Here is a 47,213-nt window from a genome sequence, read left to right on the forward strand (position 1 = left end):
GGCAGCACCGATGACGGCGGGATCGAGCGCGCCGTCGACGGCGATCGCGGCGCCCAGGTCGACGAACTCCTGACCGCGGAAGGCGGGGTGACGGCGCAGCTCGTCGACGGTAAGTCGGAACCCGGGGTGCCACTCCACCGGGCAGGGCAGGAGCCGGGCGGCCCGTTCGACGGCCGTGCCCCGGTAGCAGGGGTCCAGGACCAGGGCCTCGACGTCGCGGGTCAGCCGGACCGGGCCGTGCACCTGCGCCTCGATGTAGTCGTCGAGGTAGTCCTGGCGGTCCGCCAGAGCGATGTCGATCAGCCCCATGCGGTCGGCGGTGCCGAAGTCCGAGGGCTCCAGGAAGCTGTCCGGGTAGCAGAAGGTGGTGCGTCCCAACGCCTGGGCGGTGAGCCGGAAGTGGGCGGAGCCGAAGCGCGGCGCGGCGCCGACCGGTCTGCGGCGGAAGTTCAGTGCCCCGTAGACGGGCCGCTCGGCGGAAGGCGCGGCGTCGTAGGCGCCGTCGAAGATCCGGCTCTCCCAGCGCCAGCGGTCCCCGCCAGGGTGGGCGGTCAGGCCGCCGTTGCTGGTCCCGGTGACGAACTGGGAGAGGTAGACGCCGCCCTCCGCGAGGGCTTCCAGGATCGGTCGGCCGTTCGCCGTGCGGTCCGGATGGAAGTTGAGGGTCAGCCGCAGCGTCGGGTCCACCGGCGGGCCGGAGGACAGCGCGGCGACGTGCCCGAGGGCCCGGTCCTGCGGTGTGGGGATGGCGTCGGAGCTCATTTCCGTAGTCTTCCCGAGCCGATCGGCCGGTGCACGCGGGTTTCCGGGCTCGGTCTTGCGGGGGCTTTGGGTGAGATGCCGCGCGGGAAGTCGGACCGGCCGACTTCCCGCGCAGCGGCGGTCCGGTATCGGTGGTTCAGTAGCCGATGGTGAAGCGGCGCTGGACGAAGCGGGGCAGTTCGGCCTCGTCGACCAGGGCGACCGCGGCGTCCTCCGCCGAGATCCGGCTCACGCCGTCGGCGTCCAGGACGGGCTGGTCGCCGCCGATGCGGAAGCGGCCGGTGCGCTCGCCGGGGCCGATCTGCTCGGCGGGGCTGAAGTAGGTCCAGAGCCGGTTCGAGGCGCGTAGGACGTTCAGCGCCTCGCGGTGGCCGCGCACGGCGGCGGCGTACTCGCGGGGCAGGCCGAGTTCGTCGAGCGAGGCGTGGATGAGCTCGTCGTGGTCGGCGCGGACGACGCCCGGCTCGATTTCCAGGCTGCCGGCGCCACCAATGACGATCAGTCGGGTACGCGGGTGGCTCTCCAGGGCCTTGAGCAGAGCACGCGCGGCGGTGGCGTAGACGGTCGGGCCGGCGATCGAGCGCCGGACGGTGTCGTTGAAGTCCTTCGCCGCGTTTCCGGGCTGGAAGCCGCTGATCAGGACGTCCAGGCCGGGCAGGGCGGCTTCGATGCTCTTGGCGTCCAGGACGTCGATGCTCGCCCAGGCGAGGTTCTCCCGCCGGTCGGTGATCGCGGAGGCGTCCCGGCTGAACGCCGTGACGCGGTGGCCGCGTTGGAGGGCTTCGGTGACGACCCGGCTGCCGATGGTGCCGGTGGCTCCGATGACGCCGATGTGCATGGTTCTCCCCTTGATTCATGCGCTGGTCATGGCGGATGCGCGGCGCGAGGCAGCTACCTCACGCCGTGCGAAAACTATACGGCGTGAAGTTTCTGAACGGCAATCAGGTCGGTGACGCTGTACAGTGAGTCCGTGGCAGGCACCCGAAGCACCGGACGACGCGAGCGGCTGCGAGCCGAGACGACCGCCGAGATCAAGCGCACCGCACTGGAGTTGATGGGCACCGGCGGCCCCGACGCGATCACCCTGCGGGCGATCGCCCGCGAGATGGGCATGACCGCCAACGCCATCTACGGCTACTTCGCCACCCGCGACGACCTGGTCACCGCCCTCATCGAGGACGTCTACACTGCGCTCGCCGACGCCGTCGACGCCGCCTGGGCGGCGTCCGCGCAGGGCGGCACTCCGGCGGCGCGGATCCAGGCCTGGGCGCACGCCTTCCGCGACTGGGCGCTGGCCAACCCCGAGGGCTTCCGGCTGATCTACGGCGACCCCGTCCCCGGCTACCGGGCCCCCGACGGCGGTCCGGCGCCGGACGCCGCCCGCCGGGTCTGCGTCGGCATCGCCGCGCTGGCCGACGCCGCCTGGACCGGCGCCGAACCGGCCCACGGTGGCGGCGAGTTCGACTGGGACGACTTCGATCCCGGCCTGCTCGGCAAGGTCCGCCTGGCGTTCCCCGCCCTACCGCCGGCCGGGGTGGCCCTGGCGCTGCGGATCTGGGGGCACTTGCACGGCCTGGTGGCGCTGGAGGTCTACGGCCACCTGAGCGCCCAGACGCTCGCGCCTGACAAGCTCTTCCGTGCCGAACTCGGCCATTTGGTTGGAACGTTGGGCCTCGCGTAGGAAGTCGACGGTGTCGACTTCCCACGCGGTGCCGCAAGGGGTGTCCTACGCGCTCGGGTCCCAGGCCACGAGCTGGTCGAGGATGCGGCGGTCGCTCTCGATCAGACGCAGCAGGTCGGGGAAGTCCAGGATCTTGTTTACGCCGGTTGTCTACCGCCGCGCTCCGGCGGCCGGACACCGAAGTTCTCCGCCGACGGGAGTGGCGCCGCGGGAACCCAGGACCTGAGCACCGGTTCGGCGGGCACTCCGAAGGCGCGCGCGAGCAGGACGTGCAGCAGCAGATCGGCGGCTGCCGAGAACAGGAAGGGGGAGGAATCCCGGCTTCATCGCGAACACGCAGGCGCCCCAGGCGTGTTGCCACGGTCGAGAAAGCAGCGGACCTCTGCGGCCAGGGCGGTCATCTGTTCCCCGCCCTCCAGCCAGGTGGTGGCCGAGGCCTCCCAGGAGTCGTCCCGGGTGGTCCACGGCTGGAGGGTCCAGGTGAGGCCGACGTGGCCACCGGACCGGAAGACGGCCCGCAGGGCGAGGTGGTGGGTGCTCCAGGTGCGCTCGCCCTCCCAGCCCCGGAAGTCGGCGGCGAGCTTGTCGAGGAAGTCGGCCAGGGGTTCGGGACCCCAGGCCCAGACGACGACCGAGTCGAGGTGGGCCTGGAGGCCGTCGGCGTGCAGATCCACCGCGAAGCCGGTTTCGAACCCGTCGGGGGAGTAGCGGTCGGAGAACCTGATCCGCGCGGTCGGGTCGTTCTGGCAGCGGACGATGACGGCCGGTGTGTCGGTGGGCTCGGTGTCCGTGGCGTTCATCAGCTGGACAGTAGACGGCTTCGCCTCGGAAGTCATCGCGATTTCAGCTGACCGGGCAGGTGGGAGGCATCGGGATCGGCCCTCGGTCAGGAGAGGTGGTCGAGGAAGTAGTCGACGCGCGCGCCGGAGACCACGCTGTGTGGGGTGTTGTCGTGTCGAAGGCGACGTCGTCCAGGTGGAAGCGGTGGCCTGGGCGGCGAGGGCGATGGCAGCTACTTCAGCGTCAACTCGGCGTGGACTTCGGCAGTGTCCCGGCTCGCGGTGAACGTTGCACCGTTGCGGCGCAAGGCGGCGAGTGCCGCCGCGTTGTGGGCTTTGGTGTCCGCGACGACGGTGTGAGCCCCCTCTCCTGCGGCTTCGTGGAGGAGCAGGCGGAGGGCGGCGGTGCCTATTCCCTGTCCGCGCCACGAGCGGGCGAGCCACATGCCGGTTTCCAGGACGTCACGACTGTCGCGGAAAGCCAGGCGGGCCGAGCCCACGACCGTCCCGTCGTGGATGATCGCGAAGGTGGACTCGCGGAGCGGGCCCGCGAGTCCGGGGCGTCGTGCGCGGTGCCAGCTCCGGAAGGCGTCTTGTCGTTCCACCGTCCAGCCCGCTGGACCGGCCACGGGGGGCATGACCTCCTCGGGTGCCGTGTCGTCGACGGCCACCGCGAGGAGTTCCTCAAGCCCGTCGTCGTCCAGCCGCCGCAATTCCACCGGACCCACCATGTCGGTTCCTCTCTGCCGAGGGCATGACGTCCGTGGTCGATCCTCACGTTCTGCCCGGTGTCGTGCGAGCGGTTTTCGGCAGTGCAACGGCTCAGCCGACGGCGCCGAGGATCGGCGCCCAAGTGGCACCGGCGAGTGCGGCCACCGCCTGCTGCTCGGAGAGCGGGGGAGCGGCACGGGCTATGGGGTGGTGGCCTGGGCGGCGCGGGTGCGGCAGTGGGTGAGGGCGGGTTTGATGCGGGGATCGGGGGTGGGGGCGGCGGTGAGGAGTTCGCCGGCGGTGACGAGGGTGGTCCAGTAGCGGGTGGGGTCGCCGGTGCGGGGGAGGGGGTGGGCGGCGGCGAGGGAGAGGTAGGCGGCGGTGAGGTTGCCGGTGGTGAACCAGCGGGCCAGGCCGTGCTGGTGGCCGGCTCGGATGCCGCCCATGGCGTCGATGGCCGTGAGGAAGAGGTCGACGATGGTGAGGTCGCGGGCGTCGAGCTGCTTGGGGACGTCGAACACGCCGAGGGCTTCGAGGAGTTCGCCGGTGTCGGCCTCGGAGTCGGGGCGCGGGTTGGCGAGCAGGGCGTCGTAGCAGTCGTTGAGGCGGCGGGTGGCTTCGGCGAGGGGGATGTCGAGGGCGAGGCAGACGGCGCGGGCGGAGGGGAGGGGCTTGCCGGTGCGGCGGGCGAGGAGGGTGTAGGCCTCGGCGGGGGTGGAGCCTCGGGCGAGGGCGTGCCGGGCGAGGGTGAGGAGCGGGGGTTGCATCGGCGGAGCTGCTTTCAGACGGCGAGGAGGACGGGGGCGGGGGCGACGAGGGCCCAGACGAACTTGCCGATCCCGCCCGCTCGGGGGCAGCAACCCCAGCGCTCGGCGAGCTCGTTGACGAGGAAGAGGCCACGGCCGTGCTCGTCGTCGGGGGAGGTCGGGCGGAGGGTGGGGCGGCCGCTGCCGGCGTCGTGGACTTCGAGGCGCAGGCGGTCGTTGATGAGCGCGAAGCGGATCTCGATGAGGCGGTCGGTGGGGGCGTCGGAGTGCTGGACGGCGTTGGCGAACAGCTCGCCGAGGAGGAGCTCGGCGATGTCGGAGTAGCGGTCGCCGGTGGGGAGCGCGGAGAGGTACGCGCGGAGGAGGTGACGGGCGAGCGGCGTCGAGTCCGTGCGGGAGTCGAGGCGCGCGGCGAACGTGCGGGGGCGGCGGGTTTTGAGCATGGGGGTACCTCGGGGGGCGGATGGGGGAGCGCGACGGTAGTGCGCAATCACGCTACGCATGCAAATGATTGCGTTCTGGTGTCAATCATCGGGGCTGCGGAGCTACGGTGACGCCAGATCGGCGTGCGGGACGTGCGGCGCACAACTGGGGGCAGTGATGACACAGCGGAAGACCAGGCGGGGGACGACGGCGAGCTCCGCGATCATGTTCGGCGAGGAGCTCAAGTACGCGCGCGAGGCGGCGGGTTACACCCAGGAAGAGCTCGGCAAGCTCCGACACTGCGACCGGACGGTGATCTCGCGGACCGAGAGCGGCAAGCGGAAGCCGTCGATCGAGGAAATCGAGGACCTCGGCCGGCTGTTGAACACTGGTGACCTGTTGATGCGGCTGTACGGCCGGGTCGACTGGAGCGCGTCGATCGAGCACCCGGACTGGTTCCAGGAGTACGTGGATGTGGAGGCCATCTCCATCGGGCTGCGGGCATACCAGGACGGCACGATTTATGGCCTGTTGCAGTGCCAGCAGTACGCACGTGCGCTCTTCGATACTGGCGATGCGGCTGGCAACTCGGAGGAGATCGAGGAACTGACCCGGGCTCGACTCAGCCGGCAGAGCCGCTTTCTCGTGCCCGACGGGCCGTTGTTGCTGGTCATTCTCGATGAGAGCGCCATCCGCCGAGTCGTGGGCGGGCCAGACGTAATGAGATGCCAGATGGAGCATCTCCTGCGGGTGGCCCAGCTTCGGAACGTTGTCATTCACGTGGCACCGTTCTCGAATCAGCGGACTCTCATCAACACGGCTATGGTGTTGCTGGAGCTGCCGGACGGGCAGCGCATGGTCTACTCGGAGAGCCTCGATCGAGGGCATCTGAGCGGTGATTCCGCCACCGTGGCCAGGCACCAGCGTCGCTACGATCAGTTCCGTGGCGAATGCCTGTCAGGGAGCGACTCGCTTCGGCTGATCGCTGAGGCGCTGGAGGGGTTCAGAGATGAAGAGCAACGAGTTCGCCGCAGCCGCCTGGCGGAAGAGCAGCTACAGCGGCAACAACGGCGGCAACTGCATCGAGGTGGCCCCCGGATTCCCAGGCCTCGTCCCCGTACGTGACTCCAAGGACCCGCACGGCCCGGCCCTCGTCTTCCCGGCCGCCGCCTGGGAAGCCTTCGTGGCAGCCGTCCGCGAGGGCGACTTCCCGGCGTAGCGGTGTGTTGAGGCCGGTCAATCCGCTGGATTGACCGGCCTCTTCGTCTCTTCACACTCGGAAGCTCTCGATGTCCGACGTCGTGCTGGTGAAGCCGTTGGTCGAGATCACCCGTACGCTGACCTCCGTCCCGGGCGGGAACTGGGTGCGATCAACCGTGATCGCCGGGTCCTTCAGCCCGACCCCGACCGTGTGCCAGATTCGCCCGCCATCCGTACTGACCTGGGTGGCGAACGTGTGGCCGGCCAACGGGGGCGCGCCGAAGTCCAGATCCAGCCCGAACTTGCCTTCGCCCGCAGTCGAGTGACGAGCTCCCTGTAGCACCGGGGGCGAGTCCGCCGGACGGAAGGTGTCCACCACCTGCCCGCCGACCAGTAGTTCGACCGACGCCGGGTTGGTCCCGATCGGCACGACCGCATCGACCAATCCGGTCCGCTCCTGGCCCGGCGCCGGGTCCGACGTGAGCTTTACCGTGACCGGGAAGTCGACCGGCATCCCGCCGCCGGCCTGCTGGACCCGCAGCACCACCGGGACCTCGCCGTCCGGCCCGGCGCCGTCCGCGCCTGGGCCTGACTGTCCGGGCTGGGCCGGCTGTCCGGCCGCCGCCTGCACCGGGTTGACGAACTTGATCGTGCCGCTACGGCTGGTGAGGTCGACCGTCCCCACCACGCTGACGAGTTGTCCGCCGCCGGGCGACGCTCCCATCGCCATCATGTCGGGCGGCGCCGGCGCCGGCGCGGTGGTCACCGAGAGTTTCGGGAACCGATCGTTGGGACGGCCGCCGCCGCTGACCGTGGTGACTCTCAGTTCGCGGGGGCCCGCCCGCATCGGCGCCGCCGCCGGGACATTTTCCGGCGCCGGGGCTCCGGCGGCGAGGGTGTCCTCGTCCACCAGCCGCTGGCGGATGCCCTCGTAGGTATAGCTGCACGGCCACTGGAAGTTGCAGTAGGTCATGACATCGTGCCAATCCACACCCGGCTTGGCGGCCATCGGCAGGTTCAGTTGCGGATCGCCCACGTCGAACCCGCAGAAGCTGTCCGGGGTGTTGGCGAGCTGTCCCTTCTGGAACGGGTAGTTCTGCAGATCATCCTGCGACTCGCCGCAGAATCCCGGGTGCTTGCGGCCGTAGGTGTGGCCGAGTTCGTGCCCGCCGTACCAGTCGGCGTAGGAACCGTCGAAGTCCCAGCCCCAGGTCGCCGCACCGCAGGGCGAGGAGGCGACGGTGGTGGGATCAGGAGTGACCGGTACACCGGACGCGCACCCGCGCAGGAAGAACCCGCCGTCGGCGACCTGGCCGACGTAGTGGGTGCGCCGGTCACCGCCCGCACTGATGTCGAGGGCGCGGATGGCGGCGAGCTGGGCGTTGGTGTCGGTGCACTGGAAGGGCGGGGTGGCCGTGGCGTCGATGATGGCGTGCGGCGCCTCGATGACGTCGGCCACCGGGTAGGCGCGCTTGAGCCAGCTGATCAGGAAGTTGTAGTCGATGTCGCGCGGGGTGTAGGTGACCGGCGGGGTCCCCATGGTGTAGCGCAGTCCCAGCACTCGCACCCGCAGCGGCGGGGTGTCCCAGAACCGCACGGTGGTGCCGGCGGCCGCCCCGTCGCACGGGACGGCGGCACCGGTGAGGGTGTCGGTCAGGGAGACCGTGCTCACGGTGAGCGGTCCGGCCGCTGTCAGTGGGGGCGGCAGGATGAAGTTGAGGCTCAGGTTGGCGTCGGCCCGACGGGTGGGCACGTCCTTGTGCGCCGTCGGGTCGAGGGAGACGGTGTTGGCCGAGGAAACGGTGATCGGGGGATCGGTGGGCGACCGGAGCAGGGTCACGGTGCCGGTCACGCCGGTGGCGGGACCGTTCGCGCCGTTCACGTAGGCGCGGATCACAGTGACTTTCCCGGCGATCAGGGTGACGCCGTGCTGGAGGTTCTGAATGGACTGGGTGACCTCCAGGGCTTCCAGCACGGCGTCCGTCGGAGTAGTCATGGCTGACCCCCTTGGGCGAACGTTCCGGCTCTTTCAGGCTATGCCCGGCCGGGGCTGCCCGCTGTCCGCCGGCGTTGCCAGAAAGCGCTCAGGGGCCAACGCCGCTCCTGGTCATATGTGTACGCATGGTTACTTCGGTAGGCCGTCGCGATCCCGTCCAGGAACGCCGTGTAGTCGGCGAGCGCGGCACTCGTCCGTCCCTCGTCGGCGAGACAGTCGGCCACGGCCCGTCCCGCCCGGGCGCCGGTGTGCAGCGCCATGAGGATGCCCTGCGAGGACAGCGGGTCGAAGGCGAGCGCCGCGTCCCCGGCCGCCACCCAGCCCGGACCGGCCGACGGCTCCAGCCGCAGACCGTGGGCCGGAGCCCAGCGCAGCACGGGAGTTGACCCCGGGCCGAGCCCGGCCACCCGGCGCCGCACGTACTCGGTGCGGCTGAGCGCCTCCCGGAAGCCCTGCGGAGTGCGCAGCGCCGGGTCGACCAGGTCGTTGTCGGTCAGGTAGGCGACCAGGCGCCCCGCTGGGACGAGGGTGGTGTACCACCAGCCGTCCGCCACCGCCTCCACCAGCGTCCTGGCCTCGGGATCGCCGTCCGGGAACACCGCGTACGCGGCGACCAGCCGGTCCTGCCGCCGCCGACTGCCGTGCCGCCGACCGATGACACAGCGTCGGCCGGTCGCATCCACCGTCCAGCGGGCGGGCAGTTCCGTCACCTCGCCCGTCGCCCGCTCGCGGACGATCAGGCGGCCGTCGAGCCGGTCCAGCACTACGGCCCGCCGCAGCTCGGCCCCCGCCGCGACGGCCGCGTCCCGCAGGAAGGCGTCGAACCGCACCCGGTCGAGGTGCCACCCGTGCCCGTACGGGTCGAACAGGTGGCTCCGGCCGTGCAACCGCGCCGACCCCCAGGCCGCGTACGTGCCCGTGGACACCGGATGCCCCGAGGCCAGGAAGCCGTCCAGCAAGCCGAGATCGGCGAGCAGTGGCCGGACGGCGGGCGGCAGGAACTCCCCGATCTTGAACCCGCCCTGGCCCTTGAACCCGTCCCGGCCCGGCCCGCCGTCGTTCAGCAGCTGGACGCGGTGGCCGGCCCGGGCCAGGACGAGCGCCGCCACGGCGCCCGCCGGGCCGCCTCCCGCAACTACGGCGTCAGGGTGGGTCACCGGCTCGGCCGGAGTCGCTTGACCTTGTCGATGAACCCGACCGATACCTCCTCGTCGGGCTCCTCCGCCGTGGTGACCGCCGACGCCAACGCTGCCGCGCCCAGCACCGGGTGGGCGCCGAGGTCCACGTGCACGGTGACCAGGTTGCGTTCGGCCGGCGGCGCGGGCTCGCGCGGGAAGCTCACCTCGGACTCCACCAGGAGCTCCGCCGGGAGCCGGGGGTCGTCGGTGGGGCCGGGGCGGCGCTCGACCACCCCGAGTTTGCCGAAGTCCCGCACCATCGCGTTGATGTTGGCCAGGTAGGGGGCGGGCAGCCAGCGCAGCCAGGCCCGTCGCTTCCGGAACGCGGCCAGGCGGTCGGCGAGCGGCCGGGAGGTGTCGAGCACGACCTCGTAGTCCTCCTCGGCCAGCACGTGGTTGGGCACCCGGGCGGGCCAGAAGGTGGGCAGGTACGGGTCGTACGGGCCGAGGCCGGAGCCGTACTCGTAGCCGGCCCGGCAGCTCGCGGTGTCGGTCTGCCAGGGCACGGCCATCCACCGGGTCAGATCGCCCGGGGCCTGGGCGTAGAGCGGGCCGTCGAAGGAGAGCGCGAGGTCCGGGGTGAGCGTCGGCCCGTAGGTGGGCGCGGGCTTGTCCGGGTCGCGGTGACGGATCCGGAAGGGGGTGGTGTACATCGTGGTGTGCCGCATCGGCCAGGTGAGTTCGCAGCCGGGGTGGAAGGCGTCGGCGAGGCAGAACGACAGGGCCGCCCGGTCGAGGGTCGCGGGCTGGTCGGCGAATCGGACGTCGTCCAGGGTGGCGGGCGGCGCGGCGTGCGGGTCGTAGTCGTTGACGAAGTCCCCGTCGGCCCACCGCTTGAGCAGCCGGTACTGGAGCGCGGAGAGCGTCACGTGCTGCCGGATTGACTGGGGCGGGATGTTCATCGCGTCGCCGTAGACGGCCGGCCAGGGCACGGGTGACATGCCGTCGCGGTCGTAGTTGCGGATGGCCAGCCAGACCTGGCGGCGCAGCTCCTGCTGGACCGGCGAGGGATCCGACAGGTCGCCGAGTCGGGTGAGCAGGTCCTCGCGGCCGTCGAAGCCGAACTGGGTGGCCAGGCCCTTGTTGACCCACTGCAGGCCGCACAGACCGCGCAGCACGGGCAGGACGTCCCCGGTGAAGGACACCTGCTGCGGCTCGGGCAGCCGGCCCTCGGTGACGAAGGCGTCCCGGACCAGGTCGTACATGGTGCGCACCGAGGTGAGTTCGGGTGCGTAGTTGGGCGGGGCCGTCACCACCCAGGCCGGCTCGACCGGGATCGGGCGGCCGTCGATGCGCACCTCGGCGGTGACCGGGCCGTCGGAGACGTCGTCGTGCCAGCCGTCGTTGTTGGCGAAGGTGTCGGCGGGGGCGCCGGTCGCCGAGGCCGAGACGCCCCGGCCGCCGAGGAAGATCAGCCGGCCGCTGTCGTCGGTGCGCAGCTCGCCGAGGTAGACCGGCTTGCCCATGAAGGTGCCGGTGTCGAAGCGGTACTCGGGCTGGGCGGAGCGGTTGCGGCCGCGCACCCAGCGGGGGCCGGGGTCGATGACCAGGAGGTTCTTGCGCTGGTCGGCCGGGATCTTGGGGTTGCGCAGGTTGCTCGGGTCGGCCTGGCCCGCGTCCGGGATGTCCAGGGCGATCTGGAACTGGTACCAGGCGGCCTTGGAGTTGACGACGTGCACCTTCCAGCGCAGGTCGGCGTTGTCGGCGGTCAGTTCGGCGACCGGCTCGCCGGCGGCGTTGTAGCCGTACACCCGGAACCGGGCGGCCTGGCGCTTCAGGGCGCCGGTGACGTCCTTGTAGCTGCCGACGGGCAGCGGGGGCGGGTCGTCGACCTCGGGGGCGAGGACGAAGTCGTCCATGGTGCTGTCGCCGACCCGGGCCACGCCGATGGCCGGGTGCACGGCGGCCCGGACGATCCGGGTGTCGCGGGCGGGCGGCGGGGTGAGCTGCGGGCGGGCGGGGCCGGGCTCGGCCGTCGGCACGCCGTTCACGTCCCGGCGCTGCTCGGCCGAGGCCAGGTAGACCGTCTTGCGCACGTCGGAGATGCTGCCGATGGGCCGGTGCTCGGCGAGGCCGTGCCAGGGGTTGAGGGAGAGGTTCTCGCCGTACGCGGCCTGGCCGCGGGCGGTGACGTCCTGCTGCTGGAGGGTCAGCCGGGCCACCTTCACCGGGGCGCTCTCGGACTCGCTCCAGCGCACCGTCGCCATGTCCAGCGGCATCTTCTCGTCGTCGGTGCGGAACTGGAGCAGCAGGTCGAAGGCGGCCGGGCCGGCCCCGAGCCGGTGGACCAGGTCGGCGCCGAGGTAGGTCGGATCCTCGTCGGGCGGCGTCGCGTTCGGGTCGGCGGGCTCGCAACCGGCGGACACCAGCTTGTACTTGACGAAGCGGTCCGGCCCGAAGGCGTAGGGGAGCACCCCCCAGTACGTGGCGGTCAGCACGCTGGCCTCGAACTTGGCCATCGCGTCGAGGATCTCGGCGGTGACCGGGTGGGCCGCCAGGTACTTGTCGTAACTGCCGTCGACGACACCGGCCTTGGTGAACTCGCACATGTCCTGGGCGGTGTCCACGAAGAACACGTCGTGGTTCTGCAGCAGCAGGTCCTGGGTGCCGGCCTCGGTGTAGCCCTCCAGCAGCTTGGGACCGGGCACGCCGAACAGCTTGAGGCCCACGCCGAGGGTGGTCTTCAGGTCGGGCTGGCCGGGCACGGTGTCACTGGAGAACCGCACCCAGGCCTCCAGGCCGCCGGGCCGGGTGCGGGCCGCCTCCAGGAACCCGACCCGCAGCTCGGCCGGCAGGTCCTCGGCGACGGTGAGCGTGCCGCGGGCGACGCCGTGCGGCTTGAGGAACACCGGCCGCCTGACCGGGTCCTGGCCGCGGGCCATCCGGACGCCCTGGGTCAGGTCCACGAACATCTGCTTCAGTGCGCCGGCCGGGTCCTCGGCGCAGCCCGGCAAGGGCGGCGGCCCCGCGGCGTCGTCGAAGGGCTCGGGGGTCCCGATCATGCTGTGCTCCCGTCGGTACGGTGATGGGGCCGGGGCGGCGGACCGGTGCGGTCGACGCGCTGTTCGGCCTCCGGGCCCTGGTCCAGCGTGCGCAGACCGTTCGACGGGCGGCGCGGCGAACTACGCCCGAAACGACCAGGCACCCGGCCCGGCGCGCGGCCTCTCACTCCAATCGGCCAGCAGCGCTCGCCGGGGGCCGGTCGCGGGTGGCAGCGTCGTCGGTGAACCGGCGTCGCCTGCCGGTCGTCTAGGGGTGGTCAGAGGCACCCCTCCAGATGGTCTATGCTTAACCCATCACCCAGATGCGCGGGTGGCGGAATAGGCAGACGCGCTGGATTCAGGTTCCAGTGCCCGAAAGGGCGTGGGGGTTCAACTCCCCCCTCGCGCACAGAGAGCGGCCGGTTGACTTTCGAGTCGACCGGCCGCTTCTTTTGTCCTCGCCGCCTTTTTGGTCTCGCCGTCTCTCGGCGGCTCGGCGCTCAGCCGGCCCGGTGCAGGTCGCACTCCTGCTGGATGGCGGAGGGGGCGTCACTGCTGACGATCGCGATCTTCGGTACCGGGCCCATGGTCGGGGCGTCCTCGGCGGTGCAGACGAGCTGCTGGATCGCGGGGGCGGACAGCGAGGAGGCGGACCAGGACAGGCGCAGGGTGACCGTGCCGGGGGTGTCGGTGGCCTCGATGCGGCCGTTCGCCGGGAGGGTGCTGTACAGGCCGGAGCGCTTCTCCGCCTGGTTGGGCCCGGCGACCAGGGTGTTCAGGGTCTGCTGGAGGTCCTCGCGCTGGGTGGAGGGGCGGATGACCAGGCTGATGCCGTGCTGGTCCAGGAAGTACAGCCGGACGCCCGGCTTGATGCCGGTGGCCGGCTGCCCGCTGCGCACCGGGCCGGTGGTGGAGATCGAGCAGCCGCAGGCCAGCAGCAGGGCTGCGGCGACTCCGAGCAGACGCGGACGCGGACGCAGAGGCAGAGGCTTTTGGACGGTCACCGGTCCTCCTCGGTGTCGAGGCCGCGGGGCAGGACGAGGGTGAACACCGCACCGCTGTCGGGCGAGTTGGCGGCCTCGATGAGGCCGCCGTGCAGCCGGGCGTTCTCCTGGGCGATGGCCAGGCCCAGGCCGCTGCCCTCGGAGCGGGCCCGGGACTTGTCGGCCTTGTAGAAGCGGTCGAAGAGGTGCGGGAGTTCGGCGGGCGGGATGCCCGGCCCGCTGTCCGTGACGGTGAGCACCAGCTCGTCGTCCGGGCCGCGCAGGACGACCCGGACGGGCGGGCGGCCGTGCCGCAGGGCGTTGCCGACCAGGTTGGCGACGATGACGTCGAAGCGGCGCGGGTCGAGCCGGACGGGCAGGGCGGCGGGCAGGTCCAGTTCGACCTGGTCGTTCCAGCCGCGCAGGTCGAGGGTCTCGCGGACGGCGATGGCGGCGTCGATGGACTCGGCGCGCAGCGGTGCCGCCCCGGCGTCCAGGCGGGAGATCTCGATCAGGTCGTTGACCAGGCGGGTGAGGCGCGTGGTCTCGTTGCTGATCATGCGCAGGGCGGTGGCGGTGTCGGCGGGGAGGTGTTCGGCGTCCTCGTCGAGGATGTCGGTGACGGCGAGCATCGCGGCCAGCGGGGTGCGCAGCTCGTGCGAGACGTCGGCGGCGAACCGGCGGCCCTGGGACTCGATGGCGCGCAGCTCCTCGATGGTGCCCTGGAGGGTGCGGGCGGTGTGGTTGAAGGTCTTGGAGAGCTGGGCGAGTTCGTCGTGGCCGGTGACGGTCAGCCGGGTGTCCAGCTTGCCCTGGGCCAGGGCGTGGGCGGCGTCGCCCAGGGCCCGGACCGGGCGCAGCACCTGGCGGGCGGCCAGCAGGGCCAGTCCGGCGGCCAGCACGGCGACGAGCACCCCGGCTCCGGCGGCGCCGGCGAGCAGCGCGTTGGCGGCGCTCTGTTCGCGGTCGAGCGGCAGCACGGCGTAGACGGTCAGCCCGGAGGGGGCGCCGGCCGGACCGGAGGGGCCGGCGGTGCCGTAGGTGACGGGGACGCCGACGGCGAGCCAGGGGTGGTCGTCAGGGGCGGTGAAGCGCTGGAACGCGGCGTGGCCGCGGCCGACGGTGGCCTCCAGGGTGGGCGGGACGGCCACCGGCTGGGTCCACTGGGAGTGCTCGGTACCGTAGGAGGCCAGCACCCGCCAGTCCCGGAAGCCGCCGGTGCCGGACAACTGGCCCGCCAGGCGGTCCAGTTCGCTCTGGTTGGGCGGGAAGGGCAGGGCCGGCGCCAGGATGTCGATGCGGCGGCGCAGCTCGTCGAGGGCGGTGTCCTTGGTCAGGTCGAGCGTGGAGGTGGTCGCGGCCCGGTAGGTGAGCACGGCGGTGGCCAGCGCGGCCAGGGCGGCGACGGTGACGAAGGCGACCACCAGCCGCGGGCGCAGCCCGGCGACGGCACGGCGAAGCCGGACCAGGCGGTGCGGGTGCGGGTCCGGGTGTGGCTTGGGGCGCTCGGGCGGGGGAGCGGGGTCGATCGTCACAGCGGTCCGCAACGGTAGCCGAAACCGCGTTCGGAGTCGTCATCGATCAGCTGTGCCCGTGCCATGGGAGCAGTATCGGGCCTTGACCTGAGAAAACGCGCCCGGGGGCGGGCTACGGGGGACGGGCTGCGGGAGCCGGGGTCGTGGAGTTGCGGTGCGGCGGGCGGGGCCGGGCCGGGTCGGGTGGCTGGATTCGGCCATCGGGGAGAGGTTTCGGCCCATCGAGTTGATCTCAAGTCGGCTTGAGGTTCTATCTTCGCTGTACCGCCCCAGCGAGGGGGATTCGCCGCCAATTCCGTTGCTGTAAAGGGGTATTGCCATGAAGGCTGCCGCGTTCCGTACGTTCGGCGGTCCCGGATCGTCCTGATCGCCGGCTGAGTCGCCCCTGTCGGACACCCCGGGGCGCTGCCCGACGTCGCGCTCCGGTCGGCCGACTCCCTCGTCCCACCCCTCGCTCCCACCTCTCTCACTCCCATCCGTCCATTTCCATCCGTCACGCATCAGGAGTCCCCATGGCTGGCAACCCGCTCAAGATCGGCGTCATCATCGGCAGCGTCCGCACCGGCCGCTTCGCCGACAAGGTCGCCCAGTGGTTCCTCTCCGAGATCGGCGGGCGCGACGACATGGAGGTCCATGTCATCGACCTGTCCGAGCCCGCCCTGGTCGAGGAGCTGAAGCTCACCCTGGAAGCCGGCGAGCCGAAGCCGGACGCCCTCACCCTGGCCCAGCGGATCGAGGGCCTCGACGGCTTCGTCGTCATCACCCCCGAGTACAACCACGGCTACCCGGCCTCCCTGAAGCTCGCCATCGACTACGTCTACCGCGAGTGGCGGGCCAAGCCGGTCGGCTTCGTCTCCTACGGCGGCATGGCCGGCGGCCAGCGGGCCGTCGAGCAGCTGCGCCAGGTCTTCGCCGAGCTGCACGCCGTCACCCTGCGGGACACCGTCAGCTTCCACATGGCCTGGGAGAAGTTCGACGAGCAGGGCCGCCCCGAGGACGCCGACGGCGTCGGCAAGGCCGCCACCGTGCTGCTCGACCAGCTCGCCTGGTGGGGCCTGACCCTGCGCGAGGGGCGCGCCGCCCGTCCCTACGACGGCTGAGACGCTGATCGGGCCCCATCCGGGTGGACCGGGGCCCTTTCGGCGGCCGGGATCCGATACGCTCGCATCGGATCAAAGGGGGTCCCCGAATGCCGAAACAGGTCGACCACGAGGAACGCCGCCGCCGGATCGCCGAGGCGGTGTGCGCGCTGATCGACGCCCAGGGACTGGAGGGCGTCACCCTGCGGGACGTCGCCACCCGGGCCGAGGTCTCGATGGGCGCCGTCCAGCGCTGCTTCCGCACCAAGGACGAGATGCTCCGCTTCGCCCTCGCCCACATCGGCGAGCAGGTCACCGGGCGGGCCCACGCCCGGCTGCGCTCCGCCCCGGCCCAGTCGGCGGCCAGCGCGGTGGGGCACGTGGTCGGCGAGGTCGCGCTGCTGCGGGAGGAACACCGCGCCGAGGCGCGGATCTGGCTCGCCTTCCTCGCCGCCGCCGCCGTCAACCCCGACCTGGCGGCGAGTCTGCGCACCAGCTACACCGACCTGGAGGGCCTGCTGACCCGACTGGTCGCCGAGGCCTCCGGCAGTCCGGACGCGCAGGACGAGGCCCGTACCCTCCTGGCCCTCGCCGACGGGCTCACCGAGCACGTGCTGATCGGCCACCGCACGGCGGAGGAGGCGGAGCGGCTCCTGCACGCGCACCTGGCCCGGCTGTGGGCGCACGGCTGAGGCCGGTGGGCGGCGAAGGCTCTTACGGCTGCCGGGTGGTGAAGGCCTTTACGGCCGCGCGACGGTGAGGGCCCGTACGGCCGCCCGGCGGTGAATCCCCGTTGCCAGTGGGCGGGTTCCCCGGCGAGGATCTGTTCGTGTCCGAGACGTCGTTCGAACGGCCCGAGCTGCGGCCCTACCCGAAGATCCCCGCGCGGGGCCGCTCCGGCGCGCCCGGCGGCCGGGAGTGGATCGCGGCGGAGAAGGTGCACGGCGCGCACTTCGCCGTGGTGTGCGAGGGCGGCTCGGTGCGGGCGGCCAAACGGCGTGACCTGCTGGGCGACGAGGAGCTCGACGCCTTCTTCGGCGTGAGTCGGATCTGGCCGCGGCTCTCGGTGGCCGCCGGGCGCTTCGCGGCGGCGATCCGCGCGACCCGGGGGGTTGCCGCGACCGTCACCCTCTACGGCGAACTCGCCGGCGGCCGCTACCCGCACCCCGACGTACCCGCCGTCGCCGGCGTCGAGCCCGTCCAGACCGGCGTCTGGTACGCGCCCGGCCTGCGCTGGCTGCCCTTCGACGCCACGGTGGAGACCGTCGAGGGCCTGCGGTGGCTCTCCGACCGCGAGCTGCGTGCCGTTTCCGCCGGCGCCGGCCTCACCTGCGTCCCCCTGCTCGGCCACGGCCCGCTGAACACCCTTCAGGAGCTGCCGGTCACCTTCCCCAGCCGCGTCCCGGCGCTGCTCGGCCTGCCCGAGCTCGCCGACAACCTCGCCGAGGGCTACGTCCTCAAGCCCGCCGGCGAGTGGCCCGAAGCGGGCCCCGCCCGCCCGGTGCTCAAGGTCAAGCAGAAGGCCTTCGCCGAGGACGACCGCTACGACGGCGCCCGCCCCTACCTCCCCCCGCCCGAGGGCGCCGCCGGCGTCCCCGGCTGGCTCCTGGTCCAGGCCTCGGCCCTGCTCACCCCCACCCGCGCGGCCGCCGCCGTCAGCAAACTCGGCCCGCACACGCCCGCCGACGCGGTGGCGGCCGAAATCGCCGCCGACATCGCGGACGAACTCTCCGAAGCCCTGGGGGGCTTGGAGGCGTCCGTCCGCACGGCGCTGCGCCGCGCCCTGGAGCCCGGGGCGGGCGCCCTCGCCGCCTTCGACGCCGAGGACCGGCGCGGCTCCTGACCGGCTCGCCGCAGTCGGTGCCTCACCTGACCGCGGGGGAGCGGCGGGCGCAGGCGAGGGAGCGAAGGGGCGAGGCCCGGACGGGATCCGCCCCTTCGTCGCGTCCGGGCTCCAGACGGCATGGACGGCGCGGACGGTACAGACGGGGCGTGCGCCGCACTGCCGCACGCCGTATCGCCGTCGCGCAGGGGGTTCTCGGCGGCGGGCTCTTATTGTACTGTCCGTCTAATAAGCGGGTGAGCGGGAACCCGCAGCGGCAGGCACCTGGAGGCAGCCATGGCTCTCACCTGGCACACGGAGCGCGGCCACACCGCGGCCGACGACGACGTCTCGAAGCGGCTGCTGGAGTCGGCCGCCACCCTCTCCTTCGACCCCTCGACCGAGATCGACTGGGACGCGCCCCTCCCGGAGGAGCACTACGGCCTCAACCCCGAGTGGAGCACGCTCTACGGCACCAGGCTGTGGGACGAGATGACCGAGCGGCAGCGGGTCACACTCACCCGGCACGAGGTCTGCTCGATCATGAACACCGGCATCTGGTTCGAGATGATCCTCCAGCAGATGGTGCTGCGCGACCAGTACCTCAAGAACCCCGCCAGCGCCGAGTTCCAGTTCGCGCTCACCGAGATCGCCGACGAGTGCCGCCACTCGATCATGTTCGCCCGCGCCTGCGAGAAGATGGGCGTCCCCGCCTACCGGCCGAACAAGGTGATCGCCCAGGCCGGACGCGCGTTCAAGGCGCTCGCCAAGGGCGAACTCGCCTACGGCGGCATCCTGGTGGCCGAAGAGGTGCTGGACGTCATGCAGCGCGACTGGATGCGCGGCGAGAACGTCCTGGAGATCGTCCGCGGCAGCTCCCGGATCCACGTGGTCGAGGAGTCGCGGCACATGAAGTTCGCCCGGCAGGAGATCCGCGAGCGGATGCGCCACGCGAGCCCGGCCCGCCGCCGCGCCTCGGCCACCGGCATCGCCGTCGGCGCGTACGTCATCGTCACCAGCATGGTCCACCCGGGCGTGTACAAGGCCGCCGGGCTGGACGTCGCGCGGGCGCTCGACGAGGTGAAGGGCAACGAGCACCGCAAGGCGATGATGCGCAACAGCTCCCGGCACCTGATGGCCTTCCTCGCCGAGGCGGGGCTGCTCACCAGCCGCTCGGCGGCCGTCTACCGCCGCGTGCACATGCTCTGACGGCCAGTCGGCCACACCTCACCAGGCACCGGCACATCAGACACAGCGAGGACCCCACTCCGGCCATGGCCTACGCGATCACCCAGACCTGCTGCAACGACGCCTCGTGCGTGTCCGTCTGCCCGGTCAACTGCATCCACCCGACCCCGGACGAGCCGGAGTTCGGCACCACCGACATGCTCTACATCGACCCGCGGGCGTGCATCGACTGCGGCGCCTGCGCGGACGCCTGCCCGGTCGACGCGGTGTTCCCGGTCGACCGGCTGCGCGGGCCGGACACCGTGTTCGGCGACCTCAACCGGGACTGGTTCCGCGACCACCCCAACGACCACGCCTGGGGTGCGCCCAGCTTCCCGCGCAGCCTGCCCGGCGAGGTCGGCACGCTGCGGATCGCCGTGGTCGGCACCGGGCCCTCCGCCGGGTACACCGCGCAGGAACTGCTGCGCTGCACCAGTGCCGAGCTCACCATGATCGACCGGCTGCCGGTAACCGGCGGCCTGCTGCGACACGGAGTCGCCCCCGACCACCAGTCCACCAAGCGGATCGCGGAGAGCTTCGCGAGCGTCTTCCACGACCCGAGGCTGCGGATGCACCTCAACCTGGAGGTCGGCGCCGACGTCACCCACGAGGAACTGGCCGCGCACCACCACGCGGTGGTGTACGCGGTCGGCGCGGCCTCCGACCGCCGGCTCGGCATCCCCGGCGAGGACCTGCCGGGCAGCCTGCCCGCGACCGCCTTCGTCGGCTGGTACAACGCCGACCCGACGGTGCCGGGCGACGCGGTGGAACTGTCCGCCGAGCGCGTGGTCGTGGTCGGCAACGGCAACGTCGCGGTGGACATCGCCCGGATCCTGCTCACCGACCCCGACCGGCTCGCCGTCACCGACATCGCCGACCACGCGCTGGCCGCGCTGCGCCGCAGCCGGGTGCGGGAGGTCGTGCTGCTGGCCCGGCGCGGGCCCGAACAGGCGGCCTGGACGAGGACGGAGTTCCTGGCGCTGCGCCGGCTGCCGGGCGTCGAGCTGGTGGTCGAGGACCACCCGGAGGTGCGGGCGGCGATCGAGGCGGCGGCGCCGGACTCGCGCGCCGGGCAGCTCGTCGGCCTGCCGCTGGTGCCGTACGACGGGGGCGCGGAGCCGGGGCCGGGGCGGCGGATCGTGCTGCGGTTCCTGTCCGCGCCGGTCGGGCTGGGCGGGGACGGGCGGGTCGAGTCCGTGACCGTCGAGCGGACGAGGATGACGGCGGCGGGGCAGGCCGAGGCCACCGGGGAGCGCGACACCCTGCGGGCCGCTCTGGTGGTGCGCTCCATCGGACACCGGGGCGTGCCGGTGCCGGGGCTGCCCTTCGACGAACGGACCGGGACGGTCGCCCAGCGCGGCGGGCGGGTCGTCGACCCGGCCACCGGGCGGGCGCTGCCCGGGGCGTACGTGGTGGGCTGGGCCAAGCGCGGGCCGTCCGGCGGGATCGGCGCCAACCGGGCCTGCGCGCGGGAGACGGTGGACGCGCTGCTGGACGACGCGGTGGCCCGGGCGCTGCCCGCACCACCGGCCGGGCGCCAGGAGTTCGAACGGCTGGTGCGGCGGCGCCGGCCGGACGCGGTCGGGCTGCGGGAGCTGCGCGCGGTGGAGCGGGCGGAGCGCGAGCGGGGCGAGGCGCAGGGGCGGCCGCGGGTGAAGCTGGCCACGGTGGCGGAGCTGCTGGCGGCGGGGCGGCGGCGGTAGGCCGGCCGGGGTGGCGGCGTCGGGCCGGTGGTGGGGGCGCGCGCCGGTGATTCGGGGCGCCCGCGCGGGGTGCGCGCGGGCCGTCCGACTGATGTGACCGTGACCTGGTGCGCGTGGGGCGCGTTGGGTTGATGTGAGTAGTTTTGGGGTGGCGTCGGCTGCATGGCGTTGGCCGACCGAGGAAACGATCCTGCATGGGGCAGGGCACCCTCCGGAACCCGACCCGGAGGAGCCCATCTATGCCGAGCTGGCCCGGTTGTGGCGGTCGGAGGGGCGGACGGTGCCCGGGCTGCCGGACCCGGTCTGGGAGTCGCTGGCCGAGTCGCTGGCCGCCTCGATGGCCTCGATGACCTCGGCTGCGCCGGCTGCCTCGGAGACGTCGACGACCTGGGAGCCCTCGACGACCTGGGAGCCGGCAACGACCTGGGAGCCCTCGACGGCCTGGGAGCCCTCGGGATAGGACTGCCGCGCCCGGCGCCGGAACGGCGGGGCGGAGCGTGACCCGCACTTCGCGCCGGGGTGAAGCCGGCTCAATGACCAGGGGTTCAGTCCCCCGGAGCCGGTGGGCGGGGGAGTCACCCGACGTCGCGGGCCGTGGTCCCTCGCGCTGCCAGGTTCCAGGTGATGACCCGGCGGGGGTGCACCCGGATGACGTCCTTGCTGAACGCGTCCGGGTGCACCGGCGGCACGTCGACGGTCAGGAGTTCCGCGCGGCCCCTGATCTCGATGCCGCGGCCCCAGCCGGCGGCCACCGGGTCGTCGGCGGGGGCCAGGTCGTCCACCAGCACGGAGACGTCGGGGCGGGCCTGGGCGTTGAGGTACTTGCGGCTGCGGGCGTTGTCCGGGCCGCCGATGTCGACGGTGCCGTCGGCGTTGAGCCGGAAGCCCACCGGGCGGACGTGGGGTCCGCCCTCGGGGCCGATGGTGGCCAGGCGGGCCAGCGGCTGGGCGACGAGGTACTCGCGCTCTCGTTCGGTGAAGGTCATGTGGCCGACCGTAGGACCTGAAGTGCGGTTGAGGTCAAGGCCGTTCGATTCGGTCCGTGGCCCGCCAGGCGCGCTTCAGCTCCGCCCAGCGCTCGGCCTGTTCCGGCGTCAGGGTGCCCCGCAGCTCGGCCAGCTTCAGCAACTGCGCCTCGGCGTCGGCGCCCAGCGGCTGGGCCTCGGCGCGGTAGTGGTCGGTGAGCAGGGCGTCGAGCTCGGGGCGGGTGAGCGCCGGGTCGAGGCGCTGGGCGAGCTTGGCCATGTTGCGGTAGGAGCCCTGGAGCAGGAAGGGCGGCTCGGTGCGGGCGCGGTCGTCCTGGGCGGCGGAGGCCAGGTAGGCGCGGTTGACGGCCAGAACGGTGGTGCGCAGGTGGAGCAGCCCGGCCAGGACGGCGGTCATCCGTTCGACCTCGGCGGCCGGCCAGGCGCCCGCGAGCTGCCCGCCCGGGGTGCCCGAGGCCCGCGCGAGCAGGGTGTCCAGGTCCTCCCGCTCGGCATGGGCGAGCGGGGCCAGGTGCGGGCTGGCGGGCAGGGCGTTCTCGACGAAGCTGAGCGCGAAGACGTCCTCGCGCCCGGCGACGGCGTCGCCGAGGTTCCACACGTCGGCGCGGTTGGCGAGCATGTCGGGCAGCCGGAAGAGCCGGCCGGACTCGGTGTACGGGTTGGCGGCCATCACCACGGCGAAGCGCTTGCCGCGCAGGTCCCACTCGCGGGCCTCGCCGTCCCAGACGCCGTCGAGTCGGCGCTGGGCGTCGCACAGCGGGATGAAGCGCTGCAGGAACTCGGGCGAGGTGTGCTGGACGTCGTCCAGGTAGAGCAGCACGTTGTCGCCCGCGTGCAGGGCGAAGTTGAGCTTCTCCAGCTCGCGCCGGGCGGTGGCGTCCGGGGCCTCGGCCGGGTCCAGCGAGGTGACGCGGTGCCCGAGCGCCGGGCCGCTGACCGGGACCAGCAGCAGGCCGAGTCGCTCGGCGAGGTACTCGACCAGGGTGGTCTTGCCGTAGCCGGGCGGCGAGACCAGCAGCAGCAGGCCACTGCGGTCCACCGGCCCGCCGGAGTCCGCGGTGCCGAGCTGCTTGGCGAGGTTGTCGCCGACCAGCGGCAGGTACACCTGGTCGATCAGCCGGTTGCGGACGAAGCCGTTGAGCGGCGCGGGCCGGTACTGGTCGAGCCGCAGCCGGGCGTGCTCGGCGGCCAGCAGTTCGCCGCGCAGTCGCTGGTACGCGCGGTAGCCGGGGATCTCGACGTCCTCGAACTCGCGGACACGGGCGAGCAGTTCGTCCAGACGCAGGTCCAGCCGCCCGCCGGAGACGCGCGGGTGGTCGCCGAGCAGCCCGGTCAGCCGGGTGGCGACGGCGCCCTCGGCGGGGCGGCGCGGCAACGAGGGGCAGAGCAGCACGGCGGCGGCCTCGGCGAGGTCGCCCGGGTCGGCGTCGGCGGCGGCCGACTCCAGCCAGGCGGAGGCCAGTTGGCGCCGTGCGGGGAGCAGCGACGGCTCCTCCGGCAGTGCGGCCAGCGCCTCCGTCAACCCGGCGGACTCGGGCGCGGCGCGGAACTTCTCCAGCAGCGCCGCCGCCCCGGCCGAGTACACGAAGGTCGGTGTGGCGGCGGCGAGTTCGGCCACCAGGTAGTCTCCGGCGCCGAGCGCGCCCGGCGTGAACCCCGCGACGGCGGCCGACAGTTCGGCGGCCAGCGCGTCCAGGGCCGGCACCGGCCCGTAGGCCTGCCGGGCGAGGTCGAGCGAACGGGCCCGGGTGTGCCAGACCAGCCGCTGCCGCTCGTCCGTGCCGTGCGCCCAGTACAGCTGGGCCGCCGCCCGGGCGTCCGCCGGGTGTCGCAACAGACCGGCCTCGGCGCCGAGTTCGAGCAGGGCGCGGAGCACCAGTGCCGCGTCGTGGTCGTGGACCCCGCGCTGGTAGCCCTCGTCCGGGCGCTGCTCGGCGGCCCGTCGGACGTGCTCCAGCAGGTCCGCGTCGGACGTGAGGGTGCCCGACAGCGTCCCCGGTCGGGCGGCCAGCAGCAGGCTGGCGGCCAGGTACTCGGCGCGGTAGAGCGTCGGGGTCTCCGAGGGCAGTGGGCGGGCCCAGTAGCGCTCGGTGGCGGCGAAGGCCGGGTCGGTGACGGGGGAGCGGTAGTCGGTGCCGGTGAGGCTGAAGGCGGGGCGGCCGCGCCAGGGCAGCAGGGTGAGTTCGGGTCGCTGGGTGGTGACCGCGAACAGGTGGCGGCCCAGCCGCAGGGTGCCGGGGCCGTCCCCGGCGAGTTCGGCCCGGTCGCGCAGCGCCCGGTGGGCGCGGCCGCGGGCGGCGCGCAGCCGTCCGGTCAGCTCCTCGGCGCGGACCCGGTCGCCGAGTCCGGTCAACTGCCGGGCGAGGTCGCGTAGTTTGACGGCGCTGGGGTCGGCGGCCAGGGCGGCGTCGATCTCGGAGGTGGTGCCGAGGGCGGCCAGCCGCCGGTGCAGGGTGTCGAGGATGCGGTCGGCGGAGGCGGACAGCCGGTCGGCGCGGCGGGCCCGCTCCTCCAGCAGGTGCTGGCGGCGGGCGGTGAGGGCGTCGTGGAGCTCGGTGCGCCGGTCGGCGAGCTGTTCGCCGAGCGCCGGGTCGGCGTCGGCGAAGCGGGTCTCCAACTGCTCGATCCGCAGCAGGAGTCGGCCGAGCTGGTCGTCGCAGGCCTCGGGGGTGTCGGCGGCGGCGAGCGCGGTGGTGGCGGCCTGGGCGAGCAGTGCGGTCTCGGCGGCGAACTCGGCGGCGGCCTCGCGGGTGCGCAGCTCCCGGCGGCAGACGGTGAGCGTGCTGCGGGCTCGGTTGAGCAGCCCGAGCACGTCGGCGAGCCGGTCCAGGATCGCGGTGCGGGTGGTGGCGTCGGCCAGGTCGAGGGTGCCGATCAGCTCCGAGACGGTCTGCAGGGCCTCGCCCTGGGTGCCCAGCTCGACACCGAGGGGCTCTGCCTCGGCGGCGGTGGCGATGGCGGCGCAGCGCTCGGCCAGCCCGACGGCCCGCCGCCGGTGCGGTTCGAAGGCGGCGGGCTCGGCGAGCTGGCCGACGGCCCGTTCGGCGGCCTCGGCGAGTCCCTGGGCGAGGTGTTCGGCGAGCGCGTCGATCCGTTCCCGGTCCGAGCGCGGCAGCTCGCGCAGCGCCTCGACCCGGCCCTGGGCGCGGCGCAGCCCGGCCAGCCGGTCGACCCACTCGGCGGCGTCGGCGAGGGTCTCACCGCGCGCGGTGCGCAACAGGCCCTCGACGTGCTCGGCGGCCTCCTCGGTCCGCCCGGCGGCGTGCGCGGTGAGCTGGGCGATCGCCTCGTACTCGGCGACCACCTGCCGGGCGGTGTCGCGGATCTCGGCGAGCGGCGCGGCGAGGTCGCCCAGGCCGCTCTGGCCGAGCCAGTGGTGCCGGTCGGCGGTGCGGGTGCAGGCGGCCAGCACGGCCTGGTGGCCGGCCGGGGTGTCGGCCCCGGCGGCGGCCAGCCGGGCCAGGGCCAGGCAGTCGGCCAGGCCGCGGACCAGGTCGGCGTTGCCGATCCGGGCCAACGGGCCGGTGCCGGGCGGCTGGTCGGCGGCGTGGCGCTCGCTGGTGAACGGGCTCTGCCAGAGCTGGACGGGGTGCAGCCGGGTGGGTCCGTCCTCGGCCGGGCGCAGAGCGATGAGGGTGCCGTCGGCGAGCAGTGCGTAGCCCTGGCAGGCGAGCGGGGCGGCGGCCTCCTGGCGGACGCTGTTGTACGGCTGCAGCAGCGCGCGCCCGTCGGCGGCGGAGCGGAACTCGTACAGCACGTCCTCGCCGTTGGGCGACAGGACGGTGCGCTCGTACGCGAGGCCGTCCACCGGCTGGTCGAAGGTGCGCACGGTGCCGTCGACGAGGTGGCAGCCGCCGGGGAAGGCCACGCCCTGGTCGGCGGGCAGCCGCAGGCAGGCCCGGCCGAGCGCGTCGATCCGGGTGACCTTCCCGGTGGGCAGGTGCACCACCAGGTGCCGGACGGTCTCCTCCTGGTACGGGCGCACCCGCACCAGCAGCAGGGTGCCGAGCCGGGTGTGGGCGATCTGGGCGTCGGCGAGGGTCTGCAGGGCCTCGGCCAGCGGCTCGTGGTGCAGCTCCCGGCCGTCGGGGGTGAGCAGGCTCAACCGGCCGCCGTCCACGCCGAGGTGGAGCCGGCCGGCGAGGTCGGCGCGCGGCGGGGTGCCGGGGGCGGCGGGCAGCTGGTCGTCGCGGGTCAGCGCCGTCCACTCCAGCTGCTGGCCGTCGGCGGGGGTGTGGTCGCGCTCGCCGCGCCCGTCCCGGTAGGCGGCCCGCTCGTCATCGAGCAGCCAGCGCAGGACGCGGACGTCGGCGGCGGCCGGGCCGGTGCGGAAGACGGCGAGCAGCTTGCCGCCGACCGGGCGCAGCCGCTCCAGCCGGGCGTCGCGGAAGTAGCGGCGCAGCTCGGCGAGGTCCTGGCGCAGCCGCGGGTCGTCCAGCAGGGTGCCGTCGGCGGGGGCGGGGGAGAGGTCCGGCTGGTGGAGGCTGAGGAGGTCCGCGAAGTCCTCGGCGCCGTCCGCCACGTCGACCGACCGGGTGCCGAGCAGCAGCAGCCCGCCGGCGGCGGTGAGGTCCTGGGGCAGGCAGGCCCGGGCGGTGGTCAGCCGCCCGGTGCCGGTGAGCCGCAGCTCCCCGCCGCCGAACTCGGCGACCCGGCGGGCGTTCAACGCCTGTGCGCGGTCGGCGAGTTCGGCGGCGGACCGGGCGAGCCGGTCGCGCAGGACCTCGTAGGTGCCGGCGTCGAGCCGGGTGTCGTCGAGGGCGTCCACGGTCAGTTCCTCAGGGGATCGGTCGCTCAGCGGGTCGTCAATTGGAGCCGTTGACGGAAGCGCCGGCCAGCGCCCCGATCGGTGTCTCCGCGATGCCCAGCTTCTTCGCCGAGTCGAGCAGGCGGCGCAGCTGTCCGGCCTGCTCGCCGCCGGTGCCGATCAGCTGCAGCAGCAGCGCGGAGACCGTCAGGTTCTGCACGTCCGCCGTGGACACCGAGGAGAGCACCCGGGTGAGGTCCTCGGTGAAGCTGGCCCGCCCGTCCAGCCAGGGCCCGGCCAGGGCCTGGGCGGTCTCCGAGTGGCCGACGAAGGCGTCCACGCTCTTGCCGGCCGTCACCGACTGCACCAGCTTGTCGAAGAAGACCGAGTCCCCGCCGACGATGTCGATCTTCGCCTTCTCCAGCCCGGCGGCGACCAGCGCGGCCTGCGCCTCGGCGATCTGCCGCTGCGTGTCCAGCCCGGCCAGTCGGACGTCCTTCTCGGCGGCCAGCCGCAGCCGGTACTCCTCGTGCTCGCGCGAGGCATCGTCCAGCTTGGCCATCGCCGCGGCCTTCTCGGTCAGGCCCTCGGCCTCGGCCTTCAGCTTGGCGCCGACCTCCAGCGCGGCCGCCTTCGCCTTCTCGGCCTGCACGGCGGCCTCGGCGCGGCCGACCTTCTCCACCGCCGCGGCCTCCTGCTCGCGCACCTGCACCCGGGCCAGCCCCTCGGCGGCGGCCTCCGCCCGGATGCCCTCGGCCAGCTTGACCTTGGCGGCCGCGTCCAGCTCGGCGGCCTGCTGCCGGGCCTCGGCCAGCACCAGCGCCTCGCGGGCCTTGTGCGAGGCGGCCTGCTCGGCGGCCTCGGCGGCCTTGATGTCCTTGACGAGCTTCTCCTGCGCCTCGGCCTCGGCCTGGATGACCACCGCCTTGCGCACCCGCTCGGCCTCCTCGGTGGCGCGCAGCGTCTTGACGGCCTCCTCCTGCTCGGCGACGGTGCGCTCGACCGCGACCCGCTCGCGGACCACGTCGGCGACCTCCCGCCGGCGGGACTCGACCTCCTTCTCCTTGGCCATCACGGCCAGTTCGGTCTCCCGCTCGCGGCCGACCACCTCCAGCAGGCGGTCCTTCTCGATCCGCTCGTTCTCCACCGCGATCACCCGCTCGCGGTTCTTCTGCGCCACCGCGACCTCGCGGGCCTGGTTCTCCCGCTGCACCCCGAGCAACTCCTCGGTGCGCAGGAAGGCGGTCTGGGCGTTGAGCCGCTCCTCCTCCTGCACCCGGGCGATCACCGCGTCCTCCTTGGCCCGCAGGGTCTCGATCTCGCGGCGCTGGCGGATCTCGGCGTCGGCCTGGCGGCGTTCGAGCTCCAGGACGGTCTCCCGGGCGTCCACGTTCTGCCGGGTGATCTCCTTCTCCTCGGTGCGCTGGTACTCGTTGGTGCGCACGTGCTCGATCGCGGTCAGCTCGGTGATCTTGCGGATGCCCTGGGCGTCCAGGATGTTGTCGCCGTCCAGCTGGCTCATCGGGGTCTGTTCCAGGTGGTCGATGGCCGCGTCCTCAAGGGTGTAGCCGTTGAGGTCGGTGCCGATGATCGCGATGATCTGGTCCCGGAACTCGTGCCGGTGGGTGTACAGGTCGGTGAAGTCCAGCTGCTTGCCGACGGTCTTGAGCGCCTCGGCGAACTTGGCCGCGAAGAAGTCCTGGATCGCCTGCGGGTCGCTGGCCCGGGCGGTGCCGATCGACTGCGCCACCTTGATGACGTCCTCGACGGTCTTGTTCACCCGGACGAAGAAGGAGATCCGGATGTCCGCCCGGATGTTGTCCCGGCAGATCAGCCCGTCCCGGCCGGCCCGATGGATCTCCACCGTCTTCGCGGTGATGTCCATCAACTCGGCCTTGTGCAGGATCGGCAGGACGATCGTGCCGGTGAAGGTGACGTCCACCTTCTTCGTCCGGGAGACGATCAGTGCCTTGCCCTGCTCGACCTTCTGGAACAGACGGCCCACGAACAGCAGCAGGGCGAGCAGGATGAGCAGCAGGACGGCGACGAGTACGCCGAAACCCACGGCGATGGTGTCCATCACGGTGTCCTTTGACGAGACGGTGGTGCGAAGTAGGTGAAGGAGAAGGTGAGATGACGATGCGTCGGGGGAGTGGTCAGATGCCCGGCGGCGACGGGTCGAAGGGCGCCACCAGGAAGTGCTCGCCGTCCGCGTCGTAGTCGAAGATCAGGGCGGTGCGGCCGGCCGTCAGACCCGGCTCGGCGTCGAGCACGCGGACCTGGACGGTCGCGGTGGAGCCGTCCTCGGCGGTGACCTCGGCCTGCCCGAAGTCGGGGGTCACCCGGCCGGTGCGGATCACGCAGACCCGGCCGACGAAGTCCCCCCGGGTGATCGGCCGGTCCTCGGGGAACAGCCGCCGCAGCGGCCGGACGAGCACCCGGGTGCCCGCCCAGGAGGCGACCAGCGCGACGGCGAACACGCCGCTGCGCGCCGGTGCCCCCGAGGTGAGGACGGTGCCGGCCAGGCTGACGAACCAGGCGAGCGCGACCAGCAGCGACACCGCCACCGTCGCGGGCACCCCGCCCAGCCCCAGCGCGTCCAGCACGCCCGCGTGGTGGACGGCGCCCCTCTCCCCGTGGGCGCCGTCACCACCGTGGGCGCCGTGCGCGCCGTGGGCGATCCCCCCGCCGGGCGCCCCGTGGGCCACGCTCCCCCCGACACCGTGCCCCCCGACACCGTGCCCGACGTGACCCACCTGGCCCACATGCCCGGCGTGCCCGGCACCCAGGTGGTGTCCGGCGCCGTGCCCCCCGTGCAGAGCGCCGGGCACCAGGCCGCCGAACAGCATCAGCAGCCAGTACCCGACGACCACCACGAGCGCGAAGCTGAACAGCGCCGTCGGAAAGGCCAGCGCGGCCGCGAAGAATCCCCCCATCCCGGCCACGCTCCCCCGTCTTTCCCCCGGCGTCGCGCTTCGGCGCCGGGGAGATCATGGCAGCGGGAGCGGCGTCCGCACATTGCCAGGATCCGGCAATCTTTACGGCCTTTTGACACCCTGGTACGCGCGCTCCCGGTGACATTGCGACAACCGGGCAACAGGACGGCCCCGACCAGGTCATCCGGGGTTTGCGGCCGGGTCCTAGAGCGGCTGCTCCGGCCAGTTCAGCAGTCGCGCGCCCATCGCCGCCGTCTCCAGGGTGAAGCGTTGCAACGCGTCGGAGGGGTCGTAGCCCGTGAGCGCCTTGATCCGCTCCAGCCGGTAGCTCAGCGTGCGCACGCTCAGCCCCAGCCGGCGCGCCGCCTCCGCGTTCACGTACGCCGCCTCCGCCTGCACCGCGATGGTGTCCAGCAGCGGACGGGCGCCGCCGCGCGCCTCGGTCAGCGGGCCGAGCACGCTGTGCACCAGGTCGGCCATCGCCGCCCGGTCGCGCATCAGCACCGGGAAGACCAGCAGCTCCTCGGCCTTCAGCTGCTGGGCCGGCAGGCCGAGGCGCTGCGCGTAGTCCAGCGCGTCCAGGGCCTCCTCGTAGCTGCGCAGCACCCCGCTGGCGCCCGAGTGCCGGCGGCCGGTCGCCACCCGCAGCACCGGGCGGTAGCCGGGGCCCGGGCGCAGCGTCAGGTCACCGAAGGCCTCCAGCACGGCGCGCTCGGAGTCCGGGGCGATGCACACCAGCCGGCCGTCCTTGCTGGCCAGCAGCACGTCCCGCTCGCCGAACCGCCCGGCGAGCTCCCGCTCCACCCGGTGCACCAGCGGATGGACGTCCGCGAACGGCTCGTCGCCGACCGCGACCGCCACCGTGTACGCGCCCGCCAGCCGTAGCCCGAACCGCTCCGCGCGCTCCGCCAGCAGGCCCAGGTCGCTGCGGCCGAACAGCAGGTCGTCGATGAACTCCCGCCTGGCCGCCTCCTCGTGACGGACCGCCAGGCGCTGTGCCCGCTCGTGCCCCTCGCCGAGCGCGGCCAGTGCGGCATCGGTGAAGGCCAGCACGGCGTCGCCCATCCGGCGCAGCTCGCCGACGCTGCTCGCTGCGGTCGTGCCGGGCAGCGTCTGCCAGGCCCGCCGGGCGGTCGCCAGGCACTGGGCGACCACCTCGCGCAGCCCGTGACCGGCCTCGGCGCACTGCTCACCGAGCCGGCGCAGGCCCTCCAGCTCCTCCCGGCGCAGTAGGCGCCCGGTGCGGGAGACGTCGGTGAGCAGGGCGAGGTAGGCCTCGGCCAGTTCGGTGGGTATGTCGCACTCGTTCGCCTCGGTCACGCTGTCCTGCCACCCCCCCGTGCGGCCTGAATTTCGGCGGTGAACTTTAGCAGCATCCTTACGGGCGGGGGTCTGGCGCCGTCGACGCCGCTAACGCTCACGGAAGTGCAGCACGAAGCGCGCGCTGCTGCCGTCGATCCGGCGCCGGACGTAGAGCGACGGCGTGCCGTCCGGGGTGCAGCTGACGCCTTCCCGGACCAGCAGCGGGGTGCCCGCCGGGACGCCCAGCAGCTCGGCGTCCGCCAGGTCCGCGCCGATCGCGCCGAAGGCTCGCCAGTCGTACTCCAGCTCCACCCCAACCGCCCGGGCCAGGTCCAGCACCAGGTTCCCGGCGTGACCGGGCCGGACCAGCTCGGCGGGCAGCGGCCCGAACGGCACCCAGTAGCTGCAGGCCGCCCGGGCCCGCCCGCCGAGGCGGATCACCGAGTCCACCCGGGACAGCTCGTCCGGCGCTCGGCCGAGCTGGCGGGCCGCCTCCTCGTCCTCCGCCGAGCCGGTCACCGGCGGGGCGGCGACCACGAACTCGCCGTCCCCCTGACCCCCCTCGGGCAGGGCCTCGTGCACGCTGCCCAGGTCGAAGCGCTGGCTGCGCGGGTCCACCGCGATCGAGACCCGGACGGCGGGCGGGCGGACGAAGGTGCCCACGCCCCGGCGGATCTCCACCACGGCCGCCCGCTCCAGCTCCGCGACCGCCTGCCGCACGGTCAACCGGTTCACGCCGAACTCGGCGCTCAGCTCCGGCTCGCTGGGCAGCCGCGCGCCCGCCGGGTAGCCGCCGGCGTCGATCCGCTCCTGGAGCCGGCGGGCCAGGCGGCGGTACAGCGGGGTGTTCGAAGGAGTGCTCGGGGGATTCGTCGCCACGGTCCCGATCCTACGAAGCCGAGGGCGGTGCCCCGGGTCGCCGTGGCCGGCCGACAGCGGTGGGATGGAGAGGTGCCCCGCACCCGGAAGGGATTGGACATCTAGACGTCTAGATGTCCTACTGGATGTCCTCCTCCTCCCGTGTGCGGCTTCACCCGAAAGGCCCCTCGCATGTCCCTGGTCAACTTCCGCGACTCCGCCCTCCTCAGCGACCCCGAGGGCCTGCGGATCCGCCCCGGGGTGCTGTACCGCTCCGCCCAGCCGTACCCGGCCGCCGACGAGGCCGTCGTCGCCCAGCTGCGCGCCTGCGACATCCGCACCATCGTCGACCTGCGCGACCCCCGCGAGACCCACCCCGCGGACTGGGCCGCCGCCGAGGAGGCCGGGATAGCCGTCGTCGCCGCCCCGGTGAACCCCGCCACCGACGCCCTCACCGCCCGCATGAGCACCATGACCACCGCCGCCGACCTCGGCGAGTTCTACGTGCTGCTCGCCGAGTCCGCCCCCGAGGCCGTCACCGTCGCCGTCGAGGCCGCCGCCCGCCCCGGCGCCGTCCTGCTCCACTGTGCCGCCGGCAAGGACCGCACCGGCCTGCTGACCGCTCTCCTGCTCGACCTCCTCGGCGTCCCCGCCGACCTCATCGTCGCCGACTACGCCCGCACCGCCGACGCCCTCCCGCAGATCTTCGCCAACCTCGCCGAACGCCACCGCACCGCCCTCAACGGGCAGGGCGCCACCCGCGTCACCGACTCCGACGGCCGCCACCTCACCATCCCCGCCCCCCTGCTGCAGGCCCCCGCCGAGGCGATGACCGTCTTCCTCCGGCGTGTCCACACCCACCACGGCGGCGCGGCGACCTTCCTCCCCGCCTGCGGCGTCCCGGCCGCGACCCTGGGCGCCTTCCTCGCCAAGGCGGCGGTGGCATGATCGGCGCCCAGGTCGTCCCGTAGCCCCGACGATCCGGTGGCCCGGCAATCCCGTTGCGCCGGGCCCGCCCGTCCTGGCAGCGTGCGGGGCCAGGGGGTGCCCTATGACCGCACTGCGCGAGATCCGCGCCGACCACGACGGCCGCACGATCGTGCTCTACCAGGCCTTCCCGCCGGCCGTCGCCGACGCGGCCCTGGCGGCGGGCCGCTTCGTGCCGCCGTTCAGCTTCCAACGGATGACCTGGATCAAGCCGTCGTTCCGCTGGCTGATGCACCGCAGCAACTGGGCCCGCAAGCCGGGTCAGACCAGGGTGCTGGCGGTCCGGATCACCCGTGAGGGCTGGGAGGAGGCGCTCGGCCGGGCCGTGCTGACCACCGCCCACCCGGACGAGGTGGCCCGCGCCGAGGTCCATGTGCAGTGGGATCCGGAGCGGACGCTGCGCGGGGCGGCGCTCAACCAGTACAGCATCCAGGTGGGCATCGGCCGCTCGCTGATCCGCACCTTCGCCGAGGAGTGGGTCACCGAACTCACCGACCTCACCCCGCAGGTGCAGCGGATCGCCGCGCTGGTCCGCGGGGGCCAGGTGGCGAAGGCGCAGCGGCTGCTGCCGCCCGAACGCCCGTACCGGCTGCCCGCCGGGACCGCGCGGCGGCTCAACATCCTGTGATCATCAGGGACTTCACACGTCCCGCCGTCGCACCACGACCACCGTCACCGCCACCGCGAAGACCGCCCACACCCCCATGGTGATCCAGGCGTCCAGCACACTGGGCGCCCACTTGCTCGTCGTGGTCGAGGAGTGGGGGTTGTAGGTGAGCCTGCCGACGGTGGCCAGCGGCAGGTGGCTGCCGATCTCGTGCAGCCACCGGTAGCGGTCGCCGCCGAACATCAGCGGCATGATGAAGAACAGCAGTACCAGCGACACGATCGAGGCGGTGGCGTGCCGCAGCACCGCGCCCAGTGCCATCCCGATCAGCGCGCAGACCGGCACGATCGCCGCGTAGGAGAGGACGGCCCGCAGGCTGACCCCTTCGGTGATGGAGAGTCCGACGTGCCGGGAGGCCAGCATCGCGTTGGTGGTGAAGAAGGACAGCGTCGACACCACGATCCCGGCGAGCGCGGTGATCCCGCCGATCAGCAGCACCTTGGCGGCGATCACCCCGCGCCGGTCCGGCACCGCGGCGAAGGTGGTGCGGATCATCCCGGTGGTGTACTCGCCGAACACGGTGATCGCCCCGAGGCTGCCGGCCGCGATCGCCATCAGGTAACAGGCGATGTTGCTCAGGCCGTGGAACAGTGGGTCGTACCGGTACGGCGGCATGCCGGGCATCCGCGGCGGCGGGTGGTCGATGTACGTCAGGTCGCTGTGGACGGCGTTGATGTTGATCACGATCGCCGCCAGCGAGGCGAGCGCCAGCACCCAGTACGTCGACCGCAGCGAACGCAGTTTGATCCACTCGGCGGTGAGCAGGTCGGTGAACCGGGGTGCCGGTTCGGCGAAGTGGACGGTCTTCGGGAAATCGACGGTCATGGTGCTCAACGGGCCTCTCCTGCCAGGTACTCGACGCTGTCGGCGGTCAGGGACATGAACGCGGACTCCAAGGAGGACGTCCGGGTGGCCAGCTCGTGCAGCACCACGCCTTGGCGCAGCGCGAGTTCGCCGATCCGTTCGGCGGGCATTCCGGTGACGATGCCGAACTGCTGGTCGACCAGGCCGACTTCGGCGCCATCGGCGCGCAATGCGTCGGCCAGCAGCGAAAGTTCCGGCGCCCGCACGGCCACACTCGACTCCGCGTTGCGCGCCGAGAACTCGGCCAGGCTCTCGTTCGCGATCAGCCGTCCGCGCCCGATCACCACCAGGTGGTCGGCGGTGTGCTCCATCTCGGCCATCATGTGGCTGGAGACGAAGACCGTCCGCCCCTCGTCCGCGAGCCGGCGGAACAGCCCGCGCACCCAGAGCACGCCCTCGGGGTCCAGCCCGTTCAGCGGCTCGTCGAAGAGCAGCACGGGCGGGTCGCCGAGCAGGGCGCCGGCGATGCCCAGGCGCTGCTTCATGCCCAGCGAGTAGCCGCCGATCCGCCGGCCGGCGGCCTTGCCGAGGCCGACCTCGGCCAGCACCTCGTCGACCCGCCCGAGCGGGATCCGGTTGCTGCGGGCCAGCGCCGACAGGTGCGCCCTGGCGCTGCGCCCGCCGTGCACGTCCCCGGCGTCCAGCAGGGCGCCGACGTGCCGCAGGCCGCGCGGCCGGTTCGCGAAGGGCACGCCGTCGACGGTGACGGTGCCCCCGGTGGGGGTGTTGAGGCCCAGGATCATCCGCAGCGTGGTGGACTTGCCCGCGCCGTTGGGGCCGAGGAAGCCGGTGACGGCGCCCGGCCGGACGGTGAAGGTCAACTGGTCGACGGCCGTGGTGGCGCCGTACCGCTTGGTCAGTCGCTCGATCTCGATCACGGGGGCAACGGTGCCGGTCAGGGCCCTGGTCGGGCATCGGGCGGCGGGACACAACGAGGAGCGGCCGCACCCGCCCCCGGGATTACTCCCGCGGGCCAATGTGCCGCCGCACCGGCCGCCGCTACCATCGCGTCATGATCACCGAACCCCGCCCGCCCCTGCTCAGGCGCCTGCCCGCGGGCGTGTGGGTGGCGGCGCTCTGGACGGCCTTGGTGGTGTTCCGGTTCTTCACCCGGGCCGACGAACTGCGCCACCTCTTCGACTACCACGGCAACCCCGAGGACATGCCGCTGGTGGTCACGGCCGTGGTCACCACCCTGGTCGCGTTCCTGCTGGTCCGACTGCCGCTGGCCGCCATCGCGGTGGCGCTCGCGGGCAGCATCTTCGCGCTCGGGATGTGGCAGGTCCCGGAGACCACGGGGCTGCAGTTCCTGATCGCCGACGCCGTGGTCGGCTACTGCGCGGCCACCCGCTCCCGCGCGGTCTCGCTGAGCGCCCTCGGGCTGCCGCTCGCCACGCTCGGGGCGCTGCTGCTCTGGGGTGCCGTCAACGACTACCCCGTCAACCCGCTCGCCTACGCCGGCTTCGGTGCGACCGTCCTGATCGCCTGGCTGGTCGGCAACACGATCCACCAGGGCCGCGCCCACACCGAGGCCCTGCGCGGGCGCGCCACCGAACAGGCCGTCACCGCCGAACGGCTGCGCATCGCCCGTGAGTTGCACGACATGGTCGCCCACAACATCGGCATCATCGCGATCCAGGCCGGCATGGGCAGCCGGGTCATGGACACCCAGCCCGCCGAGACCCGCAAGGCGCTGAACGCCATCGAGGCCACCAGCCGGGAGACCCTGGCCGGGCTGCGCCGGATGCTGGGCGCGCTGCGGCAGGGCGAGGGGGAGTCGGCGCCGCTCGAAGTCGCGCCGGGGCTCGACGAGTTGGAGCGGATGGTGGAGAAGGCGGCGGGCGCCGGGGTGCGGGTCGCGCTCACCCGGCGCGGCGATGCCCGCACCCTGCCGCCCGAGGTGGACCTCGCCGCCTACCGGATCGTCCAGGAGGCCGTCACCAACGTGGTCAAGCACTCCGGCACCCGCGACTGCCACGTCACCGTCGCGTACGAGGACCGGGAACTCGGCGTCACCGTCGTGGACCTGGGCGCCGGCGCCGCGACCGGCACCCCCGGCACCGGCTACGGCCTGGCCGGCATGCGCGAGCGGGTCGCCCTGCTGCACGGCGAGTTCAGCGCCGGCCCGCGCCCCGAGGGCGGCTTCCGCGTCGCCGCCCGGCTGCCGATCCCCGAAGAAGCCGCCCTGGAGGTGGGACCGTGATCCGCGTCGTCCTGGTCGACGACCAGCCGCTCATCCGCACCGGTCTGCGGGTGCTGATCGCCGACGCCCCCGACCTGGAGGTGGTCGGCGAGGCCGGCAACGGCGCCGAGGCCGTCGAACTGGTCGCCCGGCTGCGCCCGGACGTCGCCGTGATGGACATCCGGATGCCCGGCATGGACGGCATCGAGGCGACCCGCCGGATCCTCGCCGACCCGGACCTGCCCACCCATGTGCTCGTCCTCACCACCTTCGACGACGACGACTACGTGTACGGCGCGCTGCGCGCCGGGGCGAGCGGTTTCCTGGTCAAGGACCTGGCCCTGGAGACCATCCTGGACGGCGTACGGGTGGTCGCCGCCGGGGACGCCCTGCTCGCGCCCGGCATCACCCGGCGCCTGATCGGCGAGTTCGCCGCCCGCCCGGAGGCCGCCGCCCGGCCCCGGAAGTCCGCCGCGGGCATCACCGGGCGCGAGCGCGAGGTGCTGACCCTGGTCGGCCGCGGCCTGTCCAACGCGGAGATCGCCGAGGAGCTCACCATCAGCGTGGCCACCGCCAAGGCGCACGTCGCCCGGCTGTTCACCAAGCTGGACGCCCGGGACCGGGTCCATCTGGTCATCCACGCCTACGAGTTCGGCCTCGTCGCGCCCTCCTAGGACATGCCCGGGGCGCGCCCCGGGAACGCGACGAGCGCCGGGGTGGGCCCGCACAACCCACCCCGGCGCTCTACCCCTGTGTCAGATCGTCATAGGCGGTGCCTCAGGGGACGATCGCGTGCGAGATCTGGCAGGAGCTGTTCACGTTCGACCAGGTCGCCTGCATGGCGAACGAGCCGGTCGAGAAGTTCACGTTCTGCGCGCCGCCGGTGCCGCCGGTGCCCTTCCAGGCGCACTTGTCGCCGTTCTCGGCACCCGTGGAGTCGGTCCAGCCGCCGGCCGGGTTCTGGTCGGTGACGGTCTCCGCGTACTCGTGGCCGTACACGATGGTCACGCCGTCCAGCAGGCCCGCGTTGCCGCTGTTGACGTAGTTCTGGCCGCAGGAGGTGCCCATGTCGGTCACGTACGGGTTGTTGCTGAACGCGATGTCACCGTACGGCGAGGTGGCCGCGCCACCGCTCAGCGTGGTGTCGCCGTTCCAGTCGTGCCAGGCGCAGAACTGACCGGTGGAGGTGTTGAAGCCGTCCGGGTGGGTCCCGGTCGGCGAGAGCACGATGTACTGCGCGTTGCGGTTGGAGGCCGCGGTGGTGTTGCCGAAGTGCCCGGCGGCCGCGATGGCCTCGGTGGCGATCTGGTTGCCGGTGGCCTGGCCCGGCGCGGCGGTCGAGTTGTCCACCCAGACGCCGGCCAGCGCGCCGCCGGTCGGGTAGCCGACGTGCGCGGCGGTCGACGGGCAGGTGGTGGCGCCCTTGGTGATGCCCTCGCAGTACTGGGTCAGGACGCCGGACCAGAGTTCGTTGTTGGTGCCCAGGCCCTTGTACAGCTGCTGCGCGCGCACGGCCTCGCCCGACGGGTCGCCGGACATCGTGGTGTAGCCGTTGGCGTCGGTGCCCGCGGTGCCCCACTGGGAGCCCCAGATGACCACGTAGACCTTCGGGGCGCCGGTGGTGACACCGATGCCGTCGACGCCGCCGCCGTACTTCAGGTTCGACGTCCGGGTCGCGGCCGCGGAGGCGGCGTTGGCGTGCTGGGCGCTCTCCTTGGTGGGGACGACGCCGTGCCGGTACGGGTGGCTGTTCCCGGCGAACTCGCTGCTCGGCTGGTCCGCCTGGGCGGCCGGGGCGGCGGCGAAACCGGTGGCGGCCAGCGCCAGCGCGCTGAGGCCGGTCAGGGCCCGGACTCGCGCCTTGCGGGAGGTGGGGGACATGCCCATTGTGAGGGTTCCTCTCTCATGCCGACCGCACACGGATGGGGCGCGGCGGCACTGTGGGGGACAAATGGGGAGGAGCAACGACGGCGACCCGGAACCACTGGCGGTTCGTCATGAACAGTCAGTGAAGTGGGGATGGGGCACCGGTTTACCGCCGACGGCCGGAAGCAAAGCACCGCCGCCGAAACCGGGTCAACGACGGCGATAGTAAGACCAACCCCAAGGGAACCCCCGGCGAACGTATAGAACGCCAAAAGGCGGCAGCTGACGGGCTGTTGACACGCGTAGCGCAGCCGAATCTCAACAGTTGAGGGTGCGGTTTACACCGTATTCGCCCCCCCGCCTCCTCCCCGCGACCTGCACCGAAAGGCCACAACCGCCCCTTCCCAGCCTCCCGGTCGGTGCCCTACCTTGTCCGCACCACTGCGACCGCCGTCCGCGGGAACACCGGCGACACCCGTGCTCCGGCGCGCACCTCGCCCGCTACGGCCCCTCGATCTCCCCGATCCGCATGATCCCCCCGTGCGAGTCGAGCACCACGTCGTAGGCGTTGCCGAAGCAGGCGTACGGGTCGGCCGGGTCGAGGTCGGCGAGGCAGTCGTTGAGGTGGGTGACCAGCTCGTCCAGCTGGACGGGCTTCGCCGCGTCCCCGTGCGGGCGGTCGACCAGCGTCGCCGTCACGCCCGACGCCGCGAAGCCGTAGCGGACGGGCGTGCCGGTGGCCTCGTAGTGGGGCGGGGTGCAGCCGTAGCGGCCGGTTTGGGCGGTGAGCCCGGTCGGGTCGGCGGCCACGATGACGAGCACCTGGTGGCCGGGCAGTCGACTGGGGGCCGGGCACGGGTAGCCGGGGTCCGGGGCGGCGATGGTGCCGGCGCCGGGGGAGTCGGCGGCCTCGTCGTCGGCGAGGTCGTCCCCGTCGTCCAGCGGGTCGTCGGCGCCCTCGTCGGCGAGGGCGGCGGCGGAGGAGGCCGCGTTCACCGTCGGGCGGGAGTCGGCGGGGGTGCAGCCGGTGAGGCAGGCCAGGGCGGTGCCGGTCAGCACGGCGGCGGCGAGGAGGATGCGGGGCACGGCCATGGCACAAGTCTCCCCGGGCGGCGGCGCTGGTCCGCACTCGGGTGCACGACCGGCGCGCGGGGAACGGTTCCCGCCCCCGCCGGATGTGCGGATCCGGCAGGGGCGGGAAGTCTCGGGACGGCACCCGGGGAGGGCCTCAGGCCGCGACCGGCCGCTGCGCCTCGTACACCTCGCGCACCCGCGCCCGCGCCGTCGGCTCCACGCCCAGGTGGTCGAGCCCGAGCAGCGCCGCGCCCAGGACGGGCGGCGCGACGACCACCCGCGGCTCGGCCAGCGGGGCGGCCTCGGCGAGGCGCGCCGTGAGGTTGTCGAGCAGCAGCGGCTGCCGGGAGGCGAGCACCCCGCCGCCGAGCACCACCGGGGTGGGGACGTCCAGCAGGTCCAGCCGTCTCAGCGCGACGACGGCCAGCCGGACGATCTCGTCGGCCTGTCGGTCGATCAGCTCCAGGGCGGTGGCGTCCCCTTCGCCCGCGACCGCGAACAGCACCCGGACGATCTCGTGCAGCCGGGCGCTCGGCAGGTGCCCGAGGTGGACGGCCTCCGCGACGGCCCCGGCGCTGGGCAGGCCGAAGTGCTCGGCGATGGCCCGGGCCAGCGCGGTCGGCCCGCCGCGCCCGTCCTCCGCGCGGACGGAGTGCCACATGCTGGTGAGGGCGAGCCCGCCGCCGCCGCCCCAGTCGCCGGTGAGCTCGCCGAGCGCGGGGAAGCGGGCGGTGCGTCCGTCCGGCAGCAGGCCGACGCAGTTGATCCCGGCGCCGCAGACCACCGCGACCCCGCGTGGGCCGTCGGTGCCGGCCCGCAGCAGGCCGAAGGTGTCGTTGACGACGGTGTTGCTGGCGCCCCAGGGGTGCGATTCGAGGGCGGTGCGCAGCGCCTCCTCCTCCACGGGGAGGTCGGCGTTGGCCAGGCAGGCGCTGACGTGGCTGGTGAGCACGCCGTTCCAGGAGGGGTGGCCGGCCGCCGCGGCGGCCTCCTCGACCAGCGGAGCGAGGCCGGCGACGGCTGCGGCGCCGCCGATCCTCTGGGGTGCGAAGCCGCCGCCGTGGGCGGTGCCCAGGACGGTGCCGTCGGCGCCGATCAGGGCGACGTCGGTCTTGGAGTTGCCCGCGTCGATGGCGAGTACGCCGGGCAGGAGTGGTTCGGGCTGGTGGGTCATCGGGTCCCCGCGGCTCGTACGTGGCCCGGCCGCAAGCCCCGGCCGGGGTGCCCGGCCGGGGTGCCCGGCCGGGGGTGGTCGGTCTCCTCGCTGCGCGCCCGGCCCGTACTCCGGAGCGATCCGAAGCGGGTCGGGCACCGGGCCGATCAGGCCCAGGCGAGGTGCTCGCGGTTGTGGGCGAGCAGCAGGTCCGTGAGCCGGTCGGCGAGTTCGATCTGGCCGACCAGCGGGTGGGCGAGCAGGGCGTCGAAGACCCGGTCGCGTCCGCCGCGCAGGGCGGCGTCGAGCGCGAGGTGCTCGTACGAGGTGACGGCGGCGACCAGTCCGGCGAACAACGGCTCGACCGGCCGCTGCGGCAGCGGCCGCACGCCGTCGGCGTCCACCTCGGCCGGTACCTCGATGACGGCGTCGTCCGGTAGGAAGGGCAGCACGCCGTCGTTGCGGGTGTTCACCACCTGCACGGATGTCCCGCCGCCGGTGCCCAGCAGTGCCGCGATCAGCTGGACGGCGGCCTCCGAGTAGAAGGCCCCGCCGCGCTTGCCGAGCAGCTCCGGCTTGGTGTCCGAGCCGGGGTCGGCGTACAGCTCCAGCAGCTGCCGTTCGATCTCGGCGACCTGTGCGGCCCGCGAGCCCTGCGCCTTGAGCTCCTCGACCACCGCGTCGTGCTGGTAGAAGTACCGCAGGTAGTACGAGGGCACCACGCCGAGCCGTTGGACGAAGGGCTGCGGCAGGTGGAGGTCGTCGGCGATCTCCTTGCCGAAGTCCCGCAGCAGCTCGGGCAGCACCTCCCGACCGGCGGAGGAACCGGGACCGTCCAGCAGGGTCACCCCGCGCTCCCAGGTCAGGTGGTTGAGCCCGACGTGGTCCAGCCGGACCAGCTCCGGCGCGACCCCGAGGTGCGCCGCGAACTTGCGCTGGAAGCCGATCGCGACGTTGCACAGCCCGACGGCCTTGTGGCCGGCGCTCTGCAGGGCCCGGGTGACGACGCCGACCGGGTTGGTGAAGTCCACGATCCAGGCGTCCGGGTTGGTCCGGCGGACCTGCTCGGCGATGTCCAGCACGACCGGGACGGTGCGCAGCGCCTTGGCGAGCCCGCCCGCGCCGGTGGTCTCCTGGCCGACGCAGCCGCATTCCAGCGGCCAGGTCTCGTCCCGGTCGCGGGCCGCCTGCCCGCCGACGCGCAGCTGGAGCAGGACGGCGTCGGCGTCCGCGACCCCCGCTGCGAGGTCCGTGGTCGTGGTGACCGTGGCCGAGTGCCCCTGCTTGGCGAAGATCCGTCGGGCCAGGCCGCCGATCAGCTCCAGCCGCTCGGCGGCCGGGTCGATCAGCACCAGTTCGCCGACCGGCAGGGTGTCGCGCAGCCGGGCGAAACCGTCGATCAGCTCCGGGGTGTAGGTCGAACCACCGCCGACGATTGCCAACTTCAGTGCGGACATCAGCCCTTGACCCCTGTCAGTGTCACGCCTTCGATGAAGGCCTTCTGTGCGAAGAAGAAGAGGACGATCACCGGCGCCATCACCAGCAGGGTGGCGGCCATGGTGAGGTTCCAGTTGGTGTGGTGGGCGGCCTTGAACGACTCCAGGCCGTAACTGAGCGTCCAGGCCTCGTGGTTGTTGCTGGCGTAGATCTGCGGGCCGAAGTAGTCGTTCCAGCAGTAGAAGAACTGGAAGAGCGCGACGGCGGCGATGGCCGGCTTGGCCATCGGCAGGACCACCCGCAGCAGGGTGCGCAGGTCGCCGCAGCCGTCGATCCGGGCGGCCTCGATGTACTCCTTGGGGATGGTCATCAGGAACTGGCGCAGCAGGAAGATCGAGAAGGCGTCGCCGAAGGCCATCGGGATGATCAGCGGCCAGAGCGAGCCGCCCATGCCCATCTGCTTGGCCCAGAACAGGTACATCGGGATGACGGTGACCTGGGGCGGAAGCATCATCATCGCGATGACCGCCATCAGCGCCAGATTGCGGCCGCGGAAGCGGAACTTGGCGAGCGCGTAGGCGACCGGCAGGCTGGAGACGATGGTCAGCAGGGTGCCGGCGCCGGCGTACACCAGGGTGTTGCGCCACCAGGTGAGGAAGCCGGGGGTGTCCCACACCTTGCCGTAGTTGCCCCACTCCCAGTGGGTGGGCCAGTAGTCGGTGGTGAGCGCCTGCTGGTCGTCCATCACCGAGGTGAGGAAGACGAAGACGAAGGGCAGCAGGAAGAACAGCGCGGCGGCGATCGCCAGGGAGTGCACGGCCACCCAGTTGAGCACGGCGCGGCGCCGGGCGGCCCGGGCGGCGGGACCGCCGGCCCGGGGGGCACCGGCCGGGGAGGGCGCCTCGGTGAGCGTGGAGCTGAGAGTCATGGTGAAGTCCTCATTGGTCCGCGATCCGGTCCGCTGGTCGGTCGCTGGTCGGTCCGCGATCCGGTCCGCTAGTCGTCGCTCGCCATGAAGCCGGACCGGCGGCGGAGCAGGATCGAGGTGACGGCCATCGAGATGGCGAACAGCACCAGGGCGACGACGCAGGCCGCGCCGTAGTTGAAGCGCTGGAAGCCGAGGTTGTAGACCATCTGCGGCAGGGTCCAGGTGGAGCCCTGGGGGAAGCCCGGCTCGAACGGCTGGCCGGAGTTGCCCGCGATGCCGCTGGCGACCTTCCCGGCGACGATCGCCTGGGTGTAGTACTGCATGGTCTGGATGACCCCGGTGACCACCGCGAACATGATGATCGGCGAGATGTTCGGCAGTGTGACGTACCGGAACCTCTGGAACGGGCCGGCGCCGTCCAGCTCGGCCGCCTCGTACTGCTCCTTGGGGACGTCCAGCAGCGAGGCCATGAAGATGACCATCAGGTCGCCGACGCCCCACATGGCGAGCATGGTGAGCGCGGGCTTGGACCAGTCGGGGTCGGCGAACCAGCCGGGCTGCGGCAGGCCGAGTTCGCCGAGCAGGTGGTTGACCGGGCCGGTGCCCGGGTTGAGCAGGAACGCGAAGGCGACGGTGGCGGCCACCGGCGGGGCCAGGTACGGCAGGTAGAACACCGTGCGGAAGAAGCCGACACCGGTCTTGATCTTGGTGATCAGCAGTCCGACGCCGAGGCCGAAGGCGACCCGCAGGGTCACCATGACGACGACCAGCCACAGGGTGTTGCGCAGGCCCTGCCAGAAGGTCGGCAGCTCGTCGAGGGCGTAGTCCCAGTTCTTCAGCCCGTTGAAGCTGGGCGCGCCGAAGCCGTTGTACTGGGTGAAGGAGAAGTAGACGGTCGAGACCAGCGGGTAGACGAAGAAGACGCTGAACCCGATCAGCCAGGGCGAGAGGAAGGCGAGGGCGCGGGCCGCCTCCCGGCGGCGCTTCCGGCGCAGCAGGCGCTGCGTGGAGGACGCCGCCGGGTCGGCCGGCCCAGTGCCCTTGGCGGCGCCGCCCTCGGGGGCGCCTCCCTTGCGGGTGCCGAACGCGATTGACATGGGAGCTCCGTGGACCGTTCCCGCCGCCTACTTGGCCTGGGCGATGTCGGTGTCTATCTGCTTCGCCGTGCCGGCCAGGCCGGCCTGCAGGTCGGCCTGCTTGCCGGACTCGTAGTCGTAGCCGAGGTTCTGCAGCGAGAGGATGTAGCCGCCGCCGTTGACGCTGGCCGGGGTGGTGCCGGAGTGCGGGTTCTTGGCGACGTCCAGGAAGGTCTTGAAGTTGGGGTCGCTGACCAGCTTCGGCGAGTTGAGTGCGTCGAAGGTGCTCGGCACGTTGTGGATCTCGTTGGCGAAGTTGACCACCGCGTCGGTGTCGGTGGTCAGGTACTTGACCAGCTCCCAGGCCGCGGCCTGCTTCTTGCTGGTGCTGGCGATGCCGACGATGGTGCCGGTCTGGTAGCCGCGCCCGTAGGTGTCCGCCTGGTCGTCCGGGACGGGGAACGGCGCGGTGGCCCAGTCGAAGTCGGGCTTGTTCTCGGCGAGCGAGGCGGTGCGCCACTCGCCGTCGATGGCCATCGCGACCTGGCCGGTCTGGAAGGGGCTCTTGGCGCTGAACTCCTCGCCGAAGGTGGCGCGGAACTTGTCCAGCTTGGCGAAGCCGCCGAGCTGGTCGACCATGCCCTTCTGCCAGTTGAGCATCGCGGCGACCTTCGGGTCGGCGGCGATGTTCGACTTGCCGTCGGCGTTGAAGTAGGTGGGGCCGTACTGACCGAGGAAGTGTTCGATCTGGGACTCGTAGCCGTGGTACAGCGGCATGAAGCCGAGTTGCTTGTACGAGTCGCCGTCGGGGACGGTCAACTTCTTGGCGTCGTCGGCGAATTCGCTGAAGGTCCTGGGCGGGTTCGCGATGCCGGCCGCGGCGAAGGCCTTCTTGTTGTAGTACAGGCCGTAGGCGTCGCCGAGCAGCGGCAGAGAGCACTGGTCGCCCTGGAACTGCGAGTAGTTGAGCATCGCGGCCGGGAAGGTCTTGGCCGCGTCGATGCCGCTCTTCTGCAGCAGGGGCTTGAGGTCGACGAAGGCCTTGGTCGAGCAGAACATGCCGACGTTGTTGGTGGTGAAGGAGGACACCACGTCCGGCGCGTCGTCGCCGCCGGCCCGCAGGGCCTGGTTGACCTTGTCGTCCGCGATGTTGCCCACGGTCTTGACGTGGATGTTGGGGTGGGCCTTCTCGAAGGCGGCGATGTTGTCGTTGATCGCCTTCACCTCGTTGTCCTGGCTCCAGCCGTGCCAGAAGGTGATGGTGACGTCCTTGCCGCCGGCCGAGTCGTCGGTGCCGCCCGCGTCGTTGGAACCGGTGCAGGCGCTGGCGAGCAGGGCCAGCACGGCGCTGCCGGCGACGGCGGCGATCGTGCGACGGCCTCTGCGGGAGGTGGTGGCGTGCACTTCGAGGTCCTCCTGGAGGTGCGCGGGCAGGCGTCATTGCCTCGGGTCCCGCGTGGGGGTAGGGGAGAGGTGGGTGCAGGTGAACGAGGTGACAGGGGGAGCGTCAGTGGGTGGAGAAGACCGCCTCGCGGGCGTCGGCGAGGGCGCGTTGCAGAGCGCCGTGCAGGACGGGTGAGCCGGGCAGGGCACTGCTGCGGACTTCCGGCCGGGCGAGGCAGATCCGGGCCAGTTCGTCCTCGACGAGCGCGCGCAGGCGTTCGCCGCCCGCGCTCGGCACCGCGCCGGAGAGGACCACCAGCTGGGGGTCGATCACGGCGACGATCACGGCCAGCCCGACGGCGAGCCGCCCGGCCAGTTCGGTCAGGAAGGTGTCGCCGGCGCCCGGGGTGGCCAGGGCCTTGGCGATCGACTCCTCCGCGCTGGGCGCGCCGAGGCCGTGCTCGCGGGCCAGGGCGCGGACGGCGGGTGCGCCGACCTGGGCCTGGAAGCCGCCGAACTTGCGCCGCCGGGCGTCCCACTCGACCGGGGAGTCGGGCACCGGCATGTAGCCGACCTCCCCGGCGCCGCCGGTGAAGCCGCGGTGCAGGCGTCCGGCGATCACGATCGCGGCGCCGACGCCCGCCTCGGCCCAGAGCAGGACGAAGTCCTCGAAGCCCGCCGCCGCGCCGGAGGCCTGCTCGGCGACGGCGGCCAGGTTCACGTCGTTCTCGATCGACACCGGCGCGCCGATCGCCCCGGACAGCTCCTCGACCAGCCGCGGCGAGTGCCAGCCCGGCAGGTGGGAGGCGTAGCGCAGCTTGCCGGTGACCGGGTCGGGGGCGCCGCCGAGGCCGATCGCGACGGTGCGCAGGCTCCCCGGGCCGAGCCCCGCGGCCCGGACCGCCCCGGCGACGGCGGCGGCGACCGCGGGGACGGTCCCGGCGGCCGGGACGCCCCGGGTCGACACGGCGTGCTCGGTCAGCGTGGTCCCGGTGATGTCGGCGATCGCGACCCTGATCCCGCTGTTGGTGACGTCCAGCCCGGCGACGTACCCGGCGGCCGGATTCACCTGGTACAGCTGCGCGTTGGGGCCGGGGCCGCCCTCCGTGGTGCCGACCGGCAGGACCAGCCCGGCCGCCTCCAGGCGGGCCAGCAGCTGGGAGGCGGTGGGCTTGGACAGCCCGGTCAGGGTGCCGATCTGGGTGCGCGAGAGCGGGCCGTTGGCCAGCAGGAGTTCGAGGGCGGCGCGGTCGTTGATGGCGCGCAGGAGGCTCGGGGTGCCGGCGAGGGGGGCCTTGACGGTGCTCTTGGTCATGCCCGGAATCCTCCTCTTTCGGCCGGTTGCCGGGAACTGTTAGGAAACTTTCCAGTTGCTTGTACAGGACCGTACGGGCCGCGTCAGCGGGGTGTCAATGGCCGGTGGAGCGGAGGATGCCGAAGCGTTACCGGACAGCGCGAAGCCCCGCCCCCGCCGGAGCGGGGCTGGTGCCCGCCCAGCCTTCAAAAAAAAAGAAGCTGATATAAAAAGAAAATAACTGCGCCGCTCCTCCTTGGGTAAGGAGGGGTGGCGCGCCAATGAGTGAAAGAATTAGAGAAGATGGGAACTGGTGGCCCCTCGGCGAGCCGAGGGGCCACACCAGTTAAAGCAAATCAGCTACTGAAAACAGGCGCGGCGACCTCCTCCGGCGAGGAGGGGTGCCGCGGTTACTATGGACAAATAACGACAGGGGTGCGGGTATCTGAAGGAAGCGCCAGATAACCGGCGATCACAGCGAGGGTCGCCCAACTCCGCTGGTTGGACCAACTCGGAGCCCACCCGCCTGTCCAGTAAGCCACCCCTTGTCGCCCGTCGCCGCTTCCGGAAGGCCAGAACGGCGCCCGCAAATACCCGGCCCCCGCGCCTGCGGACGGCAGGGCGGACTCGTGGGGACTAAATGCGG

General features: G+C 72.8%; 40 protein-coding genes and 1 tRNA gene (1 of these 41 cut by a window edge). 13 read left to right on the plus strand and 28 right to left on the minus strand.

Annotated features, from left to right (window positions below):
- Window positions 1-762, minus strand: the 5' portion of a protein-coding gene (locus tag ACIRYZ_RS17195) for a DUF3626 domain-containing protein (protein ID WP_402944769.1). The gene continues 84 nt to the left of window position 1, outside the view; 762 of the gene's 846 nt are visible here — the first part of the coding sequence; the start codon lies at window positions 760-762; its stop codon lies beyond the left edge, outside the window.
- Between the two features lie 136 nt (window positions 763-898).
- Window positions 899-1,600, minus strand: a complete 702-nt coding sequence (locus ACIRYZ_RS17200; RefSeq protein WP_402944772.1) for an NAD(P)-dependent oxidoreductase — start codon at window positions 1,598-1,600, stop codon at window positions 899-901.
- 132 nt (window positions 1,601-1,732) lie between these two features.
- Here ACIRYZ_RS17200 and ACIRYZ_RS17205 point away from each other — a divergent pair, with 132 nt between their 5' ends.
- Window positions 1,733-2,443: a TetR/AcrR family transcriptional regulator gene (locus ACIRYZ_RS17205; protein ID WP_402944775.1), complete on the plus strand. Its 711-nt coding sequence runs from the start codon at window positions 1,733-1,735 to the stop codon at window positions 2,441-2,443.
- Window positions 2,444-2,766: 323 nt separating this feature from the next.
- Here ACIRYZ_RS17205 and ACIRYZ_RS17210 read toward each other — a convergent pair whose 3' ends face one another.
- From ACIRYZ_RS17210 to ACIRYZ_RS17225, 4 genes are all read right to left on the minus strand, one after another.
- Window positions 2,767-3,243, minus strand: coding sequence for a DUF6228 family protein (locus tag ACIRYZ_RS17210; RefSeq protein ID WP_402944777.1), 477 nt, complete (start codon window positions 3,241-3,243; stop codon window positions 2,767-2,769).
- 212 nt (window positions 3,244-3,455) lie between these two features.
- A complete protein-coding gene (locus tag ACIRYZ_RS17215; protein ID WP_402944780.1) occupies window positions 3,456-3,953 on the minus strand; it encodes a GNAT family N-acetyltransferase in 498 nt (165 codons plus the stop codon).
- A 180-nt stretch (window positions 3,954-4,133) separates the two neighbouring features.
- Window positions 4,134-4,700: a hypothetical protein gene (locus tag ACIRYZ_RS17220; RefSeq protein WP_402944782.1), complete on the minus strand. Its 567-nt coding sequence runs from the start codon at window positions 4,698-4,700 to the stop codon at window positions 4,134-4,136.
- 14 nt (window positions 4,701-4,714) lie between these two features.
- Window positions 4,715-5,143, minus strand: coding sequence for an ATP-binding protein (locus ACIRYZ_RS17225; protein WP_402944785.1), 429 nt, complete (start codon window positions 5,141-5,143; stop codon window positions 4,715-4,717).
- A gap of 205 nt (window positions 5,144-5,348) precedes the next feature.
- On the opposite strand from ACIRYZ_RS17225, the gene ACIRYZ_RS17230 reads away from it, so the two are divergent.
- Window positions 5,349-6,248: a Scr1 family TA system antitoxin-like transcriptional regulator gene (locus ACIRYZ_RS17230; RefSeq protein WP_402944787.1), complete on the plus strand. Its 900-nt coding sequence runs from the start codon at window positions 5,349-5,351 to the stop codon at window positions 6,246-6,248.
- Window positions 6,211-6,342: a DUF397 domain-containing protein gene (locus ACIRYZ_RS17235; protein WP_402944790.1), complete on the plus strand. Its 132-nt coding sequence runs from the start codon at window positions 6,211-6,213 to the stop codon at window positions 6,340-6,342. The genes ACIRYZ_RS17230 and ACIRYZ_RS17235 overlap by 38 nt, the downstream gene beginning before the upstream one ends.
- A 51-nt stretch (window positions 6,343-6,393) precedes the next feature.
- On the opposite strand, the gene ACIRYZ_RS17240 is transcribed toward ACIRYZ_RS17235, so the two are convergent.
- The 3 genes from ACIRYZ_RS17240 to ACIRYZ_RS17250 are packed head-to-tail and all read right to left on the minus strand — an operon-like array spanning window position 6,394 to window position 12,499.
- On the minus strand, window positions 6,394-8,319 hold the full coding sequence (locus ACIRYZ_RS17240) for a hypothetical protein (protein ID WP_402944793.1): 1,926 nt from the start codon (window positions 8,317-8,319) through the stop codon (window positions 6,394-6,396).
- Between the two features lie 38 nt (window positions 8,320-8,357).
- Complete coding sequence (locus ACIRYZ_RS17245; RefSeq protein ID WP_402944795.1) at window positions 8,358-9,476, minus strand: tryptophan 7-halogenase; 1,119 nt, start codon at window positions 9,474-9,476, stop codon at window positions 8,358-8,360.
- On the minus strand, window positions 9,473-12,499 hold the full coding sequence (locus tag ACIRYZ_RS17250) for a LodA/GoxA family CTQ-dependent oxidase (protein ID WP_402944798.1): 3,027 nt from the start codon (window positions 12,497-12,499) through the stop codon (window positions 9,473-9,475). The genes ACIRYZ_RS17245 and ACIRYZ_RS17250 overlap by 4 nt, the downstream gene beginning before the upstream one ends.
- A 304-nt stretch (window positions 12,500-12,803) precedes the next feature.
- Here ACIRYZ_RS17250 and ACIRYZ_RS17255 point away from each other — a divergent pair.
- Window positions 12,804-12,887, plus strand: a tRNA-Leu gene (locus ACIRYZ_RS17255).
- Between the two features lie 91 nt (window positions 12,888-12,978).
- Here ACIRYZ_RS17255 and ACIRYZ_RS17260 read toward each other — a convergent pair.
- Both ACIRYZ_RS17260 and ACIRYZ_RS17265 read right to left on the minus strand, forming a co-directional pair.
- Complete coding sequence (locus ACIRYZ_RS17260; protein WP_402944801.1) at window positions 12,979-13,482, minus strand: GerMN domain-containing protein; 504 nt, start codon at window positions 13,480-13,482, stop codon at window positions 12,979-12,981.
- The gene (locus tag ACIRYZ_RS17265) at window positions 13,479-14,996 is read right to left on the minus strand and encodes an ATP-binding protein (RefSeq protein WP_402944803.1); all 1,518 of its coding nucleotides are present in this window, start codon (window positions 14,994-14,996) and stop codon (window positions 13,479-13,481) included. Before ACIRYZ_RS17265 ends, ACIRYZ_RS17260 begins: the two co-directional genes overlap by 4 nt.
- Before the next feature lie 512 nt (window positions 14,997-15,508).
- Between ACIRYZ_RS17265 and ACIRYZ_RS17270 the strand changes: the two genes are divergently transcribed.
- The 5 genes from ACIRYZ_RS17270 to ACIRYZ_RS17290 all read left to right on the plus strand — a co-directional run bounded on the left by ACIRYZ_RS17270 (window position 15,509) and on the right by ACIRYZ_RS17290 (window position 20,827).
- Entirely contained in the window at window positions 15,509-16,096 is a 588-nt protein-coding gene (locus ACIRYZ_RS17270; RefSeq protein ID WP_402944805.1) for an NADPH-dependent FMN reductase, read from the plus strand.
- Window positions 16,097-16,185: 89 nt separating this feature from the next.
- A complete protein-coding gene (locus ACIRYZ_RS17275; RefSeq protein ID WP_402944806.1) occupies window positions 16,186-16,767 on the plus strand; it encodes a TetR/AcrR family transcriptional regulator in 582 nt (193 codons plus the stop codon).
- Window positions 16,768-16,904: 137 nt separating this feature from the next.
- Window positions 16,905-17,918, plus strand: a complete 1,014-nt coding sequence (locus ACIRYZ_RS17280; RefSeq protein ID WP_402944808.1) for an RNA ligase family protein — start codon at window positions 16,905-16,907, stop codon at window positions 17,916-17,918.
- Between the two features lie 276 nt (window positions 17,919-18,194).
- Complete coding sequence (locus ACIRYZ_RS17285; protein WP_402944810.1) at window positions 18,195-19,106, plus strand: diiron oxygenase; 912 nt, start codon at window positions 18,195-18,197, stop codon at window positions 19,104-19,106.
- Between the two features lie 65 nt (window positions 19,107-19,171).
- Complete coding sequence (locus ACIRYZ_RS17290) at window positions 19,172-20,827, plus strand: FAD-dependent oxidoreductase (RefSeq protein ID WP_402944812.1); 1,656 nt, start codon at window positions 19,172-19,174, stop codon at window positions 20,825-20,827.
- A 237-nt stretch (window positions 20,828-21,064) separates the two neighbouring features.
- Here the strand turns inward: ACIRYZ_RS17290 and ACIRYZ_RS17295 are convergent, their stop codons facing one another.
- The 7 genes from ACIRYZ_RS17295 to ACIRYZ_RS17325 all read right to left on the minus strand — a co-directional run bounded on the left by ACIRYZ_RS17295 (window position 21,065) and on the right by ACIRYZ_RS17325 (window position 31,677).
- Window positions 21,065-21,361, minus strand: coding sequence for a hypothetical protein (locus ACIRYZ_RS17295; RefSeq protein WP_402944814.1), 297 nt, complete (start codon window positions 21,359-21,361; stop codon window positions 21,065-21,067).
- A gap of 41 nt (window positions 21,362-21,402) precedes the next feature.
- Complete coding sequence (locus ACIRYZ_RS17300; RefSeq protein WP_402944816.1) at window positions 21,403-21,813, minus strand: PPOX class F420-dependent oxidoreductase; 411 nt, start codon at window positions 21,811-21,813, stop codon at window positions 21,403-21,405.
- A gap of 34 nt (window positions 21,814-21,847) precedes the next feature.
- Window positions 21,848-26,581: a DNA repair ATPase gene (locus ACIRYZ_RS17305; protein WP_402944818.1), complete on the minus strand. Its 4,734-nt coding sequence runs from the start codon at window positions 26,579-26,581 to the stop codon at window positions 21,848-21,850.
- Window positions 26,582-26,618: 37 nt separating this feature from the next.
- Entirely contained in the window at window positions 26,619-28,640 is a 2,022-nt protein-coding gene (locus ACIRYZ_RS17310) for a flotillin family protein (protein ID WP_402944819.1), read from the minus strand.
- Between the two features lie 76 nt (window positions 28,641-28,716).
- On the minus strand, window positions 28,717-29,496 hold the full coding sequence (locus tag ACIRYZ_RS17315) for a hypothetical protein (RefSeq protein ID WP_402944821.1): 780 nt from the start codon (window positions 29,494-29,496) through the stop codon (window positions 28,717-28,719).
- Between the two features lie 204 nt (window positions 29,497-29,700).
- Entirely contained in the window at window positions 29,701-30,816 is a 1,116-nt protein-coding gene (locus tag ACIRYZ_RS17320; protein ID WP_402944824.1) for a PucR family transcriptional regulator, read from the minus strand.
- 90 nt (window positions 30,817-30,906) lie between these two features.
- Window positions 30,907-31,677 carry a GntR family transcriptional regulator gene (locus ACIRYZ_RS17325; protein WP_402944827.1) on the minus strand — a complete coding sequence of 257 codons (771 nt, stop codon included), beginning with the start codon at window positions 31,675-31,677 and terminating at the stop codon, window positions 30,907-30,909.
- A gap of 171 nt (window positions 31,678-31,848) precedes the next feature.
- Between ACIRYZ_RS17325 and ACIRYZ_RS17330 the strand changes: the two genes are divergently transcribed.
- Window positions 31,849-32,604: a tyrosine-protein phosphatase gene (locus tag ACIRYZ_RS17330; RefSeq protein WP_402944830.1), complete on the plus strand. Its 756-nt coding sequence runs from the start codon at window positions 31,849-31,851 to the stop codon at window positions 32,602-32,604.
- Between the two features lie 103 nt (window positions 32,605-32,707).
- Complete coding sequence (locus ACIRYZ_RS17335; protein ID WP_402944833.1) at window positions 32,708-33,271, plus strand: DUF4291 domain-containing protein; 564 nt, start codon at window positions 32,708-32,710, stop codon at window positions 33,269-33,271.
- 12 nt (window positions 33,272-33,283) lie between these two features.
- On the opposite strand, the gene ACIRYZ_RS17340 is transcribed toward ACIRYZ_RS17335, so the two are convergent.
- Both ACIRYZ_RS17340 and ACIRYZ_RS17345 read right to left on the minus strand, forming a co-directional pair.
- Window positions 33,284-34,144 carry an ABC transporter permease gene (locus ACIRYZ_RS17340; RefSeq protein WP_402944836.1) on the minus strand — a complete coding sequence of 287 codons (861 nt, stop codon included), beginning with the start codon at window positions 34,142-34,144 and terminating at the stop codon, window positions 33,284-33,286.
- A complete protein-coding gene (locus ACIRYZ_RS17345) occupies window positions 34,141-35,052 on the minus strand; it encodes an ABC transporter ATP-binding protein (RefSeq protein WP_402944838.1) in 912 nt (303 codons plus the stop codon). Before ACIRYZ_RS17345 ends, ACIRYZ_RS17340 begins: the two co-directional genes overlap by 4 nt.
- Before the next feature lie 134 nt (window positions 35,053-35,186).
- Between ACIRYZ_RS17345 and ACIRYZ_RS17350 the strand changes: the two genes are divergently transcribed.
- Window positions 35,187-36,377 carry a sensor histidine kinase gene (locus ACIRYZ_RS17350; protein WP_402944840.1) on the plus strand — a complete coding sequence of 397 codons (1,191 nt, stop codon included), beginning with the start codon at window positions 35,187-35,189 and terminating at the stop codon, window positions 36,375-36,377.
- On the plus strand, window positions 36,374-37,030 hold the full coding sequence (locus ACIRYZ_RS17355) for a response regulator (protein WP_402944843.1): 657 nt from the start codon (window positions 36,374-36,376) through the stop codon (window positions 37,028-37,030). The genes ACIRYZ_RS17350 and ACIRYZ_RS17355 overlap by 4 nt, the downstream gene beginning before the upstream one ends.
- Window positions 37,031-37,133: 103 nt before the next feature.
- Here the strand turns inward: ACIRYZ_RS17355 and ACIRYZ_RS17360 are convergent, their stop codons facing one another.
- From ACIRYZ_RS17360 to ACIRYZ_RS17395, 8 genes are all read right to left on the minus strand, one after another.
- Window positions 37,134-38,237 carry a hypothetical protein gene (locus ACIRYZ_RS17360; RefSeq protein ID WP_402944845.1) on the minus strand — a complete coding sequence of 368 codons (1,104 nt, stop codon included), beginning with the start codon at window positions 38,235-38,237 and terminating at the stop codon, window positions 37,134-37,136.
- A 486-nt stretch (window positions 38,238-38,723) separates the two neighbouring features.
- Complete coding sequence (locus ACIRYZ_RS17365) at window positions 38,724-39,314, minus strand: hypothetical protein (RefSeq protein ID WP_402944848.1); 591 nt, start codon at window positions 39,312-39,314, stop codon at window positions 38,724-38,726.
- Window positions 39,315-39,450: 136 nt separating this feature from the next.
- Entirely contained in the window at window positions 39,451-40,470 is a 1,020-nt protein-coding gene (locus ACIRYZ_RS17370; protein ID WP_402944851.1) for an N-acetylglucosamine kinase, read from the minus strand.
- A gap of 146 nt (window positions 40,471-40,616) precedes the next feature.
- The gene (locus ACIRYZ_RS17375) at window positions 40,617-41,897 is read right to left on the minus strand and encodes a 6-phospho-beta-glucosidase (RefSeq protein ID WP_402945233.1); all 1,281 of its coding nucleotides are present in this window, start codon (window positions 41,895-41,897) and stop codon (window positions 40,617-40,619) included.
- A gap of 8 nt (window positions 41,898-41,905) precedes the next feature.
- The gene (locus ACIRYZ_RS17380; RefSeq protein ID WP_393026025.1) at window positions 41,906-42,814 is read right to left on the minus strand and encodes a carbohydrate ABC transporter permease; all 909 of its coding nucleotides are present in this window, start codon (window positions 42,812-42,814) and stop codon (window positions 41,906-41,908) included.
- Between the two features lie 68 nt (window positions 42,815-42,882).
- The gene (locus tag ACIRYZ_RS17385) at window positions 42,883-43,911 is read right to left on the minus strand and encodes a carbohydrate ABC transporter permease (protein WP_402944854.1); all 1,029 of its coding nucleotides are present in this window, start codon (window positions 43,909-43,911) and stop codon (window positions 42,883-42,885) included.
- 27 nt (window positions 43,912-43,938) lie between these two features.
- On the minus strand, window positions 43,939-45,294 hold the full coding sequence (locus tag ACIRYZ_RS17390) for an ABC transporter substrate-binding protein (RefSeq protein ID WP_402944857.1): 1,356 nt from the start codon (window positions 45,292-45,294) through the stop codon (window positions 43,939-43,941).
- Window positions 45,295-45,397: 103 nt separating this feature from the next.
- A complete protein-coding gene (locus tag ACIRYZ_RS17395) occupies window positions 45,398-46,588 on the minus strand; it encodes an ROK family transcriptional regulator (protein ID WP_402944860.1) in 1,191 nt (396 codons plus the stop codon).
- Window positions 46,589-47,213 lie beyond the last annotated feature (625 nt).

The sequence above is a fragment of the Kitasatospora sp. NPDC101155 genome (genome assembly GCF_044768305.1).
Taxonomy (GTDB): Bacteria; Actinomycetota; Actinomycetes; order Streptomycetales; family Streptomycetaceae; genus Kitasatospora.

Bases quoted from the DNA above. Each gene is read 5' to 3' on its own strand.
- ACIRYZ_RS17200 (WP_402944772.1), bottom strand. From the start codon at position 1,600: ATGCACATCGGCGTCATCGGAGCCACCGGCACCATCGGCAGCCGGGTC.
- ACIRYZ_RS17210 (WP_402944777.1), bottom strand. From the start codon at position 3,243: ATGAACGCCACGGACACCGAGCCCACCGACACACCGGCCGTCATCGTC.
- ACIRYZ_RS17215 (WP_402944780.1), bottom strand. From the start codon at position 3,953: ATGGTGGGTCCGGTGGAATTGCGGCGGCTGGACGACGACGGGCTTGAG.
- ACIRYZ_RS17220 (WP_402944782.1), bottom strand. From the start codon at position 4,700: ATGCAACCCCCGCTCCTCACCCTCGCCCGGCACGCCCTCGCCCGAGGC.
- ACIRYZ_RS17225 (WP_402944785.1), bottom strand. From the start codon at position 5,143: ATGCTCAAAACCCGCCGCCCCCGCACGTTCGCCGCGCGCCTCGACTCC.
- ACIRYZ_RS17230 (WP_402944787.1), top strand. From the start codon at position 5,349: ATGTTCGGCGAGGAGCTCAAGTACGCGCGCGAGGCGGCGGGTTACACC.
- ACIRYZ_RS17240 (WP_402944793.1), bottom strand. From the start codon at position 8,319: ATGACTACTCCGACGGACGCCGTGCTGGAAGCCCTGGAGGTCACCCAG.
- ACIRYZ_RS17250 (WP_402944798.1), bottom strand. From the start codon at position 12,499: ATGATCGGGACCCCCGAGCCCTTCGACGACGCCGCGGGGCCGCCGCCC.
- ACIRYZ_RS17270 (WP_402944805.1), top strand. From the start codon at position 15,509: ATGGCTGGCAACCCGCTCAAGATCGGCGTCATCATCGGCAGCGTCCGC.
- ACIRYZ_RS17275 (WP_402944806.1), top strand. From the start codon at position 16,186: ATGCCGAAACAGGTCGACCACGAGGAACGCCGCCGCCGGATCGCCGAG.
- ACIRYZ_RS17285 (WP_402944810.1), top strand. From the start codon at position 18,195: ATGGCTCTCACCTGGCACACGGAGCGCGGCCACACCGCGGCCGACGAC.
- ACIRYZ_RS17290 (WP_402944812.1), top strand. From the start codon at position 19,172: ATGGCCTACGCGATCACCCAGACCTGCTGCAACGACGCCTCGTGCGTG.
- ACIRYZ_RS17300 (WP_402944816.1), bottom strand. From the start codon at position 21,813: ATGACCTTCACCGAACGAGAGCGCGAGTACCTCGTCGCCCAGCCGCTG.
- ACIRYZ_RS17310 (WP_402944819.1), bottom strand. From the start codon at position 28,640: ATGGACACCATCGCCGTGGGTTTCGGCGTACTCGTCGCCGTCCTGCTG.
- ACIRYZ_RS17315 (WP_402944821.1), bottom strand. From the start codon at position 29,496: ATGGGGGGATTCTTCGCGGCCGCGCTGGCCTTTCCGACGGCGCTGTTC.
- ACIRYZ_RS17330 (WP_402944830.1), top strand. From the start codon at position 31,849: ATGTCCCTGGTCAACTTCCGCGACTCCGCCCTCCTCAGCGACCCCGAG.
- ACIRYZ_RS17335 (WP_402944833.1), top strand. From the start codon at position 32,708: ATGACCGCACTGCGCGAGATCCGCGCCGACCACGACGGCCGCACGATC.
- ACIRYZ_RS17350 (WP_402944840.1), top strand. From the start codon at position 35,187: ATGATCACCGAACCCCGCCCGCCCCTGCTCAGGCGCCTGCCCGCGGGC.
- ACIRYZ_RS17360 (WP_402944845.1), bottom strand. From the start codon at position 38,237: ATGTCCCCCACCTCCCGCAAGGCGCGAGTCCGGGCCCTGACCGGCCTC.
- ACIRYZ_RS17365 (WP_402944848.1), bottom strand. From the start codon at position 39,314: ATGGCCGTGCCCCGCATCCTCCTCGCCGCCGCCGTGCTGACCGGCACC.
- ACIRYZ_RS17370 (WP_402944851.1), bottom strand. From the start codon at position 40,470: ATGACCCACCAGCCCGAACCACTCCTGCCCGGCGTACTCGCCATCGAC.
- ACIRYZ_RS17380 (WP_393026025.1), bottom strand. From the start codon at position 42,814: ATGACTCTCAGCTCCACGCTCACCGAGGCGCCCTCCCCGGCCGGTGCC.
- ACIRYZ_RS17385 (WP_402944854.1), bottom strand. From the start codon at position 43,911: ATGTCAATCGCGTTCGGCACCCGCAAGGGAGGCGCCCCCGAGGGCGGC.
- ACIRYZ_RS17395 (WP_402944860.1), bottom strand. From the start codon at position 46,588: ATGACCAAGAGCACCGTCAAGGCCCCCCTCGCCGGCACCCCGAGCCTC.